53 protein-coding genes, 1 tRNA gene and 3 pseudogenes (1 of these 57 cut by a window edge) are annotated in these 55880 nt (G+C 70.3%); 35 read left to right on the top strand and 22 right to left on the bottom strand.

The features are described 5' to 3' along the window. Positions 1–833: 833 nt before the first annotated feature. The 3 genes and pseudogenes from AC5Y4S_RS21970 to AC5Y4S_RS21980 form a co-directional block, all read right to left on the bottom strand. Positions 834–926: pseudogene (locus AC5Y4S_RS21970) on the bottom strand (PGRS repeat-containing protein); the annotation flags it as partial. Positions 927–2009: 1083 nt separating this feature from the next. Then, positions 2010–2546, bottom strand: a pseudogene (locus AC5Y4S_RS21975) (PE family protein); the annotation flags it as partial. A gap of 129 nt (positions 2547–2675) precedes the next feature. Continuing rightward, a complete protein-coding gene (locus tag AC5Y4S_RS21980) occupies positions 2676–2918 on the bottom strand; it encodes a hypothetical protein (RefSeq protein ID WP_500034999.1) in 243 nt (80 codons plus the stop codon). Here AC5Y4S_RS21980 and AC5Y4S_RS21985 point away from each other — a divergent pair. Further along, entirely contained in the window at positions 2887–3054 is a 168-nt protein-coding gene (locus tag AC5Y4S_RS21985) for a hypothetical protein (RefSeq protein ID WP_500035014.1), read from the top strand. The genes AC5Y4S_RS21980 and AC5Y4S_RS21985 overlap by 32 nt on opposite strands. 37 nt (positions 3055–3091) lie before the next feature. Continuing rightward, positions 3092–3280: a hypothetical protein gene (locus tag AC5Y4S_RS21990; RefSeq protein WP_500034746.1), complete on the top strand. Its 189-nt coding sequence runs from the start codon at positions 3092–3094 to the stop codon at positions 3278–3280. Here AC5Y4S_RS21990 and AC5Y4S_RS21995 read toward each other — a convergent pair. The 5 genes and pseudogenes from AC5Y4S_RS21995 to AC5Y4S_RS22015 all read right to left on the bottom strand — a co-directional run bounded on the left by AC5Y4S_RS21995 (position 3277) and on the right by AC5Y4S_RS22015 (position 11423). Continuing rightward, a complete protein-coding gene (locus AC5Y4S_RS21995; protein ID WP_500034747.1) occupies positions 3277–4776 on the bottom strand; it encodes a PE family protein in 1500 nt (499 codons plus the stop codon). The two genes, AC5Y4S_RS21990 and AC5Y4S_RS21995, sit on opposite strands and share 4 nt — an antisense overlap. A gap of 84 nt (positions 4777–4860) precedes the next feature. Further along, entirely contained in the window at positions 4861–5883 is a 1023-nt protein-coding gene (locus AC5Y4S_RS22000) for a PAS domain-containing protein (protein WP_500034748.1), read from the bottom strand. 244 nt (positions 5884–6127) lie between these two features. Then, the gene (locus AC5Y4S_RS22005) at positions 6128–8443 is read right to left on the bottom strand and encodes a PE family protein (RefSeq protein WP_500035000.1); all 2316 of its coding nucleotides are present in this window, start codon (positions 8441–8443) and stop codon (positions 6128–6130) included. 42 nt (positions 8444–8485) lie between these two features. After that, positions 8486–8707: pseudogene (locus AC5Y4S_RS22010) on the bottom strand (PE family protein); the annotation flags it as partial. Between the two features lie 400 nt (positions 8708–9107). Continuing rightward, on the bottom strand, positions 9108–11423 hold the full coding sequence (locus AC5Y4S_RS22015) for a DEAD/DEAH box helicase (RefSeq protein ID WP_500034749.1): 2316 nt from the start codon (positions 11421–11423) through the stop codon (positions 9108–9110). Positions 11424–11694: 271 nt separating this feature from the next. Between AC5Y4S_RS22015 and cspA the strand changes: the two genes are divergently transcribed. The 3 genes from cspA to topA all read left to right on the top strand — a co-directional run bounded on the left by cspA (position 11695) and on the right by topA (position 15608). After that, a complete protein-coding gene (gene cspA / locus AC5Y4S_RS22020; protein ID WP_007166602.1) occupies positions 11695–11898 on the top strand; it encodes a cold shock protein CspA in 204 nt (67 codons plus the stop codon). A 125-nt stretch (positions 11899–12023) separates the two neighbouring features. After that, a complete protein-coding gene (locus AC5Y4S_RS22025; protein ID WP_500034750.1) occupies positions 12024–12623 on the top strand; it encodes a hypothetical protein in 600 nt (199 codons plus the stop codon). A 195-nt stretch (positions 12624–12818) separates the two neighbouring features. Continuing rightward, positions 12819–15608 (top strand): type I DNA topoisomerase, encoded by a 2790-nt coding sequence (gene topA / locus AC5Y4S_RS22030; protein ID WP_500034751.1) that lies wholly within the window; start codon positions 12819–12821, stop codon positions 15606–15608. Here the strand turns inward: topA and AC5Y4S_RS22035 are convergent. Next, positions 15605–17257: an adenylate/guanylate cyclase domain-containing protein gene (locus AC5Y4S_RS22035; protein ID WP_500034752.1), complete on the bottom strand. Its 1653-nt coding sequence runs from the start codon at positions 17255–17257 to the stop codon at positions 15605–15607. The genes topA and AC5Y4S_RS22035 overlap by 4 nt on opposite strands. Positions 17258–17364: 107 nt before the next feature. Between AC5Y4S_RS22035 and AC5Y4S_RS22040 the strand changes: the two genes are divergently transcribed. Both AC5Y4S_RS22040 and AC5Y4S_RS22045 read left to right on the top strand, forming a co-directional pair. Then, positions 17365–18573, top strand: coding sequence for a DNA polymerase III subunit delta' (locus AC5Y4S_RS22040; protein WP_500034753.1), 1209 nt, complete (start codon positions 17365–17367; stop codon positions 18571–18573). A gap of 60 nt (positions 18574–18633) precedes the next feature. Then, positions 18634–18709: transfer RNA gene (locus tag AC5Y4S_RS22045), tRNA-Thr, on the top strand. 36 nt (positions 18710–18745) lie between these two features. Here the strand turns inward: AC5Y4S_RS22045 and AC5Y4S_RS22050 are convergent. Then, positions 18746–18979 carry a hypothetical protein gene (locus tag AC5Y4S_RS22050; protein ID WP_500034754.1) on the bottom strand — a complete coding sequence of 78 codons (234 nt, stop codon included), beginning with the start codon at positions 18977–18979 and terminating at the stop codon, positions 18746–18748. A gap of 138 nt (positions 18980–19117) precedes the next feature. Here AC5Y4S_RS22050 and AC5Y4S_RS22055 point away from each other — a divergent pair, with 138 nt between their 5' ends. Next, positions 19118–19360, top strand: coding sequence for a hypothetical protein (locus tag AC5Y4S_RS22055; RefSeq protein ID WP_500034755.1), 243 nt, complete (start codon positions 19118–19120; stop codon positions 19358–19360). 112 nt (positions 19361–19472) lie between these two features. Here AC5Y4S_RS22055 and AC5Y4S_RS22060 read toward each other — a convergent pair whose 3' ends face one another. After that, on the bottom strand, positions 19473–21314 hold the full coding sequence (locus AC5Y4S_RS22060; protein ID WP_500034756.1) for a hypothetical protein: 1842 nt from the start codon (positions 21312–21314) through the stop codon (positions 19473–19475). Between AC5Y4S_RS22060 and AC5Y4S_RS22065 the strand changes: the two genes are divergently transcribed. Further along, the gene (locus AC5Y4S_RS22065) at positions 21280–22224 is read left to right on the top strand and encodes an NAD-dependent epimerase/dehydratase family protein (RefSeq protein WP_500034757.1); all 945 of its coding nucleotides are present in this window, start codon (positions 21280–21282) and stop codon (positions 22222–22224) included. The two genes, AC5Y4S_RS22060 and AC5Y4S_RS22065, sit on opposite strands and share 35 nt — an antisense overlap. Before the next feature lie 54 nt (positions 22225–22278). Here the strand turns inward: AC5Y4S_RS22065 and AC5Y4S_RS22070 are convergent, their stop codons facing one another. From AC5Y4S_RS22070 to AC5Y4S_RS22080, 3 genes are read right to left on the bottom strand one after another with little or no spacing between them, the layout of a single operon-like run. Continuing rightward, positions 22279–22629: a DUF2304 domain-containing protein gene (locus AC5Y4S_RS22070; RefSeq protein ID WP_068108560.1), complete on the bottom strand. Its 351-nt coding sequence runs from the start codon at positions 22627–22629 to the stop codon at positions 22279–22281. After that, entirely contained in the window at positions 22626–23321 is a 696-nt protein-coding gene (gene ppgS, locus AC5Y4S_RS22075; protein WP_500034758.1) for a polyprenyl-phospho-N-acetylgalactosaminyl synthase PpgS, read from the bottom strand. Before ppgS ends, AC5Y4S_RS22070 begins: the two co-directional genes overlap by 4 nt. A gap of 24 nt (positions 23322–23345) precedes the next feature. Continuing rightward, positions 23346–24620, bottom strand: a complete 1275-nt coding sequence (locus AC5Y4S_RS22080) for a hypothetical protein (RefSeq protein WP_500035001.1) — start codon at positions 24618–24620, stop codon at positions 23346–23348. Positions 24621–24710: 90 nt separating this feature from the next. Between AC5Y4S_RS22080 and AC5Y4S_RS22085 the strand changes: the two genes are divergently transcribed. Further along, positions 24711–25823 (top strand): DUF475 domain-containing protein, encoded by a 1113-nt coding sequence (locus AC5Y4S_RS22085; protein WP_500034759.1) that lies wholly within the window; start codon positions 24711–24713, stop codon positions 25821–25823. A 112-nt stretch (positions 25824–25935) separates the two neighbouring features. Here AC5Y4S_RS22085 and AC5Y4S_RS22090 read toward each other — a convergent pair whose 3' ends face one another. Together AC5Y4S_RS22090 and AC5Y4S_RS22095 are read right to left on the bottom strand one after the other, a co-directional pair. Continuing rightward, entirely contained in the window at positions 25936–26628 is a 693-nt protein-coding gene (locus tag AC5Y4S_RS22090) for a hypothetical protein (protein WP_500035002.1), read from the bottom strand. 56 nt (positions 26629–26684) lie between these two features. Beyond that, on the bottom strand, positions 26685–27173 hold the full coding sequence (locus tag AC5Y4S_RS22095; RefSeq protein ID WP_500034760.1) for an inorganic diphosphatase: 489 nt from the start codon (positions 27171–27173) through the stop codon (positions 26685–26687). A gap of 102 nt (positions 27174–27275) precedes the next feature. Between AC5Y4S_RS22095 and dacB the strand changes: the two genes are divergently transcribed. Genes dacB through hpt form a run of 4 tightly spaced genes read left to right on the top strand, consistent with a single transcriptional unit; the run spans position 27276 to position 31324 of the window. Further along, positions 27276–28661 (top strand): D-alanyl-D-alanine carboxypeptidase/D-alanyl-D-alanine endopeptidase, encoded by a 1386-nt coding sequence (gene dacB, locus AC5Y4S_RS22100; RefSeq protein ID WP_500034761.1) that lies wholly within the window; start codon positions 27276–27278, stop codon positions 28659–28661. Next, a complete protein-coding gene (locus AC5Y4S_RS22105) occupies positions 28658–29731 on the top strand; it encodes a zinc-dependent metalloprotease (protein WP_500034762.1) in 1074 nt (357 codons plus the stop codon). The genes dacB and AC5Y4S_RS22105 overlap by 4 nt, the downstream gene beginning before the upstream one ends. After that, positions 29710–30669: a tRNA lysidine(34) synthetase TilS gene (tilS, locus tag AC5Y4S_RS22110; protein ID WP_500034763.1), complete on the top strand. Its 960-nt coding sequence runs from the start codon at positions 29710–29712 to the stop codon at positions 30667–30669. The genes AC5Y4S_RS22105 and tilS overlap by 22 nt, the downstream gene beginning before the upstream one ends. 43 nt (positions 30670–30712) lie before the next feature. Then, the gene (gene hpt / locus AC5Y4S_RS22115; protein WP_068189422.1) at positions 30713–31324 is read left to right on the top strand and encodes a hypoxanthine phosphoribosyltransferase; all 612 of its coding nucleotides are present in this window, start codon (positions 30713–30715) and stop codon (positions 31322–31324) included. Positions 31325–31412: 88 nt separating this feature from the next. Here hpt and AC5Y4S_RS22120 read toward each other — a convergent pair whose 3' ends face one another. After that, on the bottom strand, positions 31413–32123 hold the full coding sequence (locus tag AC5Y4S_RS22120; RefSeq protein ID WP_500034764.1) for an SIMPL domain-containing protein: 711 nt from the start codon (positions 32121–32123) through the stop codon (positions 31413–31415). Positions 32124–32418: 295 nt separating this feature from the next. Here AC5Y4S_RS22120 and AC5Y4S_RS22125 point away from each other — a divergent pair, with 295 nt between their 5' ends. Together AC5Y4S_RS22125 and AC5Y4S_RS22130 are read left to right on the top strand one after the other, a co-directional pair. After that, entirely contained in the window at positions 32419–32718 is a 300-nt protein-coding gene (locus AC5Y4S_RS22125; protein ID WP_500034765.1) for a PE family protein, read from the top strand. A 13-nt stretch (positions 32719–32731) separates the two neighbouring features. Further along, entirely contained in the window at positions 32732–33955 is a 1224-nt protein-coding gene (locus tag AC5Y4S_RS22130; protein ID WP_500034766.1) for a PPE family protein, read from the top strand. 17 nt (positions 33956–33972) lie between these two features. Here AC5Y4S_RS22130 and AC5Y4S_RS22135 read toward each other — a convergent pair whose 3' ends face one another. Together AC5Y4S_RS22135 and AC5Y4S_RS22140 are read right to left on the bottom strand one after the other, a co-directional pair. Next, positions 33973–34263: a CDGP domain-containing protein gene (locus tag AC5Y4S_RS22135; RefSeq protein WP_500034767.1), complete on the bottom strand. Its 291-nt coding sequence runs from the start codon at positions 34261–34263 to the stop codon at positions 33973–33975. A gap of 73 nt (positions 34264–34336) precedes the next feature. After that, positions 34337–34705, bottom strand: coding sequence for a hypothetical protein (locus AC5Y4S_RS22140; protein ID WP_068185580.1), 369 nt, complete (start codon positions 34703–34705; stop codon positions 34337–34339). Positions 34706–34887: 182 nt separating this feature from the next. On the opposite strand from AC5Y4S_RS22140, the gene AC5Y4S_RS22145 reads away from it, so the two are divergent. The 4 genes from AC5Y4S_RS22145 (at position 34888) to AC5Y4S_RS22160 (ending at position 37519) form a co-directional block, all read left to right on the top strand. Next, the gene (locus AC5Y4S_RS22145) at positions 34888–35682 is read left to right on the top strand and encodes a PE family protein (protein WP_500034768.1); all 795 of its coding nucleotides are present in this window, start codon (positions 34888–34890) and stop codon (positions 35680–35682) included. Positions 35683–35711: 29 nt separating this feature from the next. Next, the gene (locus AC5Y4S_RS22150; protein ID WP_500034769.1) at positions 35712–36830 is read left to right on the top strand and encodes a PPE family protein; all 1119 of its coding nucleotides are present in this window, start codon (positions 35712–35714) and stop codon (positions 36828–36830) included. A 78-nt stretch (positions 36831–36908) separates the two neighbouring features. Next, positions 36909–37205, top strand: a complete 297-nt coding sequence (locus tag AC5Y4S_RS22155; protein WP_500034770.1) for a WXG100 family type VII secretion target — start codon at positions 36909–36911, stop codon at positions 37203–37205. 29 nt (positions 37206–37234) lie between these two features. Next, complete coding sequence (locus tag AC5Y4S_RS22160) at positions 37235–37519, top strand: WXG100 family type VII secretion target (protein ID WP_085191491.1); 285 nt, start codon at positions 37235–37237, stop codon at positions 37517–37519. Here the strand turns inward: AC5Y4S_RS22160 and AC5Y4S_RS22165 are convergent. Genes AC5Y4S_RS22165 through AC5Y4S_RS22175 form a run of 3 tightly spaced genes read right to left on the bottom strand, consistent with a single transcriptional unit; the run spans position 37516 to position 40684 of the window. Continuing rightward, positions 37516–38529 (bottom strand): zinc-binding dehydrogenase, encoded by a 1014-nt coding sequence (locus tag AC5Y4S_RS22165; protein WP_068185563.1) that lies wholly within the window; start codon positions 38527–38529, stop codon positions 37516–37518. The genes AC5Y4S_RS22160 and AC5Y4S_RS22165 overlap by 4 nt on opposite strands. Further along, the gene (locus AC5Y4S_RS22170; protein ID WP_500034771.1) at positions 38529–39719 is read right to left on the bottom strand and encodes an LLM class flavin-dependent oxidoreductase; all 1191 of its coding nucleotides are present in this window, start codon (positions 39717–39719) and stop codon (positions 38529–38531) included. The genes AC5Y4S_RS22165 and AC5Y4S_RS22170 overlap by 1 nt, the downstream gene beginning before the upstream one ends. Continuing rightward, complete coding sequence (locus tag AC5Y4S_RS22175) at positions 39719–40684, bottom strand: alpha/beta fold hydrolase (RefSeq protein ID WP_500034772.1); 966 nt, start codon at positions 40682–40684, stop codon at positions 39719–39721. The genes AC5Y4S_RS22170 and AC5Y4S_RS22175 overlap by 1 nt, the downstream gene beginning before the upstream one ends. 81 nt (positions 40685–40765) lie before the next feature. Between AC5Y4S_RS22175 and AC5Y4S_RS22180 the strand changes: the two genes are divergently transcribed. The 15 genes from AC5Y4S_RS22180 to clpC1 all read left to right on the top strand — a co-directional run. After that, positions 40766–41167, top strand: coding sequence for a VOC family protein (locus AC5Y4S_RS22180; protein WP_500034773.1), 402 nt, complete (start codon positions 40766–40768; stop codon positions 41165–41167). Between the two features lie 188 nt (positions 41168–41355). Beyond that, a complete protein-coding gene (gene ftsH, locus AC5Y4S_RS22185; protein ID WP_500034774.1) occupies positions 41356–43728 on the top strand; it encodes an ATP-dependent zinc metalloprotease FtsH in 2373 nt (790 codons plus the stop codon). Positions 43729–43744: 16 nt separating this feature from the next. Further along, on the top strand, positions 43745–44377 hold the full coding sequence (folE, locus tag AC5Y4S_RS22190) for a GTP cyclohydrolase I FolE (protein ID WP_500034775.1): 633 nt from the start codon (positions 43745–43747) through the stop codon (positions 44375–44377). Further along, positions 44374–45198 carry a dihydropteroate synthase gene (gene folP / locus AC5Y4S_RS22195; RefSeq protein ID WP_500034776.1) on the top strand — a complete coding sequence of 275 codons (825 nt, stop codon included), beginning with the start codon at positions 44374–44376 and terminating at the stop codon, positions 45196–45198. Before folE ends, folP begins: the two co-directional genes overlap by 4 nt. After that, the gene (folB, locus tag AC5Y4S_RS22200) at positions 45191–45592 is read left to right on the top strand and encodes a dihydroneopterin aldolase (protein ID WP_500034777.1); all 402 of its coding nucleotides are present in this window, start codon (positions 45191–45193) and stop codon (positions 45590–45592) included. Before folP ends, folB begins: the two co-directional genes overlap by 8 nt. Next, positions 45589–46140, top strand: coding sequence for a 2-amino-4-hydroxy-6-hydroxymethyldihydropteridine diphosphokinase (gene folK / locus AC5Y4S_RS22205; protein WP_500034778.1), 552 nt, complete (start codon positions 45589–45591; stop codon positions 46138–46140). The genes folB and folK overlap by 4 nt, the downstream gene beginning before the upstream one ends. Further along, positions 46140–46616, top strand: a complete 477-nt coding sequence (locus tag AC5Y4S_RS22210; protein WP_500034779.1) for a DUF3180 domain-containing protein — start codon at positions 46140–46142, stop codon at positions 46614–46616. Before folK ends, AC5Y4S_RS22210 begins: the two co-directional genes overlap by 1 nt. Positions 46617–46704: 88 nt before the next feature. Next, positions 46705–47946, top strand: a complete 1242-nt coding sequence (locus AC5Y4S_RS22215) for a DUF6779 domain-containing protein (RefSeq protein WP_500034780.1) — start codon at positions 46705–46707, stop codon at positions 47944–47946. A gap of 114 nt (positions 47947–48060) precedes the next feature. Further along, positions 48061–48972: a Rossmann-like and DUF2520 domain-containing protein gene (locus AC5Y4S_RS22220; RefSeq protein WP_500034781.1), complete on the top strand. Its 912-nt coding sequence runs from the start codon at positions 48061–48063 to the stop codon at positions 48970–48972. Next, positions 48969–49898, top strand: coding sequence for a pantoate--beta-alanine ligase (gene panC / locus AC5Y4S_RS22225; protein ID WP_500034782.1), 930 nt, complete (start codon positions 48969–48971; stop codon positions 49896–49898). The genes AC5Y4S_RS22220 and panC overlap by 4 nt, the downstream gene beginning before the upstream one ends. Continuing rightward, on the top strand, positions 49898–50317 hold the full coding sequence (panD, locus tag AC5Y4S_RS22230; protein WP_500034783.1) for an aspartate 1-decarboxylase: 420 nt from the start codon (positions 49898–49900) through the stop codon (positions 50315–50317). Before panC ends, panD begins: the two co-directional genes overlap by 1 nt. A gap of 2 nt (positions 50318–50319) precedes the next feature. Beyond that, positions 50320–51135, top strand: a complete 816-nt coding sequence (locus AC5Y4S_RS22235; protein WP_500034784.1) for a type III pantothenate kinase — start codon at positions 50320–50322, stop codon at positions 51133–51135. 166 nt (positions 51136–51301) lie between these two features. Next, positions 51302–52807: a lysine--tRNA ligase gene (gene lysS, locus AC5Y4S_RS22240; protein ID WP_500034785.1), complete on the top strand. Its 1506-nt coding sequence runs from the start codon at positions 51302–51304 to the stop codon at positions 52805–52807. Between the two features lie 113 nt (positions 52808–52920). Further along, entirely contained in the window at positions 52921–53259 is a 339-nt protein-coding gene (gene lsr2 / locus AC5Y4S_RS22245; protein ID WP_036363110.1) for a histone-like nucleoid-structuring protein Lsr2, read from the top strand. A gap of 299 nt (positions 53260–53558) precedes the next feature. Further along, positions 53559–55880, top strand: the 5' portion of a protein-coding gene (gene clpC1 / locus AC5Y4S_RS22250) for an ATP-dependent protease ATP-binding subunit ClpC (protein WP_068100041.1). The gene runs 213 nt beyond the window's last position; only the first 2322 of its 2535 coding nucleotides appear in the window; it begins with the start codon at positions 53559–53561; the stop codon falls past the right edge of the window.

The following is a 55880-nucleotide window of genomic DNA, read 5'->3' on the forward strand; positions in this document are numbered from 1 at the left end:
ATGGCGCCCCCGCCAGCACCTCCGGCACCGCCGGAGCCGTTCAGCGAGCCGCCGCTGCCTCCGGCACCGCCGTTGCCGCCGGTGGTGATGCCACCGGCGGCGACGGCCTCGCCGCCAAGGCCGCCGGCGCCACCCGAGCCGAAGAGCACGCCGCCGTTGCCGCCGGTCCCCCCGTTCCCACCGGTCACGAAGCCAGACCCACCGGAGCCGCCGGCGCCGCCGGACGGACCACCCGCGAGCATGCCGGCGTTCCCGCCGGCCCCGCCCAGCCCGCCGGTGGTGTCGCCATGCCCACCACTGCCGCCGGTACCGCCGGCGCCAAAGAACCCGCCGGTTCCGCCGGCGCCGCCGGCCCCGCCGGTGGTAGCGCCGAAGCCGCCGGCCCCGCCGGTCCCGCCGCCGCTAAACAGCCCGCCGGCCCCGCCGGCCCCGCCGACGCCTCCGGTGCCACCGAACCCGCCAGGACCGCCGGCCCCGCCGTCGGCGAACAACCCGCCGGCCCCGCCGGCCCCGCCGTTCCCGCCATTCGGGCTCGCGCCCGCCCCGCCGATCCCGGCGCCCCCGACAAGGAAGCCGGCGTTCCCGCCCGCGCCGCCGGTCGCGCCTGGCCCGACGATGCCTGCTCCGCCGGCGCCGCCGCTGCCGCCGCTGCCGAACACCAGGGCGGCCCCGCCGGCCCCGCCGGATCCGCCGGTGCCGGCCGTTCCCAACCCGCCGGCCCCGCCGGTGCCGCCGGGGCCGAAGAAAATACCGCCGGCCCCGCCGGCCCCGCCGGATCCGCCGGTAACCGCGGTCGCGCCGGACGCGCCGTTTCCGCCGTTGCCGAACAACCATCCGCCGGCCCCACCGGGTGCACCGGTTCCCGGGGTGCCGTTGGCGCCGTTGCCGATCAGCGGGTGCCCGGTGGCCGTCTGAAAGGGCGTGTTGATCGCGGTGAGCACCTGTTGCTGCAGGGCGTGCAGCGGGTTGGTGCTGATTGGAGCGTTGGAGCCGTCTAGACCCAGCAACGCCCCGCCGACGCCGCCTTTGCCCGTCGTGCCCGCGGTCGTGCCGGTCCCGCCGCTGCCCCCGTTGCCGCCGGTCCCGATCAGCAGGCCGTTGCCTCCGGCCCCGCCGGCGCCGCCGTTGCCGGCCGCCGACCCGGTCCCGCCGCTGCCGCCGTTGCCGCCGTCGCCGATCAGACCCGCCTGGCCGCCGGCGCCGCCGGCGCCGCCGGTGGTGGCCCCGGCAATGCCACCAGCCCCTCCAGAGCCGCCCGCGCCGCCAGAGCCGTTGAGCATGCCGGCGTTTCCGCCGGCCCCTCCGGCCCCGCCGGCTGTGCCGCCGACACCGCCGGCGCCGCCCGCGCCGCCGGCGCCGAAGAGCAGCCCGGCATTGCCGCCGCCCCCGCCGTCCCCGCCGGTGGCGGCGGCTCCAATACCGTCTCCGCCGATGCCGCCAGCGCCACCGCTGGCGCCGAGGGCGAACATGCCGGCGTTGCCGCCGTGACCCCCGGCCCCGCCGGTGGCTGGGCTGCCCCCGGCGTGGCCACCGCTGCCGCCGGGACCGCCGGCGCCGAACGTCCCACCGTCTCCGCCGGCCCCGCCGGCGCCCCCACCACCACCGATGCTGGTCCCGCCGGCCCCGCCAGTGCCGCCGGTGCCGAACAGCCCGCCGGGCCCGCCGGCCCCGCCGGCCCCGCCCGCCGCGAGGTCGCCGACTCCGCCGGCGCCGCCGGCCCCGCCGCTGGACATGAAGCCGCCGGCGCCGCCGTTTCCGCCGGCGCCGCCGGGGCTGGCGACGCTAAAGGAGGCGCCGCCGACGCCGCCGACCCCGGCGGCACCGAACATCATCCCGGCGTTGCCGCCATTGCCGCCGGGTCCGCCGGCGCCGTTGACCGAGGCCCCGCCCGCCCCGCCGGTGCCGCCGGCGCCGACCAGCATGGCGCCGCCGCCGGCGCCGCCGGTCCCGCCAGCTCGGTTGGCCGCCGAGGTAGCGCCGCCGGCCCCGCCGGCCCCGCCGCTCCCGAACAGTCCGGCAACCCCGCCGGCGCCGCCGGGGCCGCCGTCGGCGGTCGTTGAGTTCGTTCCGGATCCGCCCGCCCCGCCGTTGCCGAGCAACCACCCGCCTGGCGTCCCGGGTTGCCCCGTGCCCGGGGTGCCGTTGGTGCCGTTGCCGATCAGCGGGCGACCGGTCTGCGCCACGAATGCCGCGTTGATCGCATCGATCAGGCTCTGCAAGGGCTGCGCGGCGGCGGCCTCGGCCGTCGCATACGAACCCGCGCCCGCGTTCAAGGCCTGCACAAACTGCTGATGAAACGCCACCGCCTGCGCGCTCGCGGCCTGAAATCCCTGCCCGTAGGACCCGAAGAGCGCCGCGATTGCGCCCGACACCTCATCGGCGCCCGCGGCCAGCAGCCTGGTCGTCTGGGCCGCCGCCGCCGCGTTGGCCTCGCCGAGCGTCGAACCGAGATTCGTTAAATCCGAAGCCGCGGCCGCCAGAGCCTCCGGGCCCACGATCAGCAACGACATTTGGCACCTCCCAGCGCGACATGACCAAGACGTCATCCCGAAAGTGGGGGCCCGACCCCCCGAAGAATCGGCACATCGGAGCTTACGGCCACGCGCGGCGAAAGATCATAGGGTTATCACGAAAATTCACCCGGGCGAGTGCGCGGTCAGCATCGCGTCACCTGATTAATCTGCGGCGTTCGGCAGCTTCGCCGCGGCGAGTTCGTCGGTCAGCAGCCGCAGCGACACGAGTCCGGCGTAGGTACCCGGTCCGAGCTCGACCCAGTTGGCGATGACGGTGTCATCCCCCGGTAGCCGCAGCGCCCGGTTGGTGGCAATGTTAGCGAATTCTGTTGGCATGCAATATATTAGGGGTTCATCGGTGGGGTGCACTCGGTTGTCAGGCTCGCTGACGCGCCACGCCCGCATCGCGTCCGTCGGGTCGCGCGTCCAGGTGCGCCGGGACGGCGATTTCCTGGTGGCCACCGTGGTGGCGCACTCGAAACTGTTGCCCTCGTTGGACATTGCCGCCAAGGCGGTCTCGGCGGCCGAGTCCGGCCGATAATCGGCTCGGCGACGGTACCGCGGCGGACCTGGCCGCGTTGGCCGCCACGGCCGGGCTTCCCTCCGCGGCTGCGGCGGCGTGTGCCCGCGCGACGTTCGTGGCGCGCGAGATGCGGGTCGACGACGCGCGGTGTGCGGTCGACGATCTCGACGTCGGCGTGACTGTTGAGGTCCGTGTTGCCTTCGCCGACGCGCCTGCGACCAACGTCATTTCCCGGTACACCTAGGGAAGGCCGGCCAGCCCGTCGAGGCCGAACAGCGTCCCGCCCGCGCCGCCGAGACCGGGGGTGCCGCCGACGCCGCCGTAGCCGCCGTTGCCGCCGATGCCGATCAGGACCGCGTCGCCGCCGTTGCCGCCGAAACTGGGGGTGTGGCCGCCGCCCTCGTCGCTGGCGGGCCCGCCGTCGCCGCCGCTGCCGATCAACCCGGCCTTGCCACCGTTGCCACCGGGGGCACCGGCTGCGAGGAAGCCACTGGCGGTGCCGCCCGCGCCGCCGGCACCCCCGTTGCCGATGAGGAAGCCGCCCGTGCCGCCCGCGCCGCCCTGGCCGCCGGCGCTGTCGACGGCGCCGTTAACGCCGCCGATCCCGCCGTTGCCTCCCGCGCCGCCGTTGCCGAAGACCATGCCGTTGCCGCCCGTGCCACCCGCCCCGCCAAGCCCGACTTCACCGAGCCCGCCGGTGCCGCCGGTGCCGCCGGAGGCGAAAAGTCCAGCGACGCCGCCGATCCCGCCGGCCCCGCCAGTAAGGTTTCCGACGCCGCCCGAGCCGCCGCTCCCGCCGGTGCCGAACAGCAGTCCGCCGGCTCCGCCGGTCCCGCCGACCCCGCCGGTCGAGCCGGTCGCGCTGCCGAATCCACCGGTCCCGCCGGTACCGCCGGCGCCCCCGAAGATCCCGCCGGCGCCGCCGGCCCCGCCCGCCGGGCCGGGTGTGAGCGTCGCGATGCTGGTGCCGCCGGCGCCCCCTGCGCCGCCGGTGCCGAACAGCAACCCGCCGGCCCCGCCAGCCCCGCCGACCCCGCCAAGGTTTCCCACCCCGCCGGCGCCCCCTGTGCCGCCGATGCCGAACAGGCCGACGGCCCCGCCGATTCCCCCGGCCCCGCCGGTCCCGCCGGCGCCTCCGGTCCCGCCGGCGCCGCCCACACCGTAGAGCAACCCGCCCGCCCCGCCGTTTCCGCCGGCCCCGGCGGTCAGGCCGGCGCCGGGTCCGCCGGTGCCGCCGGCACCGCCGGTGCCCAACAGTCCGGCGGGTCCGCCGGCGCCACCGTCCTGGCGCGAGCCACCGGAGCCGCCGGCCCCGCCGTTGCCGATCAAGATGCCCCCGGCCCCGCCGGGCGCACCGGTCCCCGGCGCCCCGGGCGTCCCGTTGCCGATCAACGGGCGCCCCAACACCACGAGGAACGGCTCGTTCACCAGATCGAGCAGCTGCTGGATCGGCGACGCGTTGGCGGCCTCGGTGGCCGCATACGCGCCGGCCCCGGCCGTCAGGGCCTGGACGAATTGATCATGAAACACCGCGGCCCGGGCACTCAGGGCCTGATACGACTGGGCATGTGCGCCGAATAGCGCCGCGATCGCCGTCGACACTTCGTCGGCGCCCGCGGCCAGCACCGTTTCGGTGGATGCGGCCGCGGCGGCGTTGGCACCACCGATCGTCGAACCGACACTGGCCAAATCCGTTGCTGCAGCTGTTAGGAACTCCGGCGCCGCGATCACAAACGACATCGGACACCTCCCAATGGGTCGTGACCAATGAGTCGTGCCGACCCGAGATGCCCCCTGCCAACGAGGAATCGGCAGGGCAGCAGTCTATCGCGATTCCAACCCCGCGGCGGAGACTTCCGCGTCGGTCGGCAACCGCAGCGCGACCAGCCCGGCGAACGTGTCGGGTTCGAGTTCCACCCTGTTGACGGTGACGTGTACGGGCACCCAGTCGTCGTCGTGGCCCCGCATGCGCAGCACCCGGCTGGTCGGACCCTCGACGAATTCCTTTGTCATGGAGGATCTTAGATGCTCGTCGTCCGGATGGACCTTCGGCCGGTCCGTCTTGCTCCCGCGCCAGTCGTAGAACGGGCACGGCTCGTCGAGCCATTTGAGCAGCGCCCAGTTGTCCAGGTCGACGAGCGCCCGGTGGACTCCAGCTTGGGCCAGTCCGTTGAGGATCCGTTGCGCCAGATCGTCCGTGGACACCATCGGGCCCTTGAGTACCGAGCGCCAGTTCATCGCCCGGGCGATCAGGTGGTCGCGGCCGTCCGGCCCGGGCTCCAGGGCGGTGCGGGCGACGAAGCCGATCCGAATGGGATTGCCCTGCCAATCGGTGACATCCCAAGTGCTGCAGATTGTTTGGTCGGGCTTGGCCCGAACCGCCATGGCGAGCACCTTGGTTTCGTTCGGGTTGAGCTCTCGCGAGGGAAGGTCCTCCGCGAAGGCGCGGCCGAAGGTCACCTCGACGTCGGGATTCTTGCCGCTGTTGGTCAGCGATTGCCGGGTATCGGTGGCCACACCGAGGGTGAGGTCCCACTTCAGCGGGCCGGGGATCGGCCGTTCGGACGGCTCCGCGTCGGCCGGCCCAGTCCACACGTGCACCCCGTGAATTTGGCCGTCGGACATCACCACCGGCTCCGTGCGGATGACACGGTCGCGCTTGGTGGTGATGCTGGTCAGGCTCTGGCCGGTCTGCACCGACTCGGCGATCGCGGTCCGGACGGCCGCGAGATGCGGGCTGCGGCGCAGGAACGTCGTGATCGGGATGAGGTTTTTGAGTTGGCGACCCTGCGCGACGACGGCGGGTTCGCCGCCCAACGTCTCCACGAGCAACCAGTCGTGGGCCATGGGCGCATTTTACGGCGGTGCGACGGCCATCGACGCCGGCGCTGGACCGGCGCCGCCGCGATTGCGAACGGATCGCGTATTTGCCCGCTGGTCGCCCCGCGCGGTGGTACGTTGAGGTTTCTTCAGCAGTGAGGAATGGCGCCCATCACGACGCATGTTCGTGGAGGTCGACCGTTGAGGGGTCGGTCGCCGTCCCGGTATTGCCTGGCGTAAACCGCCGTCCGACCTTCGTACGCTGCCGTCGTTACGGCAACCCGTCAAACCCGTTCAGCCCCAGCAGCCGGCCGCCATTCCCACCCGCGCCGGCGTTCCCGGCGATGGGGCCCGTCCCGCCATTGCCACCGTTGCCGCCGTCGCCGACGACGACGGCGTTGCCGCCGGCACCGCCCTGGCCGCCGCTGCCGGTGCCGCCCTGTCCGCCGGACCCGCCGGCACCCCCGTCGCCCAATAGCAGCCCGCTGGTGCCGCCGCCTCCGCCGCTCCCCCCGTTGGTGATTCCGGTTCCGCCCGCACCGCCGGCCCCGCCGAACCCGAACAGCCCGGCCGCGTTGCCGCCCGTTCCGCCGCCGCCGCCCGCGGTGGCAAAGCTGCCGCCACCGGCCCCGCCGGCACCGCCGAACCCGAACAGGCCTCCGCCGGCGCCGCCGTGCCCGCCCGCACCGCCGGCGCCCAGGTTGCCGCCCTGGGTGAATCCGCCGTTTCCGCCCTGGCCGCCGCCGCCGAACAGCAGGCCGGCATTGCCACCGGCTCCGCCGGCCCCGCCCGCGTCATTGCTGCCGTAGCCGCCGTTTCCGCCGGCCCCGCCGGATCCGCCAAACGGGCCGGCGTTGCCGCCCTTCCCGCCGGTCCCGCCGGCGTCGATGCCGAACCCGCCGTCGCCGCCGTCGCCGCCGCCGCCGTGGCCGACCAGCGCGCCGAGCAGCCCGCCGGTTCCGCCGTTCCCGCCAGCCCCGCCGTTGCCGCCGGTGCTGCCACCGCCGACGCCCCCGGTCCCGCCGGCTCCGAAGATTCCGCCTGCCCCGCCGGCGCCACCGGTGCCGCCGGGGCCCTGGGCGCTCGGTCCACCCGCTCCGCCGAATCCGCCGTTGCCGGACAACCAACCGCCGGCCCCACCCGCCCCGCCGTCCCCGCCGATGCCTCCGGGGGTGCTCCCGCCAGCGCCTCCCGTGCCGCCGGCGCCCAGCAGCCCGGCGGACCCGCCGGCCCCGCCCTGGTTGCCGGTGCCCGTCGCGGCGGATCCGCCCGCCCCGCCATCGCCGAGCAGCCAGCCGCCGGCCCCGCCGGGGGCCCCGCTGCCCGCGGCGCCGGGTGTGCCGTTGCCGACCAGCGGGCGCGCGGTGAAGGTTTGGAACGGTGCGTTGACGGCATTCAGGACCTGCTGTTGCGCGGAGTGCAGCGGCGAGGTGGGAGCCGGAGCGTTGAATCCGTCGAGGCCCAACAGCTGCCCACCAATGCCGCCGACGCCCGTCGCTCCCGCCACGGGGCCGGTTCCGCCGATGCCGGCGTTGCCGCCGTCGCCGATCAGCACCGCGTTGCCGCCGGTCCCGCCGCTGCCGCCGGCGGCGTTGGGGCCCTGCCCGCCGCTACCACCGGCGCCACCATTGCCCAGGAAGAGACCGCCCCGGCCGCCGGTCCCGCCGGTCCCGCCGGTGCCGACAAGGTTGGCGTCGCCGCCGGCTCCACCAATCCCGCCGAAGCCGAGTAGGCCGGCCTTGCCGCCCGCCCCGCCGTCGCCACCGTCGCCGACATCGCTAAATCCGCCGGCGCCGCCCGCGCCGCCGCTGGAGAAGAGCAGACCCGCGTTGCCGCCGGCGCCGCCGTGGCCGCTGGTGGCGGCGCCGACGCTCGCGCCGCCGGCCCCGCCGGCGCCGCCCTGGCCGAACAGGAGGCCGGCGTTGCCGCCAGGCCCGCCGGCGCCGCCGTTGAGTCCCCCGGCCCCGCCGGGGCCACCGGCTCCCGCGAGCAGTCCGCCATGGCCGCCCGCGCCCCCGGCACCCGCTCCGCCCGCTCCGAAGCCGCCGGCCCCACCGGCACCGCCGCTGCCGCCGAGCAGCCCGCCGGTCCCGCCGGCCCCGCCCATCCCGCCGCCGCCGGCGCCACTGGCGCCGCCGACCCCGCCGATCCCGCCCGCGCCCAGCAGGCCGCCGGCGCCGCCGACCCCGCCGGCCCCCCCGTTCCCGGTGACACCGGTGGCGAACCCACCGGCGCCGCCGGCCCCGGCGTGGCCCCACAGCCAGCCTCCGGCCCCGCCCGCACCGCCCGCCCCGGCATTCCCGGTCGAGGAGCTGCCGCCGGCCCCGCCGGCACCGCCGGCGCCCAACAGCCCGGCCGCGCCGCCGGCCCCGCCGGTTTGGCCCGTGCCCGGCGCGCCGGAGCCGCCGGCGCCGCCGTCGCCCAGCAACCATCCGCCGGGTGCGCCCGGCGCCCCCGTCCCGGGGGTCCCGTTGGCGCCGTTGCCGATCAGTGGGCGCCCGGTGAAGGTCTGGAACGGCGCGTTGATCGCGTTGAGCAGTTGCTGCTCCACCGCCTGCAAGGGCGAGGCGTTGGCGGCCTCGGTCACGGCGTACTGGGCGGCGCTGCCGGTCAGGGCGCGTACGAATTGCTCGTGAAACGCGGCCGTCTGCGCGCTGATTGCCTGATAGACCTCGGCATGTCCGGAAAGCAGCGCCGCGATCGCCGCGGACACCTCGTCCTCGGCGGCGGGCAGCAATGCCGTAGTCGGCAGTGCCGCAGTCACATTCGCCGCGTTGAGCCGCGAGCCGATCCCGGCCAGATCCGTTGCCGCCGCCGCCACCAACTCCGGTACCGCGTTCACAAACGACATCCGACACCTCCGACAGGCCCCGACATCCCGGGTGGCTTCGATTTCGACGCGCGCGATAAAACGCTAAAGAGCTAAACATGTCGAGTTTTCGGGATCAAGGCTTTCCAGGCGTTTCGGATTAATCGTTATAAACATCCTTCGGCGCCCTTTTGGTCGGCCCGATTTCGGGCGATCCGGCCGCTCACCTCGTTGGCGTATTCGTGACAAAAAACGTTGCGCAGGGGGCGCCGGTGGGGACGCACAAGCGGACGTTGCTAGTCACGGGGCATGCGTACGCGGCTCCATCTGGCGCCCCGCGACCCGGTCTCGGAAGGCGCGATGCAGCCGCTCGATGAATTGCAGTCAGGCTTTCGCTATGGCGGAGCCAATTATGAATACATTTTTGTTTGGCCCGAAAGCGTTAATCGAAGCCGCCACCCAATTCCGCGAGCACGAGCCGCAGGACAAGTACCGCACCGGCCTTGTCCAGTGGGTCGTTGCCATTGCCGCATTTGGGGGACTGCACGCACGACGGGCATCCGCTCGGGCATTCACACGCCTCTATCGCGGCGGCCGTCGCGCTCAGCCAGGTGCGGGCCCGGCGGAAGCCGCGCTCGGCGAATCCCGCCCCGCCCGGGTAGCCGTCGTAGACGAAGACGGTGGGCAACCCATCGGGACCGATCGCGGTGGACAGGCCGCCGATGTCGCCGCGGTCGCAGCTGGCCACCAGGGGCAGCAGGCCGATCGCGGCGTGCTCGGCGGCGTGCAGCGACCCCGGAACGCGAGGAGCATCAATGCCGTTGCGCAGCAAGGCATCCGGCGCGATCGTGTACATGGCGGCGGTGGTGGGCAGCACGTGCTCGGGCATGTCGAGCTCGATGAAGTCGATCACCTCCCCGGACAACCGGCGACGCAGGTAGCCCACCACCCGATGGGTGACCCGGACCGGCACCAAACCAAGGGTGACGGGCCCGAAGGTCGACCGTTCGCCGCTGCCGGTGACCACGATGTCGGTGAGTTCGCGCGCGAACGTCGCATACCCGGGATCCTCGGCGTGCACGAAGGCGATCCCGTCCTCGGTGTCCAGGGAGTCGACGACATAGGTCTCGCCCTGATGCAGATACACCGCCCCGGGATGCACCGTGGCCGGGGCCCGATCCACGCCGGTGCTACCCAGCAACCGCCCGGTGTCGGCCTCGACGATGACGATCTGGCCGCCCGCCGAGCCGCGGATGTCCACCGCCCCGTGCGGTTGTATCCCGGCGGCGGGGAAGTACTTTGCGTTGCGCCGCCGCAGCAGGCCGTCGTCGATCAGGCCCTGGGCCACCTCGATGGCGCCGAAATCCCGGATCTCGGTTTCGTCCAGCGGCATTTCGGTTGCGGCGCAAAGGAGTTGGGGCCCCAGGATGTAGGGGTTGGCGGGATCGATGACGACCCGCTCGACCGGCTTGTCCAGCAGCGCGGCCGGGTGGTGGACAAGGTAGGTGTCCAGCGGGTCGTCGCGGGCGATCAGCACGACCAGCGCGCCCTGGCCCCGCCGGCCCGACCGCCCGGCCTGCTGCCAGAACGAGGCGACCGTCCCCGGGAAACCGGCCAGCACCACCGCGTCCAGTCCGGCGATGTCGACGCCGAGCTCCAGCGCGTTCGTGGTTGCCAGGCCGCGCAGCCGCCCCTCGGCCAGGGCGCGCTCCAGCGCGGTGCGGTCCTCGGCGAGATAGCCGGCCCGATACGACGCCACCTTCGACGACAGGTCCGGGGCGACGTCCTCGAGCCGCGCCCGCGCGCCCAGCGCGGTCAATTCGGCGGCGCGGCGCGAGCGGACGAACGTCAGCGTCTGCGCGCCCTCCGCGATCAGGTCGGCCATCACCCGCGCCGCCTCGGCGCCGGCGGACCGGCGCACCGGCGCCCCATTCTCACCGGTCAGGTCGGCCCGCAACGCGGGCTCCCACAACGCCACGGTCCGCGCCCCTTGCGGCGAACCGTCCTCGGTGACCTCCGCGACGGGACGGCCGATGAGCTCGGCGGCCGTCGCGCCCGGCGAATCGGTGGTCGCGCTGGCGAAGACGACGGTCGGGTGAGCGGAGTAGCGCTCGCACAGCCGCAGCAGCCGGCGCAGGACCATCGCCACATTCGAGCCGAAAACCCCACGGTAGTAATGGCATTCGTCGACGATCACGAAGCGAAGGCCGCGCAACAGCACGGCCCAGCGGGCATGGTTGCGCAGGATCGACAGATGGATCATGTCCGGGTTGGAAAACAGCCATCGCGAGCGTTCGCGCGCGAAGCGTCGCACCTCGGCGGGGCTGTCGCCGTCGTAGGCGGTGGGCGCGACGTCGCGCAGCCGGGGAACGGCCGCGGTCAGCGCGTGCGCGGTGCGCAACTGGTCGTGGCCCAGCGCCTTGGTCGGCGACAGGTAGAGCACCCGGGCCCGCGGGTCCGTCGCCAGCGCATTGAGGACGGGAAGCTGATAGGCCAACGACTTGCCCGACGCGGTGCCGGTGCTGATCACCACATGGCGTCCGGCGTGGGCCAGTTCGGCGGCCTGGAACTGGTGTGACCACGGCGCCTCGACCCCCCGCTCGGCGAACGCGCGCACCACGTCGGGCTCGGCCCACTCCGGCCAGCCGTGCGGCCGGCCGGTGCGCGCGGGCAGCTCGGCGACGTGGCGCAGCGGACGCTCACCCGCCGCCGTTCCGGCGAGCGCGACCGCCAGCAGGTCGGCGCCGAAACTCGCCACGTGGCACCCTCCAAGGATCCGGCTGGGGATCCGACTAAGGATCCGTCTGAGACGCAAGTCTGTCGCGGACGCGATGAACATGGTTGACTGATTGCGGTCGCAGCTTCTGTGTTCGTGTAAAACTTTCGCAGGAACAACGTTGCGGCCGCGGTTCCTGCGAGGTTATCGGTCGGGTGAAGTTCCGGCGACTACGCGAGGCATGGCGGTCGCAGCTGGCCCGGGGCATCGAAAGGCGGTGCCCCGCACCCATAAGAAAAGGAAAGATCGAGAGATGCCACAGGGAACTGTGAAGTGGTTCAACGCGGAGAAGGGCTTCGGGTTCATTGCGCCCGAAGACGGTTCCGCAGATGTTTTTGTCCACTACACGGAGATCCAGGGTTCGGGCTTCCGCACCCTTGAAGAAAACCAGAAGGTCGAGTTCGAGATCGGCCACAGCCCTAAGGGCCCCCAGGCCACCGGAGTCCGCTCCGTCTGAGACGAGCAGCTTCTCCGAGGAAACCCCCCGCGCAACTCCGCCCAGCGGAACTCGCCGGGGGGTTTTCGCTTTCCGTTTAGAGCGCCTGAAGGCGTGGACGGCCGACCTGGCCTACTGTCGTTGGCGTGAGCCAGCTTTCCTTCTTCACAGCGGAGTCGGTGCCGCCCGCGGTCGCCGATCTCTCGGGGGTGCTGGCGTGCTCCGGTCAGATCGTCGTGGTCGGCAACCCGTCCAAGAGCGAGGCGCAGGGCGCGCGGCTCTCGGTCGTCGTGGACCAGCCGTGGCGGGCCAGTGCGCTGGCCGACATGATCCGCGAGGCGGGCCTGGCGCCCGAGATCGGCCGCACCGACGAGGACACCCCCTTGGTACGGACGGCCGTAACCCCCGCGTTGGTCACGCTGGCCGCCGAATGGACCCGCGGCGCGGTCAAGACGGTGCCCCCGCGGTGGCTGCCCGGGCCGCGGGAGCTGCGGGCCTGGACGCTGGCGGCCGGCAACCCCGAGGGCGAGCACTATCTGCTCGGGCTGGATCCGCACGCGCCCGACACCCATTCCCCGCTGGCGTCCGCGCTGATGCGCGTCGGAATAGCACCCACCCTGATCGGCACGCGCGGCGGCCGGCCGGCGCTGCGGATCAGCGGCCGTCGGCGGCTATCGCGCCTGGTAGAGAACGTGGGGGAACCGCCGGCCACCGCCGAAGCGTTGCCGCTGTGGCCGCGGGTTTAGCCGGGCTGTAGGACCCGTTTTTGGGCAGGCCGGTTTGCGCAGGCCCGCCCGAGGGTGCGAAATTGTCAGGTGCCCTGCAAGCGAAGGAACGCTGGCGTGCCTGATTTCACCGGAATTTCGGACGCTGGCCTGTCATTCTTCCTGCAGGGCGGTCTCGCAAGGGGGGCCGAGATAAGAGATGGAGCGTAAGCGCAGTTGGCTGACCCGAAGCTAAAGGACCGCGTCAGCGGCGGAAATGGGATCCGGAGGCGACTCGTCATCGTCGAGTCGCCGACGAAGGCGCGCAAACTGGCCGGCTACCTGGGTTCCAGCTACATCGTCGAATCCTCCCGAGGCCACATCCGCGACCTGCCCCGCGCGGCGGCCGACGTGCCCGCCAAGTTCAAGTCCGAGCCGTGGGCCCGGCTCGGGGTCAACGTCGACGCCGACTTCGAGCCGCTATACATCATCAGCCCGGAGAAGAAGAGCACAGTCAGCGAGCTGAAGGGCCTGCTCAAGGACGTCGACGAGCTCTACCTGGCCACGGATGGTGACCGCGAGGGCGAGGCCATCGCCTGGCACCTGCTGGAGACCCTCAAGCCGAACATCCCGGTCAAGCGGATGGTCTTCCACGAGATCACCGAACCGGCGATCCTCGAGGCCGCCGAAAACCCCCGCGACCTGGACATCGATCTGGTCGACGCGCAGGAGACGCGCCGCATCCTGGACCGGCTGTACGGCTACGAGGTCAGCCCGGTGCTGTGGAAGAAGGTCGCGCCCAAGCTGTCGGCGGGCCGCGTGCAGTCGGTGGCCACCCGCATCATCGTGCAGCGCGAACGCGACCGGATGGCGTTCCGCAGCGCGTCGTACTGGGACATCGTCGCCCAGCTGGACGCCAGCGTCTCCGACCCGCAGGCCCAGCCGCCCACCTTCACCGCGCGGCTGTCGGGCGTGGACGGACTGCGCGTCGCCACCGGCCGCGACTTCGACTCGCTGGGCCAGCTGCGCAAGGCCGATGAGGTCGTGATCCTCGACGAGGCCGCCGCGACGGAGCTGGCCACCGGGTTGCGGGGCGCGCAGCTGTCGGTGACCTCGGTGGAGGAGAAGCCCTACACGCGGCGCCCGTACGCGCCGTTCATGACGTCGACGCTGCAGCAGGAGGCCGGCCGCAAGTTGCGGTTCTCCTCCGAGCGCACGATGAGCATCGCGCAGCGCCTCTACGAGAACGGCTACATCACTTATATGCGCACCGACTCGACGACGCTGTCGCAGTCGGCAATCAACGCCGCGCGCAACCAGGCGCGCCAGCTCTACGGCGAGGAGTACGTCTCGCCGTCGCCGCGCCAGTACACCCGCAAGGTGAAGAACGCGCAGGAGGCGCACGAGGCGATCCGGCCCGCCGGGGAGACGTTCGCGACCCCTGACGCGGTGCGCCGCGAGCTCGACGGCGACGAGTTCCGGCTCTACGAGCTGATCTGGCAGCGCACGGTGGCCTCGCAGATGTCCGACGCGCGCGGCACCACGCTGAGCCTGCGGATCGGCGGCAGGTCTGGAGAACGTGACGTGATCTTCTCCGCGACCGGGCGCACCATCACGTTCGCCGGCTTCCTCAAGGCCTACGTGGAAACGGTCGACGAGCTAGCCGGCGGCGAGGCCGACGACGCCGAGCGCCGGCTGCCCCGCCTGACCGAGGGGCAGCGGCTGGAGGCCCTCGAGCTCACCCCGGACGGCCACGCCACCAACCCGCCCGCGCGCTACACCGAGGCCTCGCTGGTCAAGGCGCTCGAGGAGCTGGGCATCGGCCGGCCGTCGACGTACTCGTCGATCATCAAGACCATTCAGGACCGCGGCTACGTGTACAAGAAGGGCAGCGCCCTGGTGCCCTCGTGGGTCGCGTTCGCCGTGACCGGTCTGCTGGAGCAGCACTTCGGCCGGCTGGTCGACTACGGGTTCACCGCGGCGATGGAAGACGAGCTCGACGCGATCGCATCGGGCAACGAGCAGCGCACCACCTGGCTCAACAACTTCTACTTCGGCGGCGACCACGGCGTCCCGGAGTCGATAGCCCGCTCCGGTGGCCTGAAGAAGCTCGTCGGCGTCAACCTCGAGGGCATCGACGCGCGAGAGGTCAACTCCATCAAGGTGTTTGACGACGCGGAGGGCCGGCCCGTCTACGTCCGGGTGGGCAAGAACGGGCCCTACCTGGAACGCATCGTGACGGGCGAGGACGGCGAGCCCACCCCGCAGCGGGCCAACCTCAACGACTCGCTGACCCCCGACGAGCTGACTCTGGAGGTGGCCGAGGAGCTGTTCGCCACCCCGCAGGAGGGCCGCATCCTGGGCATCGATCCGGAAACCGGTCACGAGATCGTCGCCAAGGACGGCCGGTACGGGCCGTACGTGACCGAGATCCTGCCCCCGCAGCCCGACGAGGACGAGGGGGGTGCCCCCGCCAGGAAGGGCAAAAAGCCGACCGGTCCGAAACCCCGAACCGGCTCGCTGCTGCGCAGCATGGACCTGCAGACCGTCACCCTCGAGGACGCGCTGAAGCTGCTGTCGCTGCCGAGGGTGGTCGGCACCGACCCCGAATCCGGTGAGCCGATCACCGCGCAGAACGGGCGCTACGGGCCATACCTCAAGCGGGGCAACGACTCTCGCTCGCTGGCGACCGAGGACCAGATCTTCGACATCACGCTGGAAGAGGCGCTGAAGATCTACGCCGAACCCAAACGCCGTGGCAGGCAAGGCGCTTCGGCGCCGCCACTGCGCGAGCTGGGCACCGACCCGGCGTCGGGCAAGCCGATGGTGATCAAGGATGGCCGCTTCGGGCCGTACGTCACCGACGGCGAGACCAACGCCAGCCTGCGCAAGGGCGACGACGTGCTGTCGATCACCGACGAGCGCGCCGCCGAGCTGCTGGCCGACCGGCGGGCCCGCGGCCCGGCCAAGCGGCCCGCGAAGAAATCCACCCGCAAGGCCCCGGCAAAGCGGGCGACCAAGCGCTAACCGCGCACGTCGCTCGAGACCTCTTCTTCCACAACGTCTTCCGGGGTGGCCAGCTTCACGGGCCGGGCCAGCTGGGTCGGTGCCGCGCGGCCGCGCAACTCGACGACCTCGCCCACGTCCCAGCACAACGCTTCGGCGTCCAACGCGCCGCTGACCGCGATCGCCGACGCGAGCACGTGCCCGGCCTCCAGCTTGGCCAGCTCGGTGAGCCGCGCGGCCTCGTTGACCGGGTCGCCGATCACCGTGTACTCGAAGCGGGCCTGCGCGCCGATGTGGCCGGCGATGGCCCGTCCCGCCGACACCCCGATGCCGAACTCGGCGTAACCGATCACCGGGAGGAGTTCGTCGTGCAGCTCGCGGGCGGCGGCGAGCGCGCCGCCGGAGGAATCGGGGTGTTCGATGGGCGCCCCGAAGATGGCCAGCGCCGCGTCGCCCTGGAACTTGTTGACGAACCCGCCGTGCTTGCCGACGGTGTCGACCACCACCCGGAAGAACTCGTTGAGCAGGTGGACGACCTCCGCGGGCGGCCGGGTGGCGGCCAGCTGGGTGGAGCCCACCAGGTCTACGAACAACACCGCGACGTCGCGCTCCTGGCCGCCCAATTCGGTGCCGCGCTCCAAAGCCCGACGGGCCACGTCCTCGCCGACGTAACGGCCGAACAGGTCGCGCAGCCGCTGCCGCTCGGACAGGTCACGCACCATGTCGTTGAAGCCGGCCTGCAGCAGGCCCAGCTCGCTGGCGTCGTAGATCTGCATGTGCGCGTTGTAGTTGCCGCGCTGCACCTCCGACAGCGCCCAGCGCAGCTGGCGCAGCGGATCGGCGATCGACATGGCCACCAGCAGGGTGCTGACCAGCCCGATGCCCAGCGCCGCCAACGCCAGCAACAGGATCGGGTTGAACAGCTTCTCGGGCGTGGCGTGCAGGAGGGAGGCCTTGTCGGCCACCACCGCCAGCACGATCGCCAGCAGCGGCACCGCGGTGGACAGCATCCAGCTCAGCATCTGGCGCAGGATCACGCCGGGCGCCTTGACGTTCTCCGGCACGCCGCTGCGCAGGGCCGCGACGGCCACCGGCCGCAGCACCCGCTCGGATTGCAGGTACCCGATGATCGCCGTCGCGGCGGCGCCCAGCGCCGTGGCGACCGCGACGACGGGCGCGGTGTACTTGGCGACCGACCAGCTCGCGATGATGAACACCACGCCGCCGATGCACCAGGCGACCATGCTGGTGATCGTGCGGTAGAACGGCATCCGCAACGCGCGGCTGCGGGCCAGCTCGGTGGCGGCCGGGTCGGCCTCGGCCAGCAGGTTGTCGCGGCGTTGCCAGCGGAACACCGGCAGCATCAGCCGCAGGTTGAACACGATCCCGGCGAGGAAAAGGAAGATCACGACGCTGACGAAGACGGCAAGGTTGACCGGCGGCAGGTCCTGCAGCTGGATGCGGTCCTGCGGTGGCAGGCCGTAGCGCAGGAAGCCCAGCACGAACAGCCCGCCGATGATGTCGGCCTGCAGCATGCTCAGCGCGAACAGTGGCCACGGCGTGCGCACCACCCACCGGGCGAACGCGCTGATCCGCCCGGGCAGTGCTGCCTCGGTTGCCACCAATCCACCGTATCGGGCAGGGCGGACTTCGCGGAAAACAATAAGCATCTCGGCAAGTCGCGAATACCTGCCGAAATGCGCGGGAATGTCACGGATTCATCCCGATCCGGTGGCCGATCGGTATCGGTCGGTCGGCGTCATTACTGTTGCCGGTGATGTCCGGGGTGTTTACGCGGCTGGTAGGCCAGGAGGCCGTGGTGGCCACGCTGCTCGCGGCTGCCCGCGCGGCCCGCGGTGATCCGGCTCACAGCGATCCGGCCGACGGGACTATGACACATGCGTGGCTCATCACCGGCCCACCGGGTTCCGGCCGCTCGGTGGCCGCGCTGTGCTTCGCGGCCGCGCTGCAATGCACTGAGGAAGGCGAGCCCGGGTGCGGGCGTTGCCGGGCCTGCACGACGACCATGGCCGGCACCCACGCCGACGTGCGGCGGGTGATTCCCGAGGGCCTGTCCATCGGCGTCGACGAGATGCGCGCGATCGTGCAGATCGCGTCGCGGCGCCCGACGACCGGGCACCGGCAGATCGTGGTGATCGAGGACGCCGACCGGTTGACCGAGGGCGCCGCGAACGCGCTGCTGAAGGTCGTCGAGGAGCCGCCGCCGTCGACGGTGTTCCTGTTGTGCGCGCCGTCGGTGGACCCCGAGGACATCGCGGTCACGCTGCGTTCCCGGTGCCGGCACGTCGCGCTGGTGACCCCGCCGACCGAGGCGATCGCGCGGGTCCTCGTCGACAGCGACGGCCTGGACGAAGAGACGGCCAACTGGGCCGCCTCGGTCAGCGGCGGGCATGTGGGGCGGGCGCGTCGGCTCGCCACCGATTCCGAGGCGCGGCAGCGACGGGAGCGGGCGCTCGGCCTGGTGCGCGACGCGGCAACCCCGTCGCGTGCCTACGCCGCCGCCGAGGAACTGGTGGCCGCGGCCGAGGCCGAGGCCGTGGTGCTGACGGCGGACCGCGCCGAGGCCGAGACCGAGGAGCTGCGGACGGCGCTCGGCGCCGGCGGCACGGGCAAGGGCACCGCGGGCGCGCTGCGGGGTGCCACGGGCGCGATCAGAGACCTTGAGCGACGGCAGAAGTCGCGCCAGACGCGGGCGTCGCGCGATGCCCTGGACCGGGCGCTGATCGACCTCGCCACCTACTTTCGGGATGCGTTGGTGGTGTCGGCGAATGCCGGCGGCGTAAAGGCGAACCACCCCGACATGGCCGATCGGGTGGCCGCCCTGGGCGCACATGCCTCGCCCGAGAAGCTGCTGCGCTGCATCGAGGCGGTGCTGGAATGCCGCGAGGCGCTGGCGATCAACGTCAAACCCAAGTTCGCGGTGGACGCGATGGTCGCCACGTTCGGCCAGGAACTGCGGGATTGACCTCCGGCGACTTGGGTGGGTCAGCCCGCCTGCCGTAGACTCGTGCCGCCCGCAGGGCACGCCACCTTAGCTCAGTCGGTAGAGCGGCTCACTCGTAATGAGCAGGTCAGGAGTTCGATTCTCCTAGGTGGCTCCAGTATTCGCCTCATCCGGCGCGCGATCTCGGGCCGGTTCAGCGAGCCTGTTGAGCAAGCCGACGCGCGGGCGCTTGCTCCCCATCGCGCAGGTACCGGCGTTGTAACCGGTTGATGTGGCCTTGTGCTTCGTTGATGTCCCGTCGCAGCGCGTCTGCCTCGGGCCGGCAACCCCGGTGTTCTAGCCAAGCAAGCTGTCGGGTCATTTCGTCGATCAGATCGCACAAGGCCCGGACCAATGCCACGGCCTGGGCGGCATCGCGTTCACCCATCCGGGAATCGTTGCACTAATGGCCTGATTCTGAAAGGGCGGTAGCGCATCCGAAACAAGCTGCTTAACGAACCGTAAAACCCGTCGCCCCTCCCCAAGCGGGCGAGCGGATCGCCGTGAGCCTTCGTAGCGTGCTGCTATGACATTCAAGGTTGTGTGGGCCGATGGCAGCGAGAACACCTACGGAGACGAACTACATTTCGACACCGAGGGCGCGGTTCTCAAGATCGGTTACACCAAGGGCAGGTGGTCGTGGTATTTCGCGCCCCACCAATGGGCCCACATCGAGCACGAACCACGGGACGCGGCGCCGCCTCCATTCCCGCGGGTGGTCGCAGGGCTTCGCTCCCAGGCCGCCAACTCCGAGCGGGCCAATCCCTAAGAGAGCGGGGCAGTTTCGATGCCTCTCGTGCGCCGAATGTGACGCTGGCGTCACGCTCGACCGCGAATGTGACGCTGGCGTCACGCTCGCCGCGTGCTGGGGTCAAGCCGACTCAGGCCGGCGCGACGAAACCGACCGGACCCGACGCCAGGCACAACGACAGCGCGGTGGTGTTGGCGCGGACGGTGATGGCGTTTCCGGCGCCCGGCAGCCGGACAAACACGCGGTTCAAACCCGGATGCACCGGCACCTTGACGTCGGGTCCCTCGGAGAGCGACAGGGTCATCGAACCCTCGCTGTTGGCAAGGTAATTGAGTTCGACGGTCCAATCGGCGGGCAGCAGCGGCCCGTCGAGCATCAGCCGCGCCGGCTTGTCCGGCTGGGCGAAGTACCCGCACTGCGGCATGGGTCCCGGGACGATGGTGCGTATCCAGCTGACCCGCGCCTTGATCAGCCGGCCCGAACTGTCGAACATCCGTAATTGGCTTGTCGCCGAGGCGAATTCGGGCCGATCACGCAGCAGGGCGAACATGTGGCTGGCCAGGTTCTCCGGGGCGGCCACGCGCTGCAACACCAGCGGGTCGACCTCCTGGTCCAGGAGCGGCGCGTCCGAGGACGCGCGCGCGGCGGCGAGCGCGGCCCGCGCGTTCTGCAGGTAGGGCTGGGCCGGGTTGTCGCGCCAGCTGGTCAGGAAGGTGGCTGTCGAGTACAGGCTGCTGGCCACGAACGCCGCCGCCAAAACCGCCGTCGCCGCGGCGCGTTTCGGTGAGGCGTCCAGCCATCTTGCGGCGGCCGGCCGGTTGGGCGCGCACAACGCGACGGCGGCCAGCAGCGCCAACACCACGACCAGATCCGGCAGGTAGCGCAGGGTCTGGGCGAGTTCGAGCGCGGTCTGCTTCGACGACCGCATCAGATAGATCGGCACCTGACAGGCGACGGTGTAGCCCGCCGCGGTCAGCCACACCGGCCAAATGCGTTGCTTGCGGAACAGCGCCAGCGCAACCAGCCCGGCCAGGACCAGCCAGCCGAGTGCCATCACCGCCGCCGGGGGAGTGGCCCACGGCGAGGCAGGTGCCCAGCGGTCCCAGTGCCAGGGCCCGCCGGCCAGCCCGGGCACGATGCCGTGGGTGATCGATCGCCACAGCAGGTCGCCGGTCATCGACAGGTCGGAACTCCACCGCTTCTGGTTGACCACGGCCAGGTACAGCGCAATCCACGCGGCGGTGAGGGCCAGGGACGCGAGCCACAGCCGCCGGCCCGCGCGCCACACCGTGCGGACCGCCGGCCCGTCACCCCGCACGTGGCAGAGCAGCGCGGCCACCGCGAAGGCGACGAACGGAATCACGGCGGCCTTCTCGAAGAACAGCAGCCCGCCGAAGTAGGCCAGCACACCGGTCAGCGCGTAGCGCCGGTTGCCGGTGCGGACCAGCAGGATCGCGTCGGCGCACACCCAGGCCAGCGCCGCCAGCATGGGCAGCGAGTTCAGCGCCGCGGCCCACCAGGCGAACCCCGGCACGGCCAGCGGTGTGAACAGCGCGAATGTCAACGGCAACAGCAGCACCCACCGCCAGCCGAGGATGACGTACAGCGCCCGCAGCAGCGCCAGCGAGGCCAGCAGCTGCAGCACCAGCAGACTGATCGCCGGGCCGGTCCAGTCCAGCGGCGCCAACCGGATGAGCGCGCCGGCGACCAGGAACGCGGCCGGCATCACGTGGCCGTCGTGGTCGTCGAACAGGTAGGACGGCGACAGCAGGCCCTGCGTGCCGGCCTTGCCGATGAGAATCAGGTCGTCCCAGTAGAAATAGCCGCGAAAGGCGAGCACCGCGCGGATCCCCAGCTGCGCGACGATCAGCGCGGCCGCGGCCAGGGCGACTCGAGGCACGCGGGTTGTGCGCGCGGCCCGCTTGTATGGTGGGCCGGTGCGCGCACTGGTCACCGGGGGAGCCGGATTCATCGGGTCGACGCTAGTCGACCGTCTGCTGGCCGACGGGCACACGGTAGTGGGGCTGGACAATTTCGCCACCGGCCGCGCGACCAACCTCGAGCACCTGGCTGACAACCAGGCGCACGTCTTCGTCGAGGCGGACATCGTGACGGCCGACCTGCACGCGATCCTCGACGAGCACCGGCCGGAGGTGGTGTTTCACCTGGCCGCCCAGATCGACGTGCGGCACTCGGTGGCGAATCCCCAGTTCGACGCGTCGGTCAACGTCATCGGCACCATCCGCCTGGCCGAGGCGGCGCGCCAGACCGGTGTGCGCAAGATCGTGCACACCTCGTCGGGGGGATCCATCTACGGCACCCCGCCGGTGTACCCGACCACTGAGGACGCCCCGACTGATCCTTCTTCGCCATATGCCGCCGGAAAGGTGGCCGGCGAAATCTACCTGAACACGTTCCGCAATCTGTACGGGCTGGACTGCTCGCACATCGCGCCCGCCAACGTGTACGGACCGCGGCAGGACCCGCACGGCGAGGCGGGCGTGGTAGCGATCTTCGCCCAGGCGCTGCTGGCCGGCAAGCCCACCAAGGTCTTCGGCGACGGCGGCAAAACCCGCGACTACGTGTACGTCGACGACGTGGTCGACGCATTCGTCAAGGCCGCCGGTCCCGCGGGCGGCGGGCAGCGGTTCAACGTCGGCACCGGCATCGAAACCTCGGACCGCCAACTGCATTCGGCGGTGGCCGCCGCAGTCGGCGGGCCCGACGACCCGGAGTTCCATCCGGACCGCTTGGGCGATCTGAGGCGCTCGTGCCTCGATATCGGTTTGGCCGAAAGGGTTTTGGGCTGGCGCCCGCAGGTGCGGCTGGAAGACGGCGTGCGTCGCACCGTCGAGTACTTCCGTCGGGCCCACACTCTTTGACCCCTGCGCCGAGCGTGCACTGACTGCGAAATTCGGCCGATTTTTGCGCAGCGGTTACACGTTCGACGACGGCTCGGGCTCCTGCGCGCCCTCCAGCGCCACCGCCCGGGCCAGTCGCGCGTAGCGCAACTCCAAGTCCTTGAACCGCATGTAGGTGCTCAGGGTGGTGAAGCTGAACGCGATGATCAGCGCGTAGAGCATCAGGTCGGTGCCGCGGCGCACGCCGAACCAGTGCGCGACCACCGTCGTGTCGTCGGGCCGCAACACAGCGTAGATGCCGCCGAACACGAACAGCACGTATCCGACCTTGACCCACGCCTTGGACCGCGAGCTGCGGCGCGACCGCAACAGATAGACCAGCAGCGCGATGATCGCCCCGATCAGCAGCACCTGGATCCAGTTCATCTCGGAATCCTCCCTCGCAGAAACCCGTCGAAGATGATGTTGACGCCGTTGAGCAGGGGCTGGCCCTTCGACTTCGAGTATTCGGTGTAGAGCACCTCGACCGGCTGTTCGGCTACGCGCCAATGGTTTTCGGCGATCAGCATGACGAACTCGTTGGCGTGGCTCATGCCGCTCATGGTGATGTCCAGCCCGTCGGCGACTTTCTTGTTGAACACCCGCAGCCCATTATTGGTGTCGGTCAAGCCAAGTCGGCGACCGCGCCGGCTCAGCCGCGCGGCGGTCCGCAGCACGATCCGCTTGAAAAGCGGTGGCCGGCTGCCTTCCTGGGCGCCGAACCGGGTCCCGATGACGACGTCGACGTCACCCACCCCGAGCCGTTCGACCATCGCGGCCACATCTTTGACGCGGTGCTGGCCGTCGGCGTCGAACGTGGCGAACACCTGGGCCCCGGGCTGGCTGCGGGCGTACTCGATGCCGGTCTGGATGGCCGCGCCCTGGCCCAGGTTGACCGGATGGCGCACCAGGTGCGCGCCGGCCCGCCGGGCGATCTCGCCGGTGCCGTCGGTGCTCCCGTCGTCCACGCAGACGACATTGTCGAAGGCCGAGCGGACGTCGGCGATCACGTCGCCGATCACTGCTGCTTCGTTGAAGGCGGGAATGACGATCCAGACGCCTTGGGATTCAGTAGCCATCTAAGTGCACCAGGTTAGCCAGGATCAGCCGGTTAAGCGTCCGGCGCGCGCGAGGGCCGCCAGATGCACGCCGATTCCGACCGTCGGTCCGCACAGCAGGCCGACCACCGTGCGCGTCTGCAGTGCCAGCGGCAGCATCAGCAACAGCCCCGACGCCACCGTCGCGCCGACCCAACCGAGCGCGTAGGCCCGGTGCAGCGCCGCGGCGACGGTCGCGGCTCCGGTCAGCGTCAGCATCGCGATCGCCACGGCCGCCGCCGTCAGCCACGCCAGAAGCGCGCTGCTGGCCTGGTACTGCGCGCCGAACGCGACCCGCAGCAGCCAGGGCCCGATGACACCGGCCGCCAGCACCCCGACCGCGCCGACGCAGCCGATGATGGCCGCCGGCGCGAGCAGCGCCCGAAGCCGGTCGCTGCGCTCGTCGACGAAGTGCGCGATGAGGTTGCCCTGCATGGCGGTCAGCGGGACCAGCAGCGGCGCGCGGGTCAGCGTCACGGCCAGGATGATGACGCCGCCCTGGGCGCCCAACTCGGCGCTGGTCAGCTTCAGCAGCACCGGGAACCCCATCACCAGGATCGCGCTGGCGCCGGCCGCGGTGATGGAATGCGCAGCGCTGCGCAGGAAGGTCGAGGTGCCGCCGGGCGTCAGCAGCCGCGCCGCGGCGCGGGCCGTGGGCGACGCCGCCAGGATGATCAGCCAGGCCGTCGCGCCCGCCACCGTCGCCCACAGGAATCCGGCCAGCCCCCATCCGAGCACGAACGTGGCCGCGGCGACCGTCACCCGGATGACCGCGTCGGTCACCATCAGCGCCCCGTACGACGTCCAATGGTTGGTGCCGGCCAGCATGCCCAGCAGGGTGGCGTGCAGGCAGAACCCGGCCAACCCGACGGATAGCAGCGCCACCGACAGCCAGCGGTCCTCGACGAACACCCGCCCGCTCCACAGCGGCGAGCTGCCGGCGATCACGACGGCCGCGACCACCCCGATCATCGCGGCGACGCGCAGCGGATGGGTGCGGCTGACCGGGGCCGCCCCGATGTCGTGCAGGTAGCTCTCCGACCGGACCTCGCGGGTGGTTTCCTGCAGCAGGCCGAACGCGGCCCCGGTGACCAGACCGAACGCACCCCAGAACACCCCGAAGATCGAAAAGCCGCGCGGCGCCAGGTCGCGGGCGGCCAGATAGATCACCGCGTACCCGCACAGCGCGGTGAGCGCGGTGGCGGTGGCGACCCGGGCCACGCTGCCGCGCGCGACCGGGCCGGCCCCGGTGGAGGCTTGGGTACCGCCGGCTTCGGGCATCGCCACAATTTGAAAATAGTAAGTGCGCCGGCGTCGGTAGCCCGCACCGGCGACGTCGTCGCTATCGTGGGCGGCTGTCGGGAAGGATCCATGGCCGCGTTCCGCATCTTCGCGATCTCGCTGTTCGTCACCGCCGCGGCCCTCGCGATCGGATATCTGCACGGCGGGCCGAACGCCCTCTTCCTGCTGCTGGTGCTGGCCGTTCTCGAGATATCCCTGTCGTTCGACAACGCGATCATCAACGCGGCGATCCTCAAGCGGATGAGCCCGTTCTGGCGGCAGATGTTCCTGACGCTGGGCATCCTCATCGCCGTCTTCGGCATGCGGTTGTTTTTTCCGCTGCTCATCGTCTGGGCCACCGCCGGCCTCGAACCGGTCCGCGCGTTCGAGTTGGCGCTCAACCCGCCGCCGCATGGCGCGCTGGAATTCCCGGACGGCTCGCCCAGCTACGAGAAGCTGATCGCCGCCGCCCACCCACAGATCGCGGCGTTCGGCGGGACCTTCCTGTTGATGCTGTTTCTGGATTTCGTGTTTCACGACCGAGACATCAAGTGGCTCAAGTGGATTGAGGTCCCATTCGCCCGCATCGGACGGCTCGGTCAGGTGTCGGTGGTGGTGGCCGGCGTCGCGTTGGTCCTGGTGTCGACGGAGCTGACGCACTCCGGCGACGAGCGTGCGACGGTGCTGACCGCCGGGGTGCTGGGACTGATCTCGTATCTGGTCGTCAACGGTTTGAGCCGGGCGTTTCGGCCCCAGGACCTCGACACGGTGGCCGACGGGAAGGCGGCCGGCAGCGCGGTCGGCAAGGCCGGGCTGACGCTGTTCATCTACCTTGAGGTGCTCGATGCCGCCTTCTCCTTCGACGGGGTCACCGGCGCCTTCGCGATCACCTCCGACCCGATAGTCATCGCGCTGGGTCTCGGGCTGGTGGGCTCGATGTTCGTCCGGTCGATCACCATCTACCTGGTCCAGCAGGACACGCTGGACCGTTACGTGTACCTCGAGCACGGCGCGCACTGGGCGATCGGCGCGCTGTCCGTGATCATGCTGGTCTCCATCGAGCCGCGGTGGCAGGTGCCCGAGGCGGTCACCGCCTCGGTCGGCGTGGTCTTCATCGGGGCGGCCCTGGGCTGGAGCGTGTTGCGCAATCGGCGCAGGGCCGCTCAGCCGGCCGTTACACGGCCCGCATCGTCGTCGGGCTAAGTCCGATTGCCCGACTTCTCAGCGGGCCGTTACACGGCCCGCATCGTCGTCGGGCTAAGTCCGATTGCCCGACTTCTCAGCGGGCCGTTACACGGCCCGCATCGTCGTCGGGCTAAGCCTCGATCTGTCCCGCGATCCGACTTTCGATCGCGGCCCGCGCCGGCGCCGGCAGCACGATCAGCCCGTCGAGTTCCTTGGTGGCCCGCAGGTAGGCGCTCTGCCGTTCCTCGCGCGTGGCCGCCTCGTCCTGCGCGAGGTGCAGCAGGTGCTGCGCGCGCGCCAGCCGCTGCTGGTCGTCCTCGGAGAAGTCGCTGCGGCGGCGGCGAATCGCCTCGGCCTCGGCGATCTCGAACGCGCTGATGTACTCGTGGACCGCGTCGCGGTACTCCACCTGGGCGGCGCGATCGCCGGCAAGGGCCTCCACGTCCGCGGCCCGTTCCGGGCGCAGCAGGTCCGCGCGCCGCTTCGCCTTGTGAAACGCGATGGTCAGCGGGGCGCGCATGTCCGTCATCATCGGGAAGTCCAGCAACTTGGCGAGGTCGAGTTCGTAATCGAACCACCGCGCGTCGGTACGGTCATGCGCCGCAATGATTTTGGTGAGCTCCCGGCGCGAGTTTTCACTGTTGTCCCGGTTGCGCCCGGCCGCCTCGGCCGCCGCGATCTTGGCCTGCTGCTTCAGCCGGTAGCGCTCCAGCCGCCGGTCGGCCCGACGCTCGTTGGCGGCGACGACCGCCCGCACGCCGGCGCCGATCGAGCCGCCCAGCGGAAAGATCAGCCACCAAAAGTTGGAGGCGAAATGCCACATCGGGGTCACATCGCCAGGATGCCACCGGGTGGCGCGCGGCGGTTAAGCCCAGAGCGTTAGTGCCCGGAAGCCTTGAACCGCTCGACCGAACGCTGCACCTCGGCCTCGGCTTCGGCGCGGTCGACCCAGTCGGCGGTCTTCACGTACTTGCCCGGCTCCAGGGCCTTGTATTGGGAGAAGAAGTGCTTGATGACGTCGAGTTCGAAGGGCGGCACATCCCCGATGTCCTGGATCTGGTCCCACCGGCTGTCGCCGGCCGGCACACACAACACCTTGTCGTCGCCGCCGGCCTCGTCGACCATCCGGAACATCGCCACCGGGCGCGCCTCCACGATCACGCCGGGGAACACGGATTGCGGCAGCAGCACCAGCGCGTCCAGCGGGTCGCCGTCCTCGCCGAGGGTGTCCTCGATGAAGCCGTAGTCGGTGGGGTAGGCCATCGAGGTGTAGAGGTAGCGGTCCAGCCGTACCCGGCCCGTCTCGTGGTCGACCTCGTACTTGTTGCGTTGACCTTTCGGGATTTCGATGGTGACGTCGAATTGCACCGCGCGGGCTCCTTCACGAGGGGTGGACCTGGGTCGGGCATCACCCTAGTCGAGGGCATCGCGGCCGATTCGGCAGAATGGGTTCAAACAGTCAGGAGAGTGATGGGTCCTACTCGCTGGCGGAAATCCACCCAGGTGTTCATCGGATTGGCCGTGCTGGCGTTCGTCGCCGCGGTGGTGGCTGCGGCAACGTTTTTCACCACGGGGGGTCACGGGGCCGGAGCGGCGCATGTGCCCGTGCCGCCGCCGCGCCCGCCGACGGTCAAGCCGGGCATGGTCCCGGTCGCCGACACGGCCGAGACGGCCAGCCCCGCCGGGGTGGCCGCCGCGCTGGCGCCGGCGGCCGCCGATCCCAACCTGGGCCGGCTAGGTGGCCGGATCACCGACGCCATCACCGGCAAAGAGCTCTGGCAGGTGGCCGACGACCTGCCGCTGGTGCCGGCCTCCACCAACAAGGTCCTGACCGCGGCGGCGGCGTTGCTGACCCTGGACCGCCAGGCCCGGATCAGCACCCGGGTGGTCGCGGGCAGCCAGAACGCCCAGGGGCCCGTCGTGCTGGTCGGCGCGGGTGACCCGGTGCTGTCGGCCGCGCCGCCGGGTGTGGACACCTGGTATCGCGGTGCGGCGCGCATCAGCGACCTCGCCGAGCAGGTGCGCCGCAGCGGGGTGACCCCGACCGCGGTACAGGTGGACATCTCGGCGTTCAGCGGACCGACGATGGCGGCGGGCTGGGACCCGGCCGACGTCGACAACGGCGACATCGCGCCGATCGAGTCGGTGATGATCGACGCCGGCCGCATCCAGCCGACCACGGTCAACTCGCGGCGGTCCAAGACGCCGGCGCTGGACGCCGGGCGAGAGCTGGCGAAGGCCCTCGGCCTGGACCCGGGCGCGGTGACGATCGCCACGGCGCCCTCCGGCGCGCGGCAGCTGGCCGTCGTGCAGTCCGCGCCGCTGGTCCAGCGGCTGTCCGAGATGATGGACCACTCCGACAACGTGCTGGCCGAGTGCATCGCCCGGGAGGTCGCCGCCGCGATCAACCGGCCGCAGAGCTTCGCCGGGGCTGTCGACGCGGTGACCAACCGGTTGAGCACCGCGCACGTCGACACCGCCGGAGCCAGGCTGGTCGATTCCAGCGGGCTTTCGGTCGACGACCGCCTGACCGCCAAGACGCTCGACGGGGTGGTGCAGGCGGCCGCGGGCCCGGACCAGCCGGCGCTGCGGGCGCTGCTGGATCTGCTGCCGATCGCCGGCGGCAGCGGGACGCTGGGCGACCGGTTCCTCGACGCGGCCACCGACCGCGGTCCCGCTGGCTGGCTGCGCGCCAAGACGGGCTCGTTGACCGCGGTCAATTCGCTGGTCGGCGTGCTGACCGACCGCAGCGGGCGCGTGCTCACGTTCGCGTTCCTGTCCAACGACGCGGGCCCGAACGGCCGCAACGCGATGGACGCCCTGGCCACCAAGCTGTGGTTCTGCGGGTGCGCATGACCGCCTCGTCCGGCCTGACCCTCGGGACCGCCGTCGACTGGCAGTTCGCGGCGACGGTCGGTCAGCGCCTGGCCCGGCCCGGCCCGGCGGCTAGTGACTACACCCGCCGCCAGGCGATCGACGAGCTGACCAGCGCGGCCGCCAAGGCAGAACCGCCGGTGCGCGACGTCACCGGCCTGATCACCGACGGCTTCAACAAGGGCGACGTGCCGTCGGCCCGCGTCGTCGACCGCCTGCAGTGGATCGGCGCGGCCGCCGAGTCGATGCGGGTGATGACCAACGGAACCGACAAGCCGCGCGGATTTTTCACCGGCCGCATCACCGGCGCGCAGACGGGCGCCGTGCTGGCGTTCGTGTCGTCCGGCATCCTCGGCCAGTACGACCCGTTCGCAGCCGCGAGACAGGGAAGCCTGCTGCTGGTCTATCCGAACGTCATCGCCGTCGAGCGCCAGCTTCGCGTCGACCCCTCCGACTTCCGGCTGTGGGTGTGCCTGCACGAGGTGACCCACCGGGTCCAGTTCACCGCCAACCCGTGGTTGTCCGACTACATGTCCAAGGCGCTGGGACTGCTGACGCAGGACGCGGGCGAGGACATGCGGGAGGTGGCGACCCGGCTCGCCGAATTCGTCCGCAACCGCGGCAACGGCGCGGATGGGTCTGCGGCGTCGGACGGCACCGCGTCGGGGATCCTCGGCCTGGTGCGCGCCGTGCAATCCGAGCCGCAACGCGAGGCCCTGGACCAGCTGCTGGTGCTCGGGACGCTGCTGGAGGGCCACGCCGATCACGTGATGGATGCCGTCGGGCCGGTCGTGGTGCCGTCGGTGGCCACCATCCGCCGCCGATTCGACGAGCGCCGCCACCGCAAGCAGCCGCCGTTGCAGCGGCTGCTGCGCGCGCTCCTCGGGCTCGACGCGAAGCTCAGCCAATACACCCGCGGCAAGGCGTTCGTCGACCACGTCGTGGGCAAGGTCGGAATGCAGCGGTTCAACACCATCTGGTCGGGCCCCGAAACGCTGCCACTGCCCGCCGAGATCGAAGACCCCCAGCGATGGATCGACAGGGTGCTGTAGGGCAGCTGCGCACGGCTGTCGAGGCTTTCGCCAACACCTATCTCGCCACCTGCAAGCGGTGGCGCGTGGCGCTGTCCGGCGGTCCCGACTCGCTGGCGCTCACCGCGGTCGCCGCCCCGCTCCGCCCCACCACCGCCGTGATCGTCGACCACGGCCTGCAACGCGGGTCGGCCGCCGTCGCCGAGACCGCCCGGCAGCAGGCGCTCGCGCTGGGATGCGTTGACGCCCAAGTGCTTTGCGTGGAGGTGGGCAAGGACGGCGGCCCGGAGGCGGCAGCCCGCGCGGCCCGCTATGCGGCGCTGAGCGCCACCGGCGACGGCCCGGTACTGTTGGCGCACACGCTCGACGATCAGGCGGAGACGGTGCTGCTGGGTCTGGGCCGCGGCTCCGGGGGCCGCTCGATCGCCGGCATGCGGCCGCACGATCCGCCGTGGTGCCGGCCGCTGCTGGGGGTGCGGCGATCCGCGACCCACGCCGCGTGCGCGGAACTGGGGTTGACCGCCTGGCAGGATCCGCACAACACCGACCGCCGCTTCACCCGGACCCGGCTGCGCCTTGAGGTGCTGCCGCTGTTGGAGGACGTGCTGGGCGGCGGCGTGGCCGAGGCGTTGGCGCGCACCGCGACCGCGTTGCGCGAGGACACCGAGCTGATCGATGCGCTGGCCGCGCAGGCGCTGCCCGGGGTGCGGGCGGGGGCGGGCCTGGAGGCCGGGCAGCTGGCCGCGCTGCCGGACCCGGTTCGACGGCGGGTGATCCGCGGCTGGCTGCTGTCCGGGGGCGCGACGGGGTTGACCGACAAGCAGATTCGCGGCGTCGACACGCTCGTCACGGCGTGGCGCGGGCAGGGCGGGGTCGCGGTGGGCTCCGCGCTGCGCGGCGAGCGATTGATCGCCGGGCGGCGCGACGGCGTGCTGACGATGTGGCGCGAGCCTGTGTAAACGGGGGCGGTCATTGGTTATTCGGCCGTTGGCGTGGCACTCTGTGGGCGTGGCCCAGATCTCCCCGGCTGTCACCCCCGCGCAGCCCGTGGAGCTGTACCCGGGGGATATCAAATCGGTGCTGCTCACCGCGGAGCAGATTCAGGCGCGCATCGCCGAACTCGGCGAGGAGATCGGCAACCACTACCGCGAGCTTGCCGCCCAGACCGGTGAGGATCTGTTGCTGATCACCGTGCTCAAGGGCGCGGTGATTTTCGTCACCGACCTGGCCCGCGCGATCCCGGTGCCCACCCAGTTCGAATTCATGGCCGTCAGCTCCTACGGCTCCTCGACGTCCTCGTCGGGCGTGGTGCGCATCATGAAGGACCTGGACCGCGACATCCACGATCGCGACGTGCTGATCGTCGAGGACGTCGTCGACTCCGGGCTGACCCTGTCGTGGTTGCTGCGCAACCTCAAGAGCCGGCATCCGCGTTCGTTGCGGGTGTGCACCCTGCTGCGCAAGCCCGACGCGATGCGTGCCAAAGTCGAGATCGCCTACGTGGGCTTCGACATTCCCAACGACTTCGTGGTCGGCTACGGCCTGGATTACGACGAGCGCTACCGAGACCTGTCCTACATCGGCACCCTGGACCCCCGGGTCTACGAGCAGTAGTTAGCGGTTATTCCGGACAGCGAGATCGACGCTTGCGTGCAAGTCACTCGAAACTTTCCGCGCAATCGTCGATCTCGACGAAAGACCCTTAGTCCAGCTCCCACACCGCGGTCACCGAGAAACTCACGGTCTGCTGGCCGGGTTCGAGCGGGACCGCGGCCGTGCTCCGGGGCGGCGCCGGTGGCCCGCCTGGCATGGGCTGGCTGCCGGACACCTCCGAAATCGACAGCACCCGGCCCAGCCGAAGGCCGGACAGTTGGGCGTATTGGTCGGCGCGGGCCTTGGCGTCGTCGAATGCCCGCGCGCGGGCGTCCTTGACCAGCTGCGAGTCGTCGGCGATGGAGTAGCTGACCGAGCTGATCCGGGTGGCGTCGCCACCAGTGCTGACGATGAGGGCCAGCATCCGCGACGCGGCGTCGGTTGGGTGGATCTTGACCCGGATCGCGTTGGTCGCGCGGTAGCCGGTGATCGTCGCGGTGCCGCTGCCGTACTGCGGTTCCAGGGTGACCGTGGTGGTGCTGATGTCCTTGCGGTCCAGGCCCGCGCCGACGAGCGCGTTGATCACCGCCTGCTGACGATCGTTGGTCTGGTTCATCGCGGAGGTGACGTCGGGTGCGGTGAATTCGATGCCGGCATCGGCGGTCAACGTGTCCGGGACGCCCTGGACCTGGCCCGAGCCGACGACAGTCACCTGACGCGGGTTAGCCCCGGGCGCCGGCGCGGCAGTGTGCTTGTCGCACGCCGACAATGCGGCCACGGTCAAGCCGGCGGCGGCCAAAGCGATCGATTTGCGGACCATGTGTGGACCCTACGCCCGGCCGCGCACTAATCGTCGGCAAAGCCTACCGCGTGTCGTGGCAATCCGACCGAAGTTCATGTCGAACTCTAATCATATTGGTTTGCAACGTCTTCCATTCAATTTCCATAACTCGCAGCACACTGGCGCAGTTAAGTGAACAGTTCCCTACCCGCCAATGAATACGGTCCAGGGGGGTTGCGGTAACCGGCCGGGTCGGGCCTAACCTCTGAGCTGCTTCGGTGCCGCCGTCGGTGACCGAAATCCTTTGATCGAATTGAGTTTTGGGAGGACACACATGTCGATCGTGATCACGCAGCCCGGCACGCTCGCGGCGGCCGCGGACGAAATGCATGCACTGAATGCGTTGGTACGGGCGGGAAATGCCGCAGCGGCCGCCCCGACGACCGGCGTCGTTCCCGCCGCGGCGGACCTGGTGTCGATGCTGACCGCGGCGCAGTTCGCTTCGCATGCAAGGCTTTTCCAAGAGGTCAGCGCTCAGGCCGCCGCAATGCGGGAGCTGCTGGCGACCACGCTCGGCGTCAGCGCCGGCTCGTACGAGGCCACCGAAGCCGCCAACGCCAACGCGGTCGGCTAGGGGAGAGGCCGCCATGCTGGATTTCGCCCAGTTACCGCCGGAGATCAACTCCGCGCTGATGTACTCGGGTCCCGGCTCGACGCCCATGCTCAATGCCGCGGCCGCCTGGGAAGCGCTGGCCACCGAGCTGCACACCACGGCGTCGGGCTACCGGTCGCTGATCACGGGCCTGACCGATGGACCATGGCAGGGGCCGGCCGCGGCGGCGATGGCGACCGCGGCCGGTTCCCAGGTCGGATGGCTGAGCGGCACCGCCGGGCAGGCCGAGGAGGCGGCGATCCAAGCCGCGGCCGCGGCGGGCGCATACGAGGCGGCGTTTGCGGCCACGGTGCCACCGCCGGTGATCGCGGCCAACCGCGCGCTGTTGATGTCCCTGTTGGTGACGAACTTCCTGGGTCAGAACACCGCGGCGATCGCGGCCACCGAGGCGCACTACGCCGAGATGTGGGCACAGGACGCGGCCGCGATGTACGGGTACGCGGGTTCGTCGGCGGCGGCCTCGGCGTTGACGCCGTTCGGCCCGGCGGCCCCCGCCACCGATCCGTCGGGCCTGGGCGCGCAGGCCGCCGCGGTCGCCCAAGCCGCCGCGGCGGCCACCGGCGGGCAGGGCATCTACGGGATTCCCAACGTGCTGCTGGGTCTGGCCGGTCTGACGAATTCGCCGCCCTGGCTGGTCAACCCCGCCGCCGCGCTCGGCCTGACCGGGCACGCCTGGAACGCCAACGGCGACGGCATCATCGTGGCCGGAGCCCTGGGGGACCTGGTCGAGGGCCTGACCGGTTCGGCGACCGTCGATGCCAGCTCGGGTTTCGACGCCTTCATCCGATTGATCTCTCCCACAAGGCTTTTCACCACGGCATTCAAGGACATCCAAGGCCTGGCTCAGGCGGCGATGCCGCAGGCCGCCAAGGCCGCCGAGGGCGCCGCCAAGGCCGTCGAGTCGGTGCCACACGCCGTTTCCGGCGCCGTGGGCGGCGCCGGCGGAACCATTGGCAGGGCGACATCGGTTGGGGGACTGTCGGTCCCGGCGTCCTGGGCCGGTGTGGCCCCGCCGGCCAGCCCGGCCGTCGTCACGCTCAACGGCATTGGGGGCGCCGCTGCCGCCGAGCCCGCCACCAGCGCCCTTGGCGGTGTGCCGCTGATGGGTAGTGGGGGCGGCCGCGGCGTCGCGCACTTCGCCGCTCCCCGGTACGGATTCAAGCCGACGGTGGTGCCGGCGCCGTCAGTCGGGGGATGACGCCGGAACGTGGCGTATCAGCCGTCGAGGTGCGTCGGTGGGTCGGCGAAGCCGAAACCGCCGGGATTCTGACCGGGTCCCATCAGATCGCAGCGCCTTTCGGGCACCAGGAACGAACTGGCGCCGCTGGGTATCAGGTGGGTGAAGGTGACACAACGTTGCCAGGTGCCGTCGGGCTGAATGGGGTCGTCGCACTTGCTGATCACGGGTCCCCCGTACACGCAGCCGGCGCTGGCCGACGGCGCCGAGGCGATCATCGCCCCGGCCATCAGCACCACAGCCAGGCCGCCGACGATGCAGTGCTTCATGGTTCCCTCCCGTCACGTCGCGCCGGGTGCTCGGCGTGCCGATAACTCGACAGCCCAACCAGTGACAATGACGCTACCGCTTATCTAGCTGGTCGCGCGGCGGCTCCGCCGGTGGATTGGGCACCTGCAGCACGCGCTGACGGGTGGTGACCTGGAACGGGTCCAGGGACCTCGACTCATCCAGGGCCCCGCGCACGTCGTCGAGCGTGATGAGGCCGAGTTCGACCTGCAGCCACGTGGCGCTCAGCCCGAAAGCGTGTGCCGCGCGCCGGGCCTCCTCAGCGTCCGGGAAGTCGTCGGCGTTCGCCCGCCCGACGCCGCCGTACCACCGGCCCTTCGTGACGCCACAGGCGTCGCGCAACTGCTCGATGGTGATGTCGCGGTTCAGCGTCGCCTCGAGCAGGCGCTTCAGCCCCCACCCGGCGGCGTTGGTTCTCGGCATGCCTCCCAGAGTAACCGGATGCCAAAACCCGGTCAAAGCGTCCTGAACTGCGATTTGTAGACAAATTTCAAGAATGAACCGCATAAGACTAGACAACAATTCATAATTTATGACAGTGTGTCCCCACAACGTCAGCCGGTGCCGGACTTCGGCACCGCGCTTCGCATCAGGAGGAACACCACATGTCGTTTGTCGTCACCGTGCCGGAGCTGCTGGAAGCGGCGGTCGGCCGGCTGCACGTTATCGGCTCCGCCGTCAGCGCGGCCAACGTGGCTGCCGCATTCCCGATCACCGGAGTCATCCCGGCCGCGGCCGACGAGGTCTCGGCGGCGACGGCGGCGGCCTTCTCCGGTTACGGCCAGCTCTACCAGGCGATCAGCGCCGAGGCGACCCTTATCCACGAGGAGTTCGTCCACGCCCTCGGCCTCGCCGCCAACTCGTATGCCGCCACTGAGGCGGCGAACGCTAGGCAGGCCGGAGGTGTCCGGGGGGCGCACGTCGCGCCCCCGCGCATGGCCCCGGCCACCCCCGCCCGCATGACGCACGTCGCGCCCCCTCGGCCCGCCCCCACGCCGGCGGCCACCCCCGCCCTTGGCGCTGCGCCCGCCGGTCGGGCGTCGTACGGCGGCGGCTACGGCGGTTACGGCGGCGGCTATGGCGGCGGCTACGGCCGCGGCAACTACGGCGGCGGTCGCGTGGATCCCTATGCGCGCTTCAGCTACGGCGCCCATGCGGCGCCCGCTGCGCTGGCCCACCCGGCTCCCGCCCATCCAGCGCCCGCGGCGCCCGTCCACCCGGCACCGACTCAGCACACTCCCGCCACGCCGCTCAGCCCGGCGACCGCGCCGGCGATGCCCGCTCAACCGGTGACCGTTACGCCCGGACCCAATTACCCGGGGACCGTTCAACCCGAGCACTACGTGCCCGCACACCCCTCACCCGCCGGCCCCACCCAGGCCTTACCGGCGCGCGCCTAGCAACAACCACTCAAAGAAGGGATCTACCAATGGACTTCGCCGCGTTGCCTCCGGAGATCAACTCCGCGCTGATGTATGCGGGCCCCGGCTCGGCGCCGATGCTGGCCGCGTCGGCGGCCTGGGACGGTTTGGCCGCCGAGTTGCGTTTGGCCGCAACCAGTTACGGGTCGGTGATCTTGGAGCTTGCCGACGCCGGTTGGCAGGGCCCGTCATCGGTCGCGATGGCCGGCGCCGCCGCGCCGTATGTGGCGTGGATGCACAGCACCGCCGCGCAGGCCGAGCAGGCCGGGATGCAGGCAGCCGCCGCGGCCGCCGCGCACGAAGCGGCCTTTGCCGCCACCGTCCCGCCGCCGCTGATCGCCGCCAACCGCGCCATGCTCATGACCCTGGTTGCGACCAACTTCATGGGCATCCACACCCCGGCGATCGCCGCCGCCGAGGCGCAGTACGCCGAGATGTGGGCCCAAGACGCCGCGGCGATGTACGCCTACGCCGCGTCGTCGACGACGGCGTCCGCGCTGGCCCCGATGGCGACGGCACCGGTCACCACGAACCTGGTCGGCCTGGCCGGCGGCGCCATCGGAACGGCCGTCAGCAATCTGGAGGGCGCCGCGCAGGGCCTGGCCACCCAAGCGCTCATGGGGCTGTCGGCGATTCCGTCGGAACTCAACGCGGCCGGACCATCGCTGATAAGTGGCTTCCAGTCCGGCATAGGCGAATTCGCGCAGCTGATCGGCGCGCCGCTCGGCCAGGGCGCGGGCACGCCGGGAGCCACGACTCCGACCCCAGGCGTAATGGCGCCGATGGTCGCGCCCGACCCGGCCGTGCGGCCGGCGTTCATGCCCGCGACGCCCTCCGTGCCGACGATGCGCGTGATGCCGGAGATGCGGGTCCCCGCCCACCTGGCGCCGGCGGCGGCGATGGGCCAGGCCAGTTCGGTCGGCGGCCTGTCGGTGCCCTCGGGCTGGACGCCGGCGTCGGCTCCGGCCGCCGAGGCACCGCCCGTCTCACCGATATCGGGCGCCCCCGCAGCGTCGCCGATGATGGCCCGCAGCCTTCCCGCCACCACGGTCGCGGGCATGGAGATGCGTGCATCCGGTGCCCCCGAATTGCCACGAGTCAGCGTGCTCCCCCGCGTGGTCGGATGACCGAAGGGAGGGAGCCGTTCCACAGTTCGCCGATAACCAATCAGCAAATACCGCAACTCTTTTCGAAGGAGACATGACATGACCGCACGATTCATGACCGATCCGCACGCGATGCGGGACATGGCGGGCCGCTTCGAGGTCCACGCCCAGACCGTCGAGGACGAGGCCCGCAAGATGTGGGCGTCCTCGCAGAACATCTCCGGCGTGGGGTGGAGCGGCCAGGCGCAGGCGACCTCGCTGGACACCATGGGCCAGATGAATCAGGCCTTCCGCAACATCGTCACCATGCTGCACGGGGTGCGCGACGGCCTGGTCCGCGACGCCAACAACTACGAGCAGCAAGAACAGGCCTCCCAGCAGGTGCTGGGCAGCTAGCCAACCGACCAAGAGCAGGAGAGACTCGCATGACCATCAACTATCAATTCGGTGATGTCGACGCACACGGCGCCACCATCCGCGCGCAGGCCGCGTCACTGGAAGCCGAACACCAGGCCATCGTTCGCGATGTGCTTGCCGCCGGGGACTTTTGGGGCGGCGCCGGCTCGACGGCCTGCCAGCAGTTCGTCACCGAGCTGGGCCGCAACTTCCAGGTGATCTACGAACAGGCCAACGCCCACGGCCAGAAGGTGCAGGCGGCCGGCAGCAACATGGCCAGCACCGACAGCACCGTCGGATCCAGCTGGGGCTAAGGCGTAACGAGAATCTTGCAGTGCCGCTCGGGGTCGGCCAGGTCGTCGAAGGCCTGGCCGACCCCGTCCAGCCCGACCTCCCCGGTAATCACCGGCGTGACGTCGATCTCGCCCTCGGCCAGCGCGCGCAGCGAGTCGCCGAACTCCTCCGGGTTGTAGGCGAGGACGAACTGGACGCTGATCTCCTTGGCGATCGCGAAGAAGGGATGCACGGTGTCGGCCTGCATGCACACCCCCGCGACGACCAGGCGGGTGCCGGGCCGCGCGCGGCGCAGCACGTCATCGATGATTCCCGGGACACCGATCGCCTCGAACACGACCGCGGCCTTGACGGAGTCGAAGGGTGATCCCTGGGCCGCGTCCAGCGTCCGGTGCGCGCCCATCGCGGTGGCCAGCTCGCGCCGCTTCGGGGAAAAGTCGCATGCCACAATGGTTTCCACGCCGCGCGCTCTAAGGGCGGCGATGATCGCGATCCCGATCGGACCGCAACCGAGCACCAGGGCCGTCTCGCCCGGCGTGATGTTGGACTTGTTGACGGCGTGCAATCCCACCGCCATGGGTTCGGTCAACGCGGCATGCTTGTAATCGAGGCCGTTGGGGATGGGCAACAGCAGCGGCGCCGAGAGCAGCATCCGTTCGGCGTAACCGCCAATCGTGCTGTTGCTGTAGACGATCGGCTCGACGCCCTTGGGAGACAACAGCACCGGAATCGAGGTGACCATGGTCCCCGGCGGATGGGTGTCCGTATCCGGTCCGGCTTCGAGCACCTCGGCGCTGAACTCGTGACCCATGTAGACGTCGCTGTTCAGGTCGACGCCCATGCCGCCGGCGTCGGCGGCCACCTGGGCCGTCATCTCCATCACCTCGTCGCCGTGGGCGGCGAAATGCAAGTCGGAGCCGCAGATTCCGCACGCCCGCACGCCGACCAGCACCTGACCCGGGCCGGGCACCGGTTCGGGCACGTCGTCGCGGTAGACCATCCGTCCGTCTCGTAACACCGCAGCGCGCATCAGCTTTCCACGCCTTTCTGCTCGTCGACGTGCTCGGTGATGGCCTTGACGATGGCATCGCCGGCGCGCCCGATCAATTGGTCGCGCATGCCCCTGGCCCAGTCGTGTGACGACCGCGACGCCTCGAGCTGTCCCTTGAAGTAGGGAATCACTTTGCGGGCCATCAGGTCATAGCAGTGGTACGTCGCTTCCGGTGAGGCCCAGTCGTGGCCGAGCATCAGCAATGTCCCGAAACCGCCCGACCGTTCGAGCAGGTCTTCGATGTGCGCGATCGCGTCGTCCGGCGTGCCGATGCAGCAGTTTCCCTTGGCCGCATAGTCCGCCACGAACTCATACGGCGTCTGCGCCTCGCCGTCGACCTCGTTGGACAGCGGCACGAAGCCCGCCGCGCCGAAGTAGTTCGCGAAATCCTGTAGCCCGTACGTGCAATCCTCGATGGCCTGCTCACGGCTGTCGGCAATGTGCATGATGCTCAAGACCCGCCATGAAGTCCGGTCCGGCTCGTCGCGGCCGACCTTGGCGGCCTGCTCGCGCACCACCTCCCAGGTGTTCTCCAGCGCGGCGTAACCGCCCGGCACCGACATCGACAGCGAGAGCAGCGACGTGCCCAGCGCGCCGGCCAGCCGCGGGCCGGACGGGGAAATCATTGCCGCCGTGGATATCTCCGGGTAAGGCCAGGTGAAGGGGCGGATGTGCAACTGCGCGTCGCGCAGCGTGAACCAGTCGGTGTGGCGGTCGACCCGTTCGGACGGGCCCGCGCGAAACAGCGCCAGGATCGCCTCGAGGGATTCCTGCATCATGTGTCGCTGATCGACGGGGTCGATGCCCATCATGTACGCGTCCGACGGCAGCGCGCCGGGCCCGGTGCCGAACATGACCCGGCCGCGGGTCAGGTGGTCCAGCAGCACCCAGCGGTCGGCCACCATCAGCGGGTGGTGGTAGGGCAGCGACACCACTCCGGTGCCCAGCCGGATGTGCTTCGTGCGCTCCGCCGCGGCGGCGATGAATACTTCCGGGCAGGCGATCAGCTCGTAGCCACCCGAGTGGTGCTCGCCGAACCAGGCTTCGTCGAAGCCGAGACGGTCCAGTGCGACGACGCGATCCATGTCGTATTCCAAAGCGACCGTAGGGGATTGGCCGGTCGGGTGAAAAGGCGTGATGAAGACGCCGAAACGCAGCGGGACACCCATTACCATTCCACTCCTTTGAGGAACTCGAGCAGTGCCGCGTTCACCTCGTCGGGCCGTTCTTGCTGCAGCCAATGTCCGGCCCCTTCGATCAGCACCTCGCGGTATGGGCCGGAGATCACCTCCGAAATCCGGTCGCGACTGGTGAAGGACAGCACCGGATCGCCGGTTCCGGCGATAAAGAGGCACGGCACGCCAATCTTCGCGCCGTCGAGATCGGCCGTGGTCTCCCAGTTGCGGTCGAAATTTCGGTACCAGTTCAGGCCGCCGGTGAATCCCGTACGGGAGAACTCGGCGATGTAATGGTCGAGCTCGTCCTGGCTGATCCAATCCGGCAACCCGTCCGGCTCGGGAAGCCGATCGATGAAGCCTTCGGGCCCGGGGGCGGCCATCCGCAGCAGCGCGTCCGCGCCGCCGGAACCGTTGAGGCCGCCCATCATCCGGCGGATCACCCGTTCGGGATCACCGTTGAGTTCGGCGTCGGCGACGCCCGGCTCCTGGAAATACAGGATGTAGAAGAAGTTCTCACCGAACAGCTTGCGCCACGCCCGCGTCGGCGCCACATGCGAGCGGGGCAGCGCCGGAACGCTCAGCGCGGCGACCGCCGCGACCCGGGTGGGGTGCAACAGCGGCGCATGCCACGCGACGGGCGCACCCCAGTCGTGTCCGATCCACACGGCGCGCTCGGCGCCGACGTCGTCGAGCAATCCGACCAGGTCGGCGGTCAACTCGTGAATGTTGTACGCCTCGATCGGGTCCGGACGCGACGATCCACCGTAGCCGCGCTGATCGGGTGCCAGCACGTGATAGCCGGCCTCGGCGAGGTCCGGTATCTGGTGTCGCCAGGAATAGGCCAACTCGGGAAAGCCATGGGCCAGAATCACCACGGGCGCGCCGCGATCTCCCGCCTCGGTCACCCGCAATTGCACGCCGTTTGTGTCTACTAACCGCTGGGTTGACGAAAGCACGGTTTCACCAAATCACAAGGACCCCGGGCTGAGAAGGCCTTTCTTTATCGCCCGTATAGTCCGCTGCCCCATAATTTGGGCATGCGATTGGACCACGTGGTTCTTTGGACGAGGGACGCGCGCGCGGCGATGGATTTCTACACGAGAGTGGTCGGGCTGGCGCCGGAACGTTTCGCGGAGTTCGAGGCGGGCGAGGCGCCGTTCCCGAGCGTGCGGGTATGCGACGACTCCATCATCGATCTGATGCCGGTTGAGATGGCCTCGTCCGCGGTGGCCGAGGGAAGTGCCGGCCACCCCCTCAACCACGTCTGCCTCGCGCTGTCCAAAGGCGAATACGACGCGCTGGATGCGCGCCTGCAAGCCGCGGGCGTGGACACCGGCGCACGGCTCACCCACAGTTTCGGGGCCCGGGGGTGGTCACCGCAGGCGTACTACTTCGCCGACCCGGACGGCAATGTGGTCGAGGCCCGCTACTACGAGTGACGGCTCGGAGATTGTGTGGTTTGCCACGCCGGGAACCAGACCGGGAACTGCCGCTCGTTGATTCGTGAAGACGGTGGCGTGCCGCTGCCTCACGGCTCTGCCGGGGCTGGCAGCAGCCGCTAGCGGTAGCCTGGACTTTTGCAGCTTCGTGTATCGGGGAAGGACCTGGCCGGCGAGGCCGATGATTGATGAACCGGAAAAACGTGATTCGCACCCTCACGGCAATCGCCGTTGTGGTGCTGCTGGGTTGGTCGTTTTTTTACTTTAGCGACGACACCCGCGGTTACAAGCCCGTCGACACCTCGGTGGCGATGGCCCAGATCAGCGGCGACAACGTCAAGAGCGCGCAGATCGACGATCGCGAGCAGCAGCTGCGGTTGACCCTGAAGAAGGGCAACAAGGACACCGACAACTCCGACAAGGTCATCACCAAATACCCCAGCGGATACGCGGTCGACCTGTTCAACGCGCTCAACACCAAGAACGCGAAGGTCAGCACCGTCGTGAACGAGGGCAGCATCCTGGGCGAGTTGCTCGTCTACGTGCTGCCGCTGCTGTTGCTGGTGGGCCTGTTCGTGATGTTCTCTCGCATGCAGGGCGGCGCCCGGATGGGCTTCGGGTTCGGCAAGTCCCGGGCGAAGATGCTCAACAAGGACATGCCCAAGACCACCTTCGCCGACGTCGCGGGCGTCGACGAGGCGGTCGAGGAGCTCTACGAGATCAAGGACTTCCTGCAGAACCCCAGCAGGTACCAAGCGCTGGGCGCCAAGATCCCCAAGGGTGTGCTGCTCTACGGCCCGCCCGGAACCGGCAAGACGCTGCTGGCTCGCGCCGTCGCAGGCGAGGCCGGGGTGCCGTTCTTCACGATCTCCGGCTCCGACTTCGTCGAGATGTTCGTCGGCGTCGGCGCCTCGCGCGTACGAGACCTGTTCGAGCAGGCCAAGCAGAACAGCCCGTGCATCATCTTCGTCGACGAGATCGACGCGGTCGGCCGCCAGCGCGGCGCCGGGCTGGGCGGCGGCCACGACGAGCGCGAGCAGACGCTCAACCAGTTGCTGGTCGAGATGGACGGCTTCGGCGACCGCGCTGGCGTCATCCTGATCGCGGCCACCAACCGCCCCGACATCCTCGACCCGGCGCTGCTGCGGCCCGGCCGCTTCGACCGCCAAATCCCGGTCAGCAACCCGGACCTGGCCGGCCGCCGGGCCGTCTTGAGGGTGCACTCCAAGGGCAAGCCGATCGCGCCGGACGCCGACCTGGACGGCCTGGCCAAGCGGACGGTCGGCATGACCGGCGCCGACCTGGCCAACGTCATCAACGAGGCGGCGCTGCTGACCGCGCGCGAAAACGGCACCGTCATCACCGGCCCCGCACTGGAAGAGGCGGTGGACCGGGTGATCGGCGGCCCGCGCCGCAAGGGCCGGATCATCAGCGAGCAGGAGAAGAAGATCACCGCCTATCACGAGGGCGGGCACACGCTGGCGGCCTGGGCGATGCCGGACATCGACCCGGTTTACAAGGTGACGATCCTGGCCCGCGGGCGCACGGGCGGGCACGCGGTGGCGGTGCCCGAGGAAGACAAGGGCCTGCGGACCCGCTCGGAGATGATCGCCCAGCTGGTGTTCGCGATGGGCGGGCGCGCCGCCGAGGAACTGGTGTTCCGCGAGCCCACCACGGGCGCGGTGTCCGACATCGAGCAGGCCACCAAGATCGCGCGCTCGATGGTCACCGAATTCGGGATGAGTTCCAAGCTGGGCGCCGTCAAGTACGGCACCGAGCACGGCGACCCGTTCCTGGGCCGCACCATGGGAACGCAGGCCGACTACTCCCACGAGGTCGCCCGCGACATCGACGACGAGGTGCGCAAGCTGATCGAGGCCGCGCACACCGAGGCCTGGGAAATCCTCACCGAATACCGCGACGTGCTCGACACGCTCGCCGGTGAGCTGCTGGAGAAGGAAACGTTGCACCGGCCCGAGCTGGAGGGCATCTTCTCCGGCGTCGAAAAACGCCCGCGGCTCACCATGTTCGACGACTTCGGGGGCCGCATCCCCTCGGACAAGCCGCCGATCAAGACGCCCGGCGAGCTGGCCATGGAGCGTGGCGAGCCGTGGCCGCCACCGGTCGCCGAGCCGGCCTTCAAGGCGGCCATCGCCGCGGCCAGCGAAGCCGCCGAGGCCGCCCGCGCGGAGGCCGACAGAAACGCCAACGGCCCCAACGGTTCTCACGGCCAGCCCGGCGGCAATCGGGAGCCCGCTCCGCACGGCCCGACCCAGCCGGACTACGGCGCCCCGGCGGGCTGGCATGCGCCGGGCTGGCCGCCGCCCCCACAGCACCAACAGCAGCCGAACTACTGGTATCCGCCCGCACAGCCCCCGCAGCAGCCGTACTGGCCGCAGCCGGTGCCGAGCTACCCGGGCCAGCCGGTCCCGCCGGCCCATCCGCCCTACCCGCCGTACCCGTCCTATCCGCCGCCCGGTCAATCCCATCCGGAAACCGGAAAGTCTCCGGAGAAAGAGGATGACGACGTGAGCCGGTCCAACCCGCCGGCGCACGGCTGACGAAACGGAGGATCCGATGGCTCTCCCGGATTTGGAGCCCGATTTAGGGCCGGCAACCCCGCAACCGACTCCGCGCATCCGGGCGTTCGACCAGCAACGCGCCGAGGCGGCGGTCCGCGAGCTGCTGTATGCGATCGGGGAAGACCCCGATCGAAATGGGTTGCAGGACACCCCCGCCCGCGTCGCGCGCGCATATCGGGAGATGTTCGCCGGGCTCTATACGGACCCCGACAGCGTCCTGAACACCATGTTCGACGAGGACCACGACGAGATGGTGATCGTCAAGGAAATCCCGCTGTACTCGACCTGCGAGCATCACCTGGTCTCGTTTCACGGGGTGGCCCACGTCGGCTACATCCCCGGCCGGGACGGCAGGGTGACCGGCCTGTCCAAGATCGCCCGACTGGTGGACCTGTACGCCAAGCGGCCCCAGGTTCAGGAGCGGCTCACCAGCCAGATCGCCGACGCCCTGGTGAAAAAGCTCGATCCGCGCGGGGCGATCGTCGTTGTCGAGGCGGAGCACCTGTGCATGGCGATGCGCGGCGTCCGCAAGCCCGGCGCCGTCACCACGACCTCGGCGGTCCGCGGCATCTTCAAGACCAGTCCCGCCTCCCGGGCCGAAGCGCTCGATCTCATCCTGCGCAAGTGAGCCCGGCGCCCGTGCAGGTGATGGGAGTCCTCAACGTCACCGATGATTCGTTCTCGGACGGCGGGCGCTATCTCGATGCCGACGACGCCGTCGCCCATGGCCTGGCGATGGTCGCCGAGGGCGCGGGCATCGTCGACGTCGGAGGCGAGTCGACCCGCCCCGGCGCCGTTCGCGTCGACCCGCGGGTCGAGGCGTCGCGAGTGGTGCCCGTCGTCAAAGAACTTGCTGCGCAAGGCATTACCGTCAGCATCGACACCATGCACGCCGACGTCGCGCAGGCCGCGCTGCAGAGCGGCGCGCGGATCGTCAACGACGTGTCGGGCGGGCGGGCCGACCCCGCGATGGCGCCGCTGGTTGCCGAGGCAGGTGTGCCGTGGGTGTTGATGCACTGGCGTCCGGTGTCGCCCGAGCGCCCGCACGAGGCCCCGCACTACCGCGACGTGGTGGCCGAGGTGCGCGGTGAGCTGCTCGCCACCGTCGACGACGCGGTGGCCGCCGGTGTCGATCCCGCCAAGCTGGTGATCGACCCCGGCCTGGGATTCGCCAAGACGGGACAACACAATTGGGCGCTCCTGCACGCGCTGCCGCAGCTCGTGGCCACCGGGATTCCGGTCCTGTTGGGCGCCTCCCGCAAGCGGTTTCTCGGCACGTTGTTGGCCGGGCCCGACGGGTCGCCGCGACCGCCCGACGGGCGCGAGACGGCGACCGCGGTGATCTCCGCGCTGGCCGCCCTGCACGGGGCGTGGGGCGTGCGGGTGCACGACGTGCGCGCCTCCGTCGATGCCCTCAAGGTCGTCGAGGCCTGGACGCAGAATGGCTGATCGAATCGAGTTGCGCGGCTTGGCCGTTCGCGGCCGGCACGGGGTGTTCGAACACGAGCGCGCCACCGGCCAGGATTTCGTCGTCGACATGACCGTGTGGATCGACCTGGCCGACGCCGCCGCGAGCGACGACCTGTCCGACACGTACGACTACGGCGCGCTGGCGCAGCTGGCCGCCGACATCGTCGGCGGGCCGGCGCGCAAGCTGATCGAGACGGTCGGCGCCGAGATCGCCGATCGGGTGATGGACGACGGGCGCGTGCACGCCGTTGAGGTGGTCGTGCACAAGCCGCAGGCCCCCATCCCGCAACAGTTCGCCGACGTGGCCGTCGTGGTGCGGCGGTCGCGACGCGGCGGTCGCGGTTCGGTGATCCCGGCCGGTGGGGCAGTGTGAGTCGCGTCGTGCTGTCTATCGGGTCCAACCTGGGCGACCGGTTGGCCCGGCTGCAGTCGGTCGTCGACGGGCTCCAGAAAGGGGGGGCCGCCGTCGTCGCGGTGTCTCCCATCTACGAGACGGATCCCTGGGGCCGGGTGGATCAGGCCCCGTTTCTCAACGCGGTGCTCGTCGCCGACGACCCCGCGTGTGACGGGCAGGCCTGGCTGAGCCGGGCGCAGGAGTTCGAGCGGGCGGCGGGCCGGATCCGCGGCGAGCGCTGGGGCCCGCGCTCCCTCGACGTCGACCTGGTTGCCTGTTACACCGACGGCGACACGGAAGTGATCACCCGCGAGCCCAACCTCACGCTGCCGCACCCGCTGGCCCACCTGCGCGCCTTCGTGATGGTGCCGTGGCTGGCGATCGAGCCGGACGCGCACCTGACGGTGGCCGAGGGGCGGCGCCCCGTCGCGCAGCTGCTCGCCGAGCTCGACCCGGCCGACCGCGCCGGCGTTCGGCTGTCCAACCTGACGCTCGAGCTCCCAAGAGACCCGGAATCGGACGCCTGATGGGCCCGACCCGCAAGCGTGACCTGACGGCCGCGGTGGTCGGCGCTGCGGTGTTGGGCTACCTGCTGGTGGTCTCGCTGTATCGCTGGTTTCCGCCCATCACCGTGTTGACCGGGCTGCCGCTGCTCGGTGTGGCCATCGCCGAGGCGCTCTGGGCGCGTTACGTGCGGGTCAAGATCAACGACGGGGAAATCGGCGCCGGGCCCGGTTGGCTGCATCCGCTGGCGGTGGCGCGCAGCGTGCTGGTGGCCAAGGCGTCCGCCTGGGTGGGCGCGCTGGTGCTGGGCTGGTGGGTCGGGGTGCTGGTGTATTTCTTGCCGCGGCGGTCGTGGTTGCGGGCGGCTGAGCACGACACCCCCGGCACGGTGGTGGCCGCGGTCAGCGCGCTGGCGTTGGTCGTCGCCGCGCTGTGGCTGCAGCATTGCTGCAAGTCCCCGCAGGATCCGACCGAGCACGGCGAGGGTGCGGAAACCTGACGCTCCCGGCGGGCCGGCGATCGACGGGGTTGGGAATCGCCGGTGCCGCGCGACACGCGGAGTGACCTCGCGCAGGTACTCTCAGGCCATGACCGTTCTGTCCCGCGGCGCCCGGGTTCGGCGCGGCGGCCGCAGGCCGGGGTGGGTGCTCTTGACGGCGTTGCTGGTCCTCGCGATGGGAGCCAGTTCCGCACTGGTTTTCACCAATCGGGTGGAACTCCTCAAGCTCGCTGTAATCCTGGCGCTGTGGGCCGCAGTCGCCGGCGCCTTCGTTTCGGTGCTGTACCGCCGCCAAAGCGATGCGGACCAGTCCCGCGTCCGGGACCTGAAGCTGGTCTACGACCTGCAGCTGGACCGGGAAATCTCGGCCCGCCGCGAATACGAACTGACCGTGGAGTCGCAGCTGCGCCGCGAGCTGGCATCCGAGCTGCGCGCCCAGGCCGAGGATGACCTGGCGGCGCTGCGCGCCGAACTGAGCGCCCTGCGGACCAGCCTCGAGATCCTGTTCGACACCGACCTACAGCAGCGCCCCGCGATCGAGACCCACGAGACCGAGGCGCCCCGCGGCCGGGCGTACAGCGAGTGGGAACGCAACGCCGAGAGCAACCCGGATTGGGTGCCCAGCGATCGCGTCGCGTCGGTCGCGCGGGACAACCCAGACGAAGCCGCGATCATCGACGTGCCCGAGGAACCGCTGCTACCGCCCCGGCAGGCGCCACCCCCGCGTGAGCCGTTCCAGTACGACGTCCGCCAAGACGCGCGGTACGTCGTCTCCCAGGAGCCGCCCTACATGACGCCGCCGCCGGCGCCGGAGCAGCCGCGATACGAACAACGCCAGCCGTCGCCCCCGCCGCCACCGCAGCCGCAGATGCAGGAGTGGCAGCCCCCCGCCGCGGGTGCGGAGTCGCCGGGCGGGCGGCGCGCCCGTCATTACGGCGCCGGCGAAACCCTGGATGGCTCGCCTTTCGAGCATCCGCAGGCACCGCCCTACGGTGAGACCGGCCGCCGAGCGCGGTCGCGCCACTCGGCGGAATATCGCGACTACGGCGTGCGCAACTTTCCCCCGCAAGCGGGCGGTACCCCCACGGCGACGAACGAGCCCGCGCCGCCGCCCCCGCCGCAACCGGGCCCGCCGCCGCCACCACCGCAGATGGCCCCTCCGCCACACGCCGAGGCCGCGCCCCGGCATCGCGGCACCGACCCTCTGGCGCGGGGCTCGGATGGCGCGGACGACAGCCCGCCCAGCGGTGGCCAGTCCGTGGCCGAACTGCTGGCGCGGCTGCAGGTCGAGCCCTCCGGCGGCGGTCGCCGCCGTCGCCGCGACGGCTGAGCTGGGAGCTTCCTCACATTGGGCCTCGGGTGAGAATCGACTAAAGTCTTAGTGACCGTCCGGTACCCGCGCATGGGACTGGAACGAACCAAGAAAGCTATGAGGTCGTCTGCGATGGAGCAGTTCGACGGACTGCGCCCGGCGCGGCTCAAGGTGGGAATCATTTCCGCCGGGCGCGTGGGCTCCGCGCTCGGTGTCGCGCTGGAGCGCGCCGACCACGTCGTCGTCGCGTGCAGCGCGGTCTCGCACGCATCGCGCCAACGGGCGCAACACCGGTTGCCCGATACGCCGGTGGCATCGCCGCCGGATGTGGCCGCCAACGCCGAGCTGCTGCTGTTGGCGGTTCCCGACAGCGAACTCGCCGGCCTGGTGTCCGGGCTGGCGGCGACCGCGGCCGTGCGCCCCGGCACGATCGTCGCGCACACCTCGGGAGCCAACGGGGTCGGGATCCTGGCGCCGCTGAGCCACGACGGCTGCATCCCGTTGGCCATTCACCCCGCGATGACGTTCACCGGCTCCGACGAGGACATCAGCCGGCTGCCCGACACCTGCTTCGGGATCACCGCGGCCGACGAGGTCGGATACGCCATCGCGCAGTCGCTGGTGCTCGAGATGGGCGGGGAGCCGTTCTGCGTCCCCGAGCAAGCCCGAGTGCTCTATCACGCCGCGCTGGCGCACGCGGGCAACCACATCGTGACGGTGCTCGCCGACGCGATCGAGGCGTTGCGGTCCGCGCTGCGCGGCAGCGAACTGCTCGGCCAACAGAGCGTCGACGACCAGCCGGGCGGCCTCGCCGAGCGCATCGTCGGGCCGCTGGCCCGGGCGGCGCTGGAGAACACTCTGCGTCGCGGGCAGGGCGCCCTCACCGGGCCGGTCGCCCGCGGTGACGCCGCCGCCGTCGCCGAGCACCTGGCCGCGCTGGGCGACGTCGACCCCGACCTGGCCCAGGCGTACCGGGTCAACGCGTTGCGGACCGCCCAGCGCGCGCACGCACCCGCCGACGTCCTCGAGGTGCTGGCGCGATGACGCCCACCTTCAAGCCCGGCGAACTCAACGTCTACTCGGCGCCGCGCGACGTCGCCGACGTCAGCCGCGCGCTGCGTCACACCGGCCGGCGCGTGATGCTGGTGCCCACCATGGGCGCCCTGCACGACGGGCACCTCGCCCTGGTGCGGGCCGCCAAGCGGGTCCCCGGCTCGGTGGTCGTGGTCTCGATCTTCGTCAACCCGCTGCAGTTCGGGGCCGGGGAAGACCTGGACGCCTATCCCCGGACCCTCGACGAGGACGTCGCGTTGCTGCGCGGCGAGGACGTCGAGATCGTGTTCGCGCCCACCGCGGCCGCGATGTACCCCGACGGCCTGCGCACCACCGTGCACCCCGGCCCGCTGGCCGCCGAACTCGAGGGCGGCGCGCGTCCCACCCATTTCGCCGGCGTGCTCACCGTCGTGTGCAAGCTGCTGCAGATCGTGCACCCGGACCGGATTTTCTTCGGCGAGAAGGATTACCAGCAGCTGGTCCTGATCCGCCAGATGGTGACCGACCTCAACATCGACGTGGCGGTGGTCGGCGTGCCCACCGTGCGCGAATATGACGGCCTGGCGATGTCGTCGCGCAACCGCTACCTGGACCCGACGCAACGTGAGCTGGCCGGCACCCTTTCGGCGGCGCTGACGGCGGCGGCGCACGCCGCGCACAAGGGCGCGCAGGCCGCGCTAGACGCCGCTAACGCCGTGCTGCACGCCGTCCCGGCGATCAGTGTCGACTACCTGGAACTGCGCGACGCGAACCTGGGCCCGCTGCGGCCCGGCGCGCCCGGCCGGCTGCTGATCGCGGCCCGCCTGGGCACCACCCGACTGCTGGACAACATCGCCATCGAAATAGGAGCAACGCCGCCGGCACCCACGGGGCCGGACGCTTATCGGGACACCCTCGAATCACATTGGAGGAATTGATGTTACGGACCATGCTGAAGTCGAAGATCCACCGCGCCACCGTGACGCAGGCCGACCTGCACTACGTCGGCTCGGTGACCATCGACGCCGACCTGATGGACGCCGCGGACTTGCTCGAGGGCGAGCAGGTGACCATCGTGGACATCGACAACGGCGCCCGCCTGGTCACCTATGCGATCACCGGCGAACGCGGCAGCGGCGTGATCGGAATCAACGGCGCCGCAGCGCATCTGGTGCACCCGGGCGACCTGGTGATCCTGATCGCCTACGGGACGATGGAAGACGCGGAGGCGCGCGCCTACCGGCCGCGGATCGTGTTCGTCGACGGCGACAACAAGCCGATCGACCTCGGCGACGACCCGGCCTTCGTGCCCGCTGATGCAGCGGAGCTGCTCGACCCCCGGATAGTCGCGAGTTAGCCGTGCTGCTGGCCATCGACGTCCGCAACACGCACACCGTCGTCGGACTGCTGTCGGGATCCAAAGAGCACGCAAAGGTCGTGCAGCAGTGGCGCATTCGCACCGAGTCCGAGGTCACCGCGGACGAGCTGGCGCTGACCATCGACGGCCTGATCGGTGACGATTCCGAGCGCCTCACCGGCGCCGCCGCGCTGTCGACCGTCCCGTCGGTGCTGCACGAGGTGCGGGTCATGCTCGACCAGTACTGGCCGTCGGTGCCGCACGTGCTCATCGAGCCGGGGGTGCGCACCGGGATCCCGCTGCTGGTCGACAATCCGAAAGAGGTGGGCGCGGACCGGATCGTCAACTGCCTGGCGGCATTTCACAAGTACCGCAAGGCCGCCATCGTCGTCGATTTCGGGTCGTCGATCTGTGTGGACGTGGTGTCGGCCAAGGGCGAGTTTCTCGGCGGCGCCATCGCCCCCGGCGTGCAGGTTTCGTCCGATGCCGCCGCCGCCCGCTCTGCGGCGCTGCGCCGCGTCGAGCTGACCCGGCCCCGGTCGGTGGTCGGCAAGAACACCGTCGAATGCATGCAGGCAGGCGCCGTTTTCGGCTTCGCCGGTCTGGTCGACGGTTTGGTCCGGCGCATCCGCGACGACGTGGACGGCTTCGCCGGCGATGACGTGGCCGTCGTGGCGACCGGCCACACCGCGCCGCTGCTGCTGCCCGAACTGCACACCGTCAACCACTACGACCAGCACCTGACGTTGCACGGCCTGCAGCTGGTCTTCGAACGCAACCGTGACGCCGAGCGCGGCCGGCTGAAGACGGCGCGCTGAGGGCCTTCGCCGGCGGTCAGTGCGAATCCACAGCGTTGGGTGTGAAACGTCGCAGGGATTGCGCGGAATTTTCCGCCCAGGTGCAACACGCAAAGCCCTGAATGCACACGCACTGCCTGCTGATGCCTTCTGAGGCCCGCTTGAGCGTCCTTTAAGCTGGCACGTCGTGAGTGACGCCGCCCCCGACCTTCCCGAGCAGTTCCGGATCCGCCGGGACAAGCGCGCTCGGCTGCTGGCCGAGGGATCCGACCCCTACCCCGTCGCGATCGAGCGCACCCACACCCTGGCCGAGGTCCGCGCCGCCCACCCAGACCTGCCCACCGACACCGCCACCGACGACATCGTCGGCGTCGCTGGCCGGGTCATCTTCGCGCGCAACTCGGGAAAACTGTGCTTTGCGACACTCCAGGACGGCGACGGCACCACCCTGCAGGTGATGGTCAGCCTCGACAAGGTCGGCCGGGAGTCGCTCGACGCGTGGAAGGCCGACGTCGACCTCGGCGACATCGTCTACGTGCACGGCAACGTGATCAGCTCACGGCGCGGCGAATTGTCCGTGCTGGCCGACTCGTGGCGGATGGCGGCCAAGTCGCTGCGGCCGCTGCCGGTCGCGCACAAGGAGATGAGCGAGGAGTCGCGGGTACGGCAGCGCTACGTCGACCTGATCGTTCGTCCCCAGGCCCGCGCGGTGGCCCGGCAGCGAATCGCCGTGATCCGGGCGATCCGCAATGCGCTGGAACGGCGCGGGTTTCTCGAAGTCGAAACCCCTATCTTGCAGACGCTGGCCGGCGGCGCCGCGGCGCGGCCGTTCATCACGCATTCCAATGCGCTCGACATCGATCTCTACCTGCGGATCGCGCCGGAACTGTTCCTCAAGCGCTGCGTCGTCGGCGGTTTCGACAAGGTCTTCGAGTTAAATCGGGTGTTCCGAAACGAGGGGGCCGATTCGACGCATTCTCCGGAATTTTCGATGCTCGAGACATACCAAACGTACGGAACCTACGACGATTCGGCGATCGTCACGCGTGAGCTTATTCAAGAGGTGGCCGACGAGGCGATCGGAACCCGACAACTGCCGTTCCCCGACGGCAGCGTGTACGACATCGACGGAGAATGGGCGACTATCCAAATGTATCCGTCGCTGTCGGCGGCACTCGGTGAGGAGATCACGCCCGAGACGACGGTCGAGCAACTGCGCGCCATCGCCGATCGGCTAGGCCCCAAAATGCCAGAGGTTCCCGACGACCGCGGCTACGGGCACGGCAAGCTCGTCGAGGAGCTATGGGAGCACACGGTGGGCAATTCCCTGACCGCCCCCACCTTCGTCAAGGATTTCCCAGTGGAGACAACACCTTTGACGCGCCAGCACCGCAGCATTCCCGGCGTGACCGAGAAGTGGGACCTCTACCTTCGCGGGATAGAACTGGCCACCGGGTATTCCGAATTGAACGATCCCGTCGTGCAGCGGGAGCGGTTCGCCGCGCAGGCCCGCGCCGCGGCCGCCGGCGACGACGAGGCGATGGCGCTGGACGAAGATTTTCTCGCCGCGCTCGAGTATGGGATGCCGCCGTGCACCGGAACCGGAATGGGTATCGATCGGTTGTTGATGTCTTTGACCGGTCTGTCAATTCGAGAGACAGTTTTGTTCCCGATTGTTCGGCCGCACTCCTGAGTTACCCGTTGCGTCCGGATTGAGTATCCTGCGGTGTTATGGCAGATTGGTGACTTGGGGAGTGAATCCAAACTGCTCAGCAACTGCTCAGGACGAAACGCGAGGGTAAGCTAATGGCGAAAAAAGTGACCGTCACCTTGGTCGATGATTTCGACGGTGCGGGCGCGGCCGACGAAACGGTTGAATTCGGGCTTGACGGGGTGACCTACGAGATTGACCTTTCGTCCAAGAATGCTGCGAAACTGCGCAACGATTTGAAGCAATGGGTCGCGGCGGGCCGCCGCGTCGGCGGTCGCCGGCGCGGGCGGTCCGGCTCGGGCCGTGGCCGCGGCGCCATCGATCGCGAGCAAAGCGCCGCGATCCGCGAATGGGCCCGCCGCAATGGGCACAACGTGTCGACGCGCGGCCGCATCCCCGCGGACGTCATCGACGCGTTCCACGCGGCGACCTAAGCAAACCGCTTACCGGCGCCCGGGCCCGCAAGGCCCGGGCGCCGGTTGTTTTCGATTTCGCTGGCGGCGGAACGCCCGCCGGCCCGCGCGGGAAACGCTTTGGTGTTTTTCCTCGTTTACCTGGTACGGCTGTGCGCCCACGGGGGTATGCGGCCGGGACGGCCAGCAACCGCAACGTTAGGAACCCCGGCGGGCCGACCATTACAGTGGAGAGCAGGTACGCGGTTCCGGCCCCCAGGGGCCGGCAATTGGCCATCAAGAGGTCTGTACCGATGGTGAGGGAGAGCAGGTAAGCACCGATGTTCGAAAGATTTACCGACCGTGCCCGCAGGGTCGTCGTCCTGGCGCAAGAAGAGGCCCGGATGCTCAACCACAACTACATCGGCACCGAGCACATCCTGTTGGGTTTGATTCACGAGGGCGAGGGCGTCGCGGCGAAGTCGCTGGAGTCCCTGGGCATCTCGCTCGAGGGCGTTCGCAGCCAGGTCGAGGAGATCATCGGCCAGGGCCAACAGGCGCCGTCGGGGCACATCCCGTTCACGCCGCGCGCCAAGAAGGTTCTCGAGCTGAGCCTGCGCGAGGCGCTGCAGCTGGGCCACAACTACATCGGCACCGAGCACATTCTGCTCGGCCTCATCCGCGAGGGTGAGGGCGTGGCCGCCCAAGTGCTGGTCAAGCTGGGCGCGGAGCTGACGCGGGTGCGCCAGCAGGTGATCCAGCTGCTGAGCGGCTACCAGGGCAAGGAAGCCGCGGAAGCCGGAACCGGCGGCCGCGGCGGCGAGTCCGGCAGCCCGTCCACGTCGCTGGTGCTCGACCAGTTCGGCCGCAACCTGACGGCCGCCGCCATGGAAGGCAAGCTGGACCCGGTCATCGGCCGCGAGAAGGAAATCGAGCGGGTGATGCAGGTGCTGAGCCGGCGCACCAAGAACAACCCGGTGCTGATCGGCGAGCCCGGCGTCGGCAAGACCGCCGTCGTCGAGGGCCTGGCGCAGGCCATCGTGCACGGCCAGGTCCCGGAGACGCTGAAGGACAAGCAGCTCTACACACTCGACCTGGGTTCGCTGGTGGCGGGCAGCCGCTACCGCGGTGACTTCGAGGAACGCCTCAAGAAGGTGCTCAAGGAGATCAACACCCGCGGCGACATCATCCTGTTCATCGACGAATTGCACACGCTGGTGGGCGCCGGTGCCGCCGAGGGCGCGATCGACGCGGCGAGCATCCTCAAGCCCAAGCTGGCCCGCGGCGAGCTGCAGACGATCGGCGCCACCACGCTCGACGAGTACCGCAAGTACATCGAGAAGGACGCCGCCCTGGAGCGCCGCTTCCAGCCCGTGCAGGTGGGGGAGCCGACGGTGGAACACACCATCGAGATCCTCAAGGGCCTGCGCGACCGCTACGAGGCGCACCACCGGGTGTCGATCAGCGACAGCGCGATCGTGGCCGCCGCCACCCTGGCCGACCGCTACATCAACGACCGGTTCCTGCCGGACAAGGCGATCGACCTGATCGACGAGGCGGGCGCGCGGATGCGGATCCGCCGGATGACCGCGCCGCCAGACCTGCGCGAGTTCGACGAGAAGATCGCCGAGGCGCGCCGCGAGAAGGAATCGGCGATCGACGCCCAGGACTTCGAGAAGGCGGCCAGCCTGCGCGATCGCGAAAAGCAACTGGTGGCCCAGCGTGCCGAGCGCGAAAAGCAGTGGCGCTCGGGCGATCTCGACGTGGTCGCCGAGGTCGACGACGAGCAGATCGCCGAGGTGCTCGGCAACTGGACCGGCATCCCGGTGTTCAAGCTCACCGAGGCCGAAACCACCCGGTTGCTGCGCATGGAGGACGAGCTGCACAAGCGGATCATCGGCCAGGAGGACGCCGTCAAGGCCGTCTCCAAGGCGATCCGCCGCACCCGCGCCGGGCTGAAGGACCCCAAGCGCCCGTCGGGCTCGTTCATCTTCGCCGGCCCGTCCGGTGTCGGTAAGACCGAGCTGTCCAAGGCGCTGGCCAACTTCCTGTTCGGCGACGACGACGCGCTCATCCAGATCGACATGGGCGAGTTCCACGACCGGTTCACCGCGTCGCGGTTGTTCGGCGCCCCGCCGGGATACGTTGGGTACGAGGAGGGCGGCCAGCTCACCGAGAAGGTGCGGCGCAAGCCGTTCTCGGTCGTGCTGTTCGACGAGATCGAGAAGGCCCACCAGGAGATCTACAACAGCCTGTTGCAGGTCCTCGAGGACGGCCGGCTCACCGACGGTCAGGGCCGCACGGTGGACTTCAAGAACACCGTGCTGATCTTCACGTCCAACCTGGGCACGTCCGACATCTCGAAGCCGGTCGGCCTGGGCTTCACGCAGGGCGGCGGCGAGAACAACTACGAGCGGATGAAGCAGAAGGTCAACGACGAGCTGAAGAAGCACTTCCGCCCGGAGTTCCTCAACCGCATCGACGACATCATCGTCTTCCACCAGCTGACCAAGGACGAGATCATCCGGATGGTCGACCTCATGATCGGCCGGGTCGCGGGCCAGCTCAAGAGCAAGGACATGGCCCTCGAGCTCACCGACAAGGCCAAGTCGCTGCTGGCCAAGCGTGGCTTCGACCCGGTGCTGGGCGCGCGTCCGTTGCGG

Source organism: Mycobacterium sp. NGS64 (assembly GCF_059812245.1).

Coding starts and splice junctions, on each gene's coding strand:
- AC5Y4S_RS22090 (WP_500035002.1), bottom strand. CDS start 26,628: ATGTGGCATTTCGCCTCCAACTTTTGGTGGCTGATCTTTCCGCTGGGC.
- AC5Y4S_RS22215 (WP_500034780.1), top strand. CDS start 46,705: ATGACCGTTCTGTCCCGCGGCGCCCGGGTTCGGCGCGGCGGCCGCAGG.
- tilS (WP_500034763.1), top strand. CDS start 29,710: ATGGATCGACAGGGTGCTGTAGGGCAGCTGCGCACGGCTGTCGAGGCT.
- AC5Y4S_RS22035 (WP_500034752.1), bottom strand. CDS start 17,257: ATGCTTATTGTTTTCCGCGAAGTCCGCCCTGCCCGATACGGTGGATTG.
- AC5Y4S_RS22060 (WP_500034756.1), bottom strand. CDS start 21,314: ATGAATCCGGCTCCCCCGGTGACCAGTGCGCGCACCGGCCCACCATAC.
- panC (WP_500034782.1), top strand. CDS start 48,969: ATGACGCCCACCTTCAAGCCCGGCGAACTCAACGTCTACTCGGCGCCG.
- AC5Y4S_RS22055 (WP_500034755.1), top strand. CDS start 19,118: ATGACATTCAAGGTTGTGTGGGCCGATGGCAGCGAGAACACCTACGGA.
- AC5Y4S_RS22085 (WP_500034759.1), top strand. CDS start 24,711: ATGGCCGCGTTCCGCATCTTCGCGATCTCGCTGTTCGTCACCGCCGCG.
- AC5Y4S_RS22105 (WP_500034762.1), top strand. CDS start 28,658: ATGACCGCCTCGTCCGGCCTGACCCTCGGGACCGCCGTCGACTGGCAG.
- AC5Y4S_RS22150 (WP_500034769.1), top strand. CDS start 35,712: ATGGACTTCGCCGCGTTGCCTCCGGAGATCAACTCCGCGCTGATGTAT.
- AC5Y4S_RS22000 (WP_500034748.1), bottom strand. CDS start 5,883: ATGGCCCACGACTGGTTGCTCGTGGAGACGTTGGGCGGCGAACCCGCC.
- ppgS (WP_500034758.1), bottom strand. CDS start 23,321: ATGGCTACTGAATCCCAAGGCGTCTGGATCGTCATTCCCGCCTTCAAC.
- AC5Y4S_RS22070 (WP_068108560.1), bottom strand. CDS start 22,629: ATGAACTGGATCCAGGTGCTGCTGATCGGGGCGATCATCGCGCTGCTG.
- AC5Y4S_RS22165 (WP_068185563.1), bottom strand. CDS start 38,529: ATGCGCGCTGCGGTGTTACGAGACGGACGGATGGTCTACCGCGACGAC.
- folE (WP_500034775.1), top strand. CDS start 43,745: ATGGCTCTCCCGGATTTGGAGCCCGATTTAGGGCCGGCAACCCCGCAA.
- AC5Y4S_RS22145 (WP_500034768.1), top strand. CDS start 34,888: ATGTCGTTTGTCGTCACCGTGCCGGAGCTGCTGGAAGCGGCGGTCGGC.
- AC5Y4S_RS22125 (WP_500034765.1), top strand. CDS start 32,419: ATGTCGATCGTGATCACGCAGCCCGGCACGCTCGCGGCGGCCGCGGAC.
- AC5Y4S_RS22040 (WP_500034753.1), top strand. CDS start 17,365: ATGTCCGGGGTGTTTACGCGGCTGGTAGGCCAGGAGGCCGTGGTGGCC.
- AC5Y4S_RS22080 (WP_500035001.1), bottom strand. CDS start 24,620: ATGCCCGAAGCCGGCGGTACCCAAGCCTCCACCGGGGCCGGCCCGGTC.
- folB (WP_500034777.1), top strand. CDS start 45,191: ATGGCTGATCGAATCGAGTTGCGCGGCTTGGCCGTTCGCGGCCGGCAC.
- AC5Y4S_RS22120 (WP_500034764.1), bottom strand. CDS start 32,123: ATGGTCCGCAAATCGATCGCTTTGGCCGCCGCCGGCTTGACCGTGGCC.
- AC5Y4S_RS22220 (WP_500034781.1), top strand. CDS start 48,061: ATGGAGCAGTTCGACGGACTGCGCCCGGCGCGGCTCAAGGTGGGAATC.
- AC5Y4S_RS22160 (WP_085191491.1), top strand. CDS start 37,235: ATGACCATCAACTATCAATTCGGTGATGTCGACGCACACGGCGCCACC.
- AC5Y4S_RS22140 (WP_068185580.1), bottom strand. CDS start 34,705: ATGCCGAGAACCAACGCCGCCGGGTGGGGGCTGAAGCGCCTGCTCGAG.
- AC5Y4S_RS22180 (WP_500034773.1), top strand. CDS start 40,766: ATGCGATTGGACCACGTGGTTCTTTGGACGAGGGACGCGCGCGCGGCG.
- panD (WP_500034783.1), top strand. CDS start 49,898: ATGTTACGGACCATGCTGAAGTCGAAGATCCACCGCGCCACCGTGACG.
- cspA (WP_007166602.1), top strand. CDS start 11,695: ATGCCACAGGGAACTGTGAAGTGGTTCAACGCGGAGAAGGGCTTCGGG.
- dacB (WP_500034761.1), top strand. CDS start 27,276: ATGGGTCCTACTCGCTGGCGGAAATCCACCCAGGTGTTCATCGGATTG.
- AC5Y4S_RS22210 (WP_500034779.1), top strand. CDS start 46,140: ATGGGCCCGACCCGCAAGCGTGACCTGACGGCCGCGGTGGTCGGCGCT.
- AC5Y4S_RS22155 (WP_500034770.1), top strand. CDS start 36,909: ATGACCGCACGATTCATGACCGATCCGCACGCGATGCGGGACATGGCG.
- AC5Y4S_RS22050 (WP_500034754.1), bottom strand. CDS start 18,979: ATGGGTGAACGCGATGCCGCCCAGGCCGTGGCATTGGTCCGGGCCTTG.
- AC5Y4S_RS21980 (WP_500034999.1), bottom strand. CDS start 2,918: ATGCGGGCGTGGCGCGTCAGCGAGCCTGACAACCGAGTGCACCCCACC.
- AC5Y4S_RS22170 (WP_500034771.1), bottom strand. CDS start 39,719: ATGGGTGTCCCGCTGCGTTTCGGCGTCTTCATCACGCCTTTTCACCCG.
- AC5Y4S_RS21995 (WP_500034747.1), bottom strand. CDS start 4,776: ATGTCGTTTGTGATCGCGGCGCCGGAGTTCCTAACAGCTGCAGCAACG.
- AC5Y4S_RS22135 (WP_500034767.1), bottom strand. CDS start 34,263: ATGAAGCACTGCATCGTCGGCGGCCTGGCTGTGGTGCTGATGGCCGGG.
- ftsH (WP_500034774.1), top strand. CDS start 41,356: ATGAACCGGAAAAACGTGATTCGCACCCTCACGGCAATCGCCGTTGTG.
- lsr2 (WP_036363110.1), top strand. CDS start 52,921: ATGGCGAAAAAAGTGACCGTCACCTTGGTCGATGATTTCGACGGTGCG.
- AC5Y4S_RS22130 (WP_500034766.1), top strand. CDS start 32,732: ATGCTGGATTTCGCCCAGTTACCGCCGGAGATCAACTCCGCGCTGATG.